The organism is Gordonia sp. C13 (assembly GCF_023218005.1).
Lineage (GTDB): Bacteria > Actinomycetota > Actinomycetes > Mycobacteriales > Mycobacteriaceae > Gordonia > Gordonia namibiensis.
The window spans coordinates 1-57,671 of record NZ_JALPSY010000002.1 but is presented as its reverse complement, the minus strand read 5'-3'; the positions used below and the strand labels follow the sequence as shown (position 1 = coordinate 57,671).

The following is a 57,671-nucleotide window of genomic DNA, read 5'->3' as shown; positions in this document are numbered from 1 at the left end:
GCCCGCAGTAGAGCACTCCGAACCGCCTCGACAACGTGCTCCGGCCGTTCGGTCAGGTCCGCCCATGTGAAGTTCAGGACTGTCCACCCGTCGGCCACGAGCGCATTGCGCTTGGTCCGGTCCCGCTGGAATGTGTCGGCGTCGCGGTGGAAGGCGAAGCCGTCGATCTCGACGGCAAGCCTGGACCGAAGGAATACGAAGTCGAGCAGGTATCCGCACACCGGGACGTTGGCCGTCCAGCCGTCGATGCCCGCGTCGCGGAACAGTTCCGCGGTTCGCCGTTCTGCCTCGGACCTGGTTCCGTCCTCCAACTGATCCAGATACCGAGACACCGGTCCCGCTCCCCGACGGTTCGGGTACCGTCCATGTGCGGACCTGAGGTCCGCAAGCGTCACGTCCTCGGAGAGCAGCGCTGAATCGAGGATGCCGATCCCGAGACCGGCTGCGGCGTCCAGGACGGATAGGGCGAGCGTGGTGATGCGGAGGTCATCCACCACGGTCACGTCTTCGTCGGCGAGATCGCGGTGTCGGACGACAGCGGTCGCCGAGGATCTCGCGTGCCGGCCGTGACGTCCGGTGAACACATGGTGCTTGGCGGGCTCCTTGAGATGCAGACGATGCCACCAGCACGCCGCGACCCCGCCGAGCACCGCATCCTCACCGACCGAGAGCACCGCGATCCGGGCCTGCGCCCGTGCCGAACGAAGGTGCCCTGACACCAAATAGACAGACGGAGCGACCGCGGTCCACTCCCCCGAGGCCCTGCGTCGACTGACAGCGGACCGGCTCAACCCGGCTGCCTGCGCCTGCGACGTCGTCAGCACGCCGTCCTGTCGGATGATGAGCTCGTTGAGATCGATCACGAAAGTTCGACGCAGCGCGCACCACCCCGGTTCCATCCGTGTGGACGCTAAAAGATCCCGTTGCGTTTTGTCCCGCTAACCGGGACAAAACGCAACGGGATCTCAGGAGCCGTACGGCAGGTGCTGCGACCTAGTGCAGCGAGGTGATGATCGCGCTGAAGTCGAGGTCTCCGTGCTGCTCGGCGAAGCCGCGGTACAGCTGTGCGGCGTGGGAACCGAGCGGGGCGCGGGAACCGGTGCTGGCGACGGCGTCCATCGCGAGACCGAGGTCCTTGTTCATCAGTGCGGTGGCGAACCCCGGCTTGAAGTCGTTGTTCGCCGGCGAGGTCGGGACCGGGCCCGGGACCGGGCAGTTGGTCTCGATGGCCCAGCAGTTGCCGGTGGCGCCGGTGACGACGTCGTAGAGCGCCTGCTCGTCGAGACCCAGCTTCTGGGCCAGGACGAAGGCCTCGCCGACGGCGATCTGCTGGACAGCGAGGAGCATGTTGTTGCACACCTTCGCCGCCTGGCCGGCACCCGCCGCACCGCAGTGGATGATCTTGCCGGCCATCGGGTCGAGGGTTCCCCGCGCCGCGGCGAAGGCCTCATCCTCGCCGCCGACCATGAAGGCCAGCGTGCCCGCGGTGGCGCCCTTGACGCCGCCCGAGACGGGGGCGTCGACCTGGGCGAAACCGGAATCGACGGCCCGGCGGTGGATCTCCCGCGCATCGTCGACCGAGATGGTCGACGAGTCGATGAAGAGCGCACCGGTCTGGGCGGCCGGCAGGACCTCGTCGTAGACCTTCTTCACGATGCCGCCGTTGGGCAGCATGGTGATCACGACCTCGGACCCGGACACCGCCTCGATGGCCGCGGGGAACGTCTCGATCCCGTTGGACTTGGCGGTCTCGATCGCCTCGGGGGACAGGTCGAATCCGCGGACGGTGTGGCCGGCCTTGACCAGGTTGGCGGCCATCGGGCCACCCATGTTGCCGAGGCCGAGGAAAGCGATCGTCGTCATTGTCATTGCTCCCTAAAGTGTTTGCCTGCGAAAACCAATGCGTTGGGCGCGAGTTCGCGTCAGCTCTCCCGGTAGCGGGACGCGATCGAACGGCCGAGGACGACCCGCATGATCTCGTTGGTCCCTTCCAGGATGCGGTGCACTCGGAGGTCGCGGACGATTTTCTCGATTCCGTACTCGGACAGATATCCGTAGCCGCCGTGCAACTGCAGTGCCTTGTCGGCGACGTCGTAGCAGCTGTCGGTGACGAATCGCTTGGCCATCGCGCACTGCTCCACCTTGTCCGGGGCACCGTCGTCGAGGGCGGTCGCCGCGTGCCACAGCATGAGCCGTGAGGTCTGCAGCGAGGTCGCCATGTCGGCGAGCGTGAACCGGATGGTCGGCTCGTCGAGCAGCGAGTTGCCGAACGCACGACGACTCGAGACGTAGGCGGCCGCCTTGTCGAAGGCCGCCTGGGCGCCACCGAGCGACGACGCCGCGATGTTGAGCCGGCCACCGTTGAGGCCGTTCATCGCGATGCCGAAGCCGATGCCCTCGGTCTCGGCGAGCAGGTTCGACGCCGGGACCCGCACCTCGTCGAGGATGACCTGCGCGGTGGGCTGGGCGTTCCAGCCCATTTTGTGTTCCTGCGCACCGAAACTCAGTCCCGGGGCGTCCTTCTCGACCAGGAAGGTGGAGATGCCCTTGGGGCCGGCGTCGCCCGTGCGGGCCATCACCACGTACAGGTCCGACGACCCGGCACCGGAGATGAACTGCTTGACCCCGGTGAGGACGTACTCGTCACCCTGACGTTCGGCGCGGGTGGACAGTGCCGCCGCATCCGAGCCGGCACCGGGCTCGGTCAGGCAGTAACTCGCGATGGTCTCCATCGTCGCCAGCCGCGGCACCCACTTGTTGCGCTGCTCGTCGGTGCCGTAGTGGTCGACCATCCAGGCACACATGTTGTGGATGGAGAGGAACGACGCCACCGCCGGATCGGCGTAGGCCAGCTGCTCGAAGATCCGCACACCGTCGAGGCGGCGGAGTCCGCTGCCCCCGGCTTCCTCGGAACAGTAGATGGCACCCATCCCCAGTTCGGCCGCCTCACGCAGTTCGGCAACCGGAAAATGTTTGGACGCATCCCATTCCAGCGCGTACGGCGCCAGTTTCTTGGCCGCGAAAGCCGCGGCGGTCTCGACGATGACGCGCTCGTCACCGTCGAGCCGCGCGACTGCGGCCTCGGCAAGTGTGGTCATATCTGTGGCCGCACTCAGTCCATCGTCGGGATGACGAACTCGGCGCCGTCCTTGATGCCCGACGGCCAGCGCGTCGTGATGGTCTTGGTCTTGGTGTAGAACTGGATCGACGCCGGACCATGCTGGTTGAGGTCGCCGAAGCCCGAGCGCTTCCATCCACCGAAGGTGTAGTACGCCACCGGAACCGGGATCGGCACGTTGACGCCGACCATGCCGACGTCGACGCGTGCGGCGAAGTCGCGGGCCGCGTCGCCGTCCTGGGTGAAGATGGCGGTGCCGTTGCCGTACTGGTGATCGGTGGCCAGCGCGAGGGCTTCCTCGTAGTCGGCCGCACGAACGATCTGCAGCACCGGACCGAAGATCTCCTCCTGGTACGAGGTCATGTCCTTGGTGACACGGTCGAACAGGGTCGGGCCGATGAAGAAGCCCTTCGAGATGTCCTCGTCGCCGAAGGTCTGCTCGTCGCTGGCGCGCTCGCGGCCGTCGATGACCAGCTCGGCACCCTCCTCGACGCCCTTGGTGATGTAGCCGCGGACACGCTCGAGTGCAGCCGCGGTGACCAGCGGGCCATAGTCGGCCTTCGGGTCGAGGCTGTGGCCGACGCGCAGCGCGTTGACGCGATCGATCAGCTTGGCGCGCAGACGATCTGCGGTCTCCTCACCGACCGGGACCGCGACCGAGATGGCCATGCAACGCTCACCGGCACTGCCGTAGCCGGCACCGATCAACGCATCGACGACCTGGTCGAGGTTGGCGTCGGGCATGATGATCATGTGGTTCTTGGCGCCACCGAAGCACTGCGAACGCTTACCGTGTGCGGCTGCGGTCGAGTAGATGTACTGCGCGATGTCCGAGCTGCCGACGAAGCCGAGAGCCTTCACGTCCGGGTGGGTCAGCAGCGCGTCGACGGACTCCTTGTCGCCGTGGACGACCTGGAACACACCGTCGGGAAGCCCTGCCTCGGTGAACAATTCGGCCAGGCGGACCGGAACCGAGGGGTCCCGCTCGCTGGGCTTGAGGATGAAGGCGTTGCCGCATGCGAGCGCAGGACCGGCCTTCCACAGCGGGATCATCGCCGGGAAATTGAACGGGGTGATGCCGGCGACCACGCCGAGCGGCTGACGGACCGAGTGCACGTCGATGCCGCTGCCGGCGCCTTCGGTGAACTCACCCTTGATGAGATGCGGGATGCCGATGGCGAATTCGATGACCTCGATGCCGCGCTGGATGTCACCGAGGGCGTCGGCGTGGGTCTTGCCGTGCTCGAGCGACAGGGTGGTCGCGAGCTCGTCGGCGTTCTTGTTGACCAGGTCGACGAAGCGCATCAGGACACGCGCACGTCGCTGCGGGTTCCAGGCGGCCCATCCCTTCTGGGCTTCCTTGGCGGTGGCGACGGCCGCGGCGACCTCGTCGGTCGAGGCGAGCGGCACCTGGGCCTGCACGGCACCGGTGCTGGGGTTGAAGACGTCGGCGAAGCGGCCACCCTCGGCGGTGACGCGCTTGCCGTTGAGGAAGTGCGGGATGGACGGGACTGCGGGAGCGGACACTTCAGATCACCTTGATTCTTCTCGGGGGGTTCTGGGGCTTCGGGGTCGTGGCGCGTATTCGGGATGTGCGGACTGGTCGCCGGCGACTGGGCCGAGATCGAGCACCCCGACACGATCGGCCCGGGGTATGTCCTCTGTCACCACATAGTAGGACATCCAAGTATTTCTTCCAACCCCCCGCCCACCTGCGATTTAGTTCCAGCGAGCGGGTTAGGCTAGCCTCTCTGGCGTAAATGCCGACGTCGAGAGGAGTTCTGCATATGTCGGTCGTCATCCTCTACGGAACCGAGACCGGAACGGGTGAGCTCGTCGCGGACGCGATCGCGGACGCGCTCAACCAGCACGATCCCTCGATCTACGACATGAGTGAGTACGCGGTCGAGGACCTCGACCCCGCTGACTTCCTGGTGATCGTCTGCTCGACCTACGGCGAGGGCGAGCTGCCCACCGGTGCCGAGCCCTTCGCCGAGGAGCTCGAGAGCGTCAACCCCGACCTGAGCGGACTGCGCTTCGCCGTGTTCGGGCTCGGCGACTCGATCTACGACACCTTCAACCGCGGCGGCGAGATCGTCGCCGAGATGCTGACGAAGCGTGGCGCGGTCCAGGTCGGCGAGCACGCCCGCCACGACAACTCGTCGTCGATCAAGCCCGCCAAGCAGGCCGAGGAATGGGCCGAGGGCATCGCGGAGCTGGTCGAGGGCTGACCCGACCAAGCGGGCTCAGAACCGCCTGATCACGGCTCGATCATGCCGCCGACCGCCCCGCGGTCGGCGGCATCTCTGCTTCTGCGGCGACCGCCTGTTCGTATCCCCGGACCGCGGACAGCTTCGCCAGCTCGCACACCGCGCGGATCATGATCGCGAGCACGATGCCGAGGAACATCGCGGTGGGCACCGACACATTGAGGTTCTCGCCGAGCAGCAGCACGCCGAGCACCATCGCGACCGCCGGCTCGGCGACCGTCATCGACGGGAACGACGTCTGCAGGTCGCCGGCACCGAAACCCAGCTGCTGGGCGATCACCGCGCACACGACGACCAGCACGAACAGGTAGATCTCCGGTTGGAGGAAGGTGCGCCAGAACTCGTGCGTGACCTGGAAGATCACCGCTTTGATCAGCAGTGCCGAAACCCCGAAGAGCGTGCCCGCGACGAGTCCGTAGAACAACGCCTTGTAGTGCGGACTCGAGCGGCGTGCCAACAGCACCAGGCCGACGACGACCCCGACGACGGCCCCGACCGTGCCCCACAGCAGCAGCGCATCCGGTCGTCGGAGTGACGGCTCCGGCCGGGAGACGAGCAGGAATGTCGCGACGCAGGCGACCAGCACGCCACCCCAGGCCCATTCGATACGCGCGGGATGCCGGTGATCGGCCCAGGCCTCCAGCGGCAGCGCGAACAGCACCGCCAGCACGACGAGTGGCTGCACCAGCAGGATCGACCCGAGACCCAGCGCCGACGCCTGCAGGCCGAAGCCGCAGAGCGCGATGACGGCGCCCACCCACCATCCGGCGGTGATCGCGCCGTTGACCCGCGACGCACGCTGCCGCAGCACGGTGCCGGCCGCGATCAACAACGCCGCCAGCACCGCCAGGAGCGCGGGTACCCAGGTGTGCACGTCCACAAGGGTAAAGGCGTCGCGTACCCCGCGCCCGAATCGGGCACCGGTCGGAGCCGTCGCACCCGGTGTCGCAACGTCGGCGACCAGCGCCGGGGGCGTACATTCGACAACCATGCGGTATCGGTCGGATCTGGAACGCCTGGCGACCCTCGATGCAGCCGCGATCGAGCGGGCCTGCGCCGACTGCACGACCCTGGACGAACTCATCGGGTGTGCCGTCGACGAACACCTCGAGTTCGATGCGCTGGCCGACGAGGCCGAGGCGCGCGACGAGTACGAGCACACCGCCTACCTCCGCCAGGAGGCCGCGGCCTGGCGCGCGACCGTCCGCCTCCTGCGCACCATCGCCGCCGACCCCGACGCCTATCCGGTCGAGTCCCGGCGTACCGGGACCACATGAGCGGCACACACACGCTGATCCTGATGCGTCACGGGAAGTCGGGCTATCCCCCGGCGACCCGCGACCACGACCGTCCCCTCGCCGAACGCGGTGAACGGCAGGCCGCCCTCGCGGGACGGTGGATGTCCGACGAGGGCCTCTTCGTCGACGCGGTGCTGTGCTCGACGTCGACCCGGACCCGCCAGACCCTCGAGCGGACCGGCGTCCGGGCCCCGGTCACCTATGTCGAGGACATCTACGGCGGTGATCCCGACGACGTGCTGGAGGCCATCCGCATCCATGCACCGGCCAAGGCGGCCACGCTGCTCGTCGTCGGTCACGAACCCGGGATGCCGCAGACCGCACTGACGCTCGACCCCTGCGGTTTCATCGATCGGTTTCCGACATCCGCATATGCGGTACTCACCGTGTCGCAGCCCTGGGATCGCCTCGGCATGACCCCGGACCCCGACGCGCACCTCGTCGGCGTCCGGGTACCGCGCGAGGAGTGACCTCGGCTGCTCGACGGCAGACCTCGAGCGAGCATTGGAGCGCGAATGCGTGAGACCCAGCGGACCATCATCGACGCCCTGGGGGTCAAACCCTCGATCGATCCCGCCGAGGAGGTCGAGCGCCGGGTGCAGTTCCTCGCCGACTACCTGAGCACGATCGGGGCCGCGGGCTACGTGCTCGGACTCTCCGGCGGCGTCGACTCGACCCTCGCCGGGCGACTGGCCCAGATCGCGGTGGAGCGGGTCCGGGCCGACGGCGGGGAGGCGGTGTTCGTCGGCATGCGTCTGCCCTACCGGGTGCAGCACGACGAGGACGACGCCGCGGCCGCCGCCGAATTCGTCGCGGCCGACGAGGTCTTCACGGTCAACGTGGCGCCCGGCGTCGACGCACTCAACGACGAGATCTCCGCGGCGACCGGCGCCGCTCTCACCGACTTCACCAAGGGCAACGCGAAGGCCCGCCACCGCATGGTCGCGCAGTACGCCGTGGCCGGCGACCGCGGGCTGCTGGTCATCGGCGCCGACCATGCCGCCGAGAACGTCACCGGTTTCTTCACCAAGTACGGCGACGGTGCCGCGGACATCCTGCCGCTGTCGGGGCTGAACAAGCGCCAGGGCCGGTCGCTGCTGCGCCACCTCGGTGCGCCGCAACAACTGTGGGAGAAGGTCCCGACCGCCGACCTGCTCGACGAGAAGGCGGGGCAGACCGACGAGGACGAGCTGGGCCTGACCTACGAGCACATCGACGACTACCTCGAGGGCCGCGAGGTACCGACCGAGGCGGCGGAGAAGATCGAGGCCGCCTGGCACCGTAATCGCCACAAGCGCACGACGCCGGTCGAACTCGACGACACCTGGTGGCGGGCCTGACGACAGACAACGCGCTCGCCGGACACCGGGCCGTTTAATGTTGTCGACGTGTCTGTCTACGCAAACGGCTTCGTTCGGGTCGCGGGTGCGGTGCCCGTCCTCACGATCGCCGAACCCGCCGCGAATGCCGCACGCACCATCGAGCTGATGCGGCAGGCCGCCGACGACGGCGCCGCGCTCGTGGTCTTCCCCGAACTCGGGCTGTGCGGCTACAGCATCGACGACCTGTTCCACCAGGATGCGCTGATCGACGGCTGCCGCGTCGCCCTCAGCGAGATCATCTCGGCCAGCCGGGGTCTACGACCGCTGGTGGTCGTCGGCCTGCCGATGATCGTCGGCGACGGACTGTTCAACTGCGCCGCCGTGATCCGCGACGGTGCGGTGATGGGCGTCGTCCCGAAGTCGTATCTGCCGAATTACCGCGAGTTCTACGAGCAGCGGTTCTTCTCGGCCGCCCGCGACGCGGTGCCCGACACCGTGACCATCGACGGCGAGGAGGTCCCGTTCGGGGCCGATCTGATCTTCGAGGCCGCCGATCTGCCGGGTTTCGCATTGCACGTGGAGATCTGCGAGGACGGTTGGGTGGCGATCCCTCCGAGCACCTGGGCCGCACTCGGCGGCGCGACCGTGCTGGCCAATCTCTCCGGCAGCCCGGTCACCGTCGGCAAGGAGTCCTACCGGAAGAACCTGTGCACCGGCCATTCCGCACGCACCATCTCCGCGCACGTCTACGTCGCGGCGGGTTACGGCGAGTCGACCACCGATCTCGCCTGGGACGGTGACGCCCTCATCACCGAGAACGGATCCCTGCTCGCCCGGAGCGAACAGTTCGCGACCACCGATCAGGTGATCTCCGCCGACATCGACCTCGACCGCATCCGGCAGGAACGCATGCGGATGATCAGCTTGCGCGACCAGGCCGGCGACTACTCCGATCGACTGAAGTCGTTGCGCCGCATCGGTTTCTCTTTCGGCGAACTGAGCGGTGACGACGATGTGTTGCGCCGCGTGGTGCCCCGGTTTCCCTATGTCCCCGCCGATTCCGTCGATCTCGACGAACGGTGTGCCGAGGTCCGCCACATCCAGGTGCAGGGACTCGCCCAGCGCCTCCGTTCGACCGGCATCGACAAGATCGTCATCGGGGTCTCCGGCGGCCTCGACTCGACCCTGGCCCTGCTCGTCGCAGTCGACACCTTCGACCGACTCGGACTGCCCCGCACCAACATCCTGGGTTACACGATGCCCGGCTTCGCCACCGGCGGCGCGACGCTGCGCCGATCGCACGTGCTGATGAACTCACTCGGCGTGAGCGGCCAGGAGATCGACATCCGGCCCTCGTGCGAGCAGATGCTCGCCGACCTCGACCACCCCTACTCCCGTGGCGAGAAGGTCTACGACGTCACGTTCGAGAACGTGCAGGCGGGCGAGCGTACGTCGCACCTCTTCCGGCTGGCGAATCACCACGGCGCCATCGTCCTCGGTACCGGCGACCTGTCCGAACTCGCGCTCGGCTGGTGCACCTACGGCGTCGGCGACCAGATGTCGCACTACAACGTCAACGGCTCGGTGCCGAAAACCCTGATCCAGCACCTGATCCGGTGGATGATCAGCAACAGCCACCACTCGGCGGAGACCACCGAGGTGCTCGCCGAGATCCTCGACGACGTCATCTCCCCCGAGCTCGTCCCGGCCGGCGACGACGGCAAGATCCAGTCCACCGAGGACACCGTCGGACCCTACGAGCTGCACGACTTCTTTCTCTACTACGTCACCCGATTCGGGTACCGGCCGACCAAGGTCGCCTACCTCGCCCGTCAGGCGTGGGGTGACCGCTCCCGCGGGCCGTGGTCGGAGCTGCTCGCCGACGACAAGCGCAACGAATACGACACCGCGACCATCGAGCACTGGCTCGGCATCTTCCTGAAGCGCTTCATGGGCAACCAGTTCAAGCGCACCGCGATGCCCAACGGCCCCAAGATCGGTTCGGGCGGTTCACTGTCGCCCCGCGGCGACTGGCGCTCGCCGTCCGACGCGTCGGCACGGGTCTGGCTCGACCAGCTCGCGGGCGGCGGCGCGTAGACAGGACCTCAGTCGCAGGCGGCGAGCAGCTGCTTGAGCTGATCGTCGAAGGCGTTGGCGATCTCCCACGGGTCGGGCGTCTGATCGGTGCACGCCAAGATGCCGATGTTGAGGTTCCCGTCCGCGGAGAACACCGTGATGTTCAAGCCGAGTCCGTGGAAGATCGGGCCGAGGGGGTAGACCGCGGTGACCCGGCAACCCAGGAAGTACAGCGGGAAGTCGGGGCCCGCGACGTTCGACACGAGGACGTTGAAGATCGGCGGATGCGCCGACGCCAGTTTCCGGTTGCCGTACACCTTCATCACCGTGGACAGGGTGGTCCCCGGTGCGAACTGTGCCCAGGAGCGCAGGATGTTGGCGTCGATCTCGGCATGGTGTTCCTTCGACTTCCGGCTGAACTCCGCCTGCTTCTCGAGGCGGATCACCGGGTCGTCGACGTCGGTGGACAGCAGGGTGAACATGCCCGTCACCTTGTTGGTCCCCTCCACGACCAGGTCGGACTCGTCGGCATCGTGCACCGACACCGGCACCATCCCGACGAGCGGCTTCTCCGGCAGTTCGTCGTGCTCGAGGAGGTAGGTGCGCATCGCACCGCCGACCAGCGCGAGCACGACGTCGTTGATCTTCACCCCGAAGTGGTTCTTCACCCGCTTGACGTCGTCGAGGGACAACTGGCTCAGGGCGATGCTGCGGTGGGGCGTGATCGCCGAGTTGAACCGGGTCCGCGGCGCCATGAAGGGCGCGGGCATGGCCGATTGCTGCTGCGCGCGCCGCAGCCAGCCGACGGGGACGCTGACCGTTCTCGGCAGCAGTTTGGCCATCGCAAGCGGGCGCTGGACGAAGTAGTTGATCGCACCGGTCGCGGCGATGGTGACACGCGACGGCGGGCCCGCCGTCTCGCGGACCTTTTCTGCGTCGAGTTCGGGCGGTTCCGGTGTGAGCGAACACATCCTGGCGAGCATCTCGGCGCTGGTGACACCGTCCGTGCTGGCGTGGTGCATCCGCAGCATCGCGCAGATGCGACCGTTGGACAGGCCCTCGATGATCCACAGTTCCCACAGTGGCTTACCCCGGTCGAGGGTCTGACCGGCGAGATGCCCGCACAGTTCGGCGACCTCACCGGCGCCGCCCGGCGCGGGCACGGCCACCCGATGGACGTGACGCTCGATGTCGAAGTCCTCGTCCTCGATCCACACCGGGTGGTCGATGTTGAAAACGGAGTTGTCGAGCTTGCGACGGAAAGCCGGGATCGCGGCGACGCGACGCTGCATCTCCGCACGCAGCTTGGCGAAGTCGTACCCGCCCGGCATCGTGCTCGGATCGATCTCCACGAGACCGATGACGTGCATCAGCTGGCTGCGGGTCTCCAGGTAGAGAAACGACGCATCCAAACCACTCAACCGCTGCATGGCACCAGCCTTTCGTTCTCGGCCTCACGAGCCCCCACGCCATCATGCCGCACGCGGGAGACTCGGGATGGGTGTTCGTCTCGGTCGCTTGACCAGGTTGTCACCGGCCCCCTGGCCAGGACTCAGATCGGCATCGAATCGACCATCTCGAGGACGTCCTGGGCGGGGGTCTGCAACACCACGATCATCGCGAGTTCCCGCGCCGGGTCGTCGGTGATCTTGAAGACGCCACGACCGTTCTCGTCGATGAGGCCGGTGCCGTGCTTCCACCGCACCGGCCGCGAGGTCGCCGACGAGCGCGAGTACTCGGCGTTGAGCGCGTCCTTGGAGGCGAACCAGAACACGCCGAACGGCCGGTCGACGGCTCCCGCGGCACAGCGCACCACGAACACGGTGCGCACCTTGCCGTTTCCGGTCTCCGACGGTCCGACCTCGTCGCGACCGCCGGCGTATCGGCGGACGCACTCGGCGTTGTTCCACTTCGCGGCGGTGTCCGGTGTCTGCGGGAGGAGTTCGGGGAACTGCGCGACGAGCGGCGCGTAGACACCCCAGCTCGCGCCGGTGCGCACGGACTGCGGCGGGCTCGGCGGCGAGACGGCATCACCGTCCAGGGCGGCCACCCGGTAGGTGTGCTCGCCCACGGGCACCGCGGCGTCGACGACCTCGGTGTCCGTACCGCGGTACACGACGAACCCGTCGTCGCGGACGAGCTGATAACCCGTCGCGCCCGGAACCGGTTCCCAGGTCGCGACCAGGCGTCCCGTCCCGGCGTCGAGTGTCAGGCCGGTAGGAGCGTCCGGCACGGCGACGCTGGTGAACGCGCGTACGGCGTAGAACGAGCCGACCGCCACCAGCAGCACGGCGACCACGATCACCGCGATGGTCCACGACCGGGCGGTCGACGTGCGGGGCGGGGTCGTGGGTGGGCCCGCGGGTTGGGTGGTGACCGGTTGTGCCATCAGATCGGCAGCCTCTTCAGCAGATCGGCCGCAGCGGCGGCCGGTTTGCCGGGAACCACGACCCACACAACGGATTTCGCACGGTCACCGGTGTCGTGGGCGAGGATGGCCTGCCCCTGATCGCGCTGCTTGTCCGAGAGATACAGCGTCCCGGTGTGGCCCTGGGCCGTCGTGTAACCGGTCCCGCGCAGGTTGTACGCGGTCACGTCTGCCGCGGCCCGTGCCTCCTCGGGGGTGTCGTACACGTCGACGATCACCTGGTAGTCGGCGTCGTTGCCCTCGTCGTCGAGGTAGCGGGTGCACCAGACGGTGCGCTTGGAGGACTTGAACGCGAGGTCGCCGTCCTCGCCCCAGCACCGCATACCGTCGAAACCGTTGGTGCTCAACGGCGATGCCGGGACCAGGTCGTGGTACAGATCGGCGATGGGTTGCAGTTCGCCCCACGTCATGAACACGTCGACGGCCTCGGAGTTGCGGGAGAACTCAGAGGTCCGGCCGTCCTCGTCCTGCGCAGCGACCTGATAGGTGTAGGTCCCCGGTATGGGACGCGGTGCGGTGAAGGTCGTGTCGGGACCGGAGTAGATCACCTCGTCGTTCTGGGTGACGACGTAACTCGTCGCATCGTCGACATGATCCCAGGACAGTTCGACGGCGGTCGTCGTCACCTCGGCATCGGGCGGATTGGGGGTCTCCAGATTGCCCGCCGACGTACTCACGAATGCGGCTCCGGCGCCGAGGATTCCGGCGATCAGCGCCAGCGCCGCCCCGATCGCGACCACCGTCGCAGCACTCCGTCGCACGGGCCGGGCCGGTTCCGCGGCCGGCGCGGGCGACCACCCGTGCAGGGTCTCCGCCGAGACCATCGGCGGGAGTCCCAGTCGCGCACGGGTCGTCGGATCGGTCGGTTGATCATGCGCCGCAGACGATGTCGGGTATCCCGTGGCCGGCACCGCGGAAGCAGTCCGCGAAGGAGACTGATGGCCACCGGGATTCGGTTGCGGGCCCGGCCCGACGAGGGTCTGACGGGTGTCGAAGGCATCGCGTAGGGCGTCGGCGAACTCACCGGCGGTCGGGAACCGACCGTCGGGGTTCTTGGCCATCGCCCGTGCGAGCACCGCGTCGACAGCGGCCGGCAACGCCCCGTTGCGACTGGTCGCTGCCGGCGGGTCGTGGTACATGTGCGCGGTCATCAGGCCGTGCAGCGACGGGGAGTCGAAAGGCGGTGCGCCGGTCAGCAGTTCGTAGGCGGTCGCCCCGAGGGAGTAGATGTCGCTGCGGGCGTCGACGCGACGGCCCTCGATCTGTTCGGGCGACGCGTAGTGCATCGTCCCGATCGTGATGCCGGTGCCGGTCAGGTTCGTGACCTCGTCGAGCACCTGCGCGATGCCGAAGTCGGTGACCTTCACCGCCTCCGGCGGCAGGGACCCGGTGTTGCCGGGACCGCCCCCGACCCCGGGGGTGACGAGGATGTTGGCCGGTTTGATGTCGCGGTGCATGATCCCGCGACGGTGGGCGGCGTCGAGCCCGGCCGCCACGCCGGTGACGATCGTGCACGCCAACCGGGGGTCGAGGGGCGAGTCCGCCGCCGCGAGCATTCGCGCCACGTCGATACCGGGCACGTACTCCATCGCGATCCAGAGCTGCCCGTCGAAGACCCCGCGGTCGTAGACGGTGACGACGTTGGGATGGTGTAGCGGCGCGACGATGTCGGCCTCGCGCTCGAACCGGGCACGGAAGACCGGATCGGTGGCATGCCCCGACCGCAGGACCTTGAGCGCGTCCGACCGCGGGAGCCGGGGATGGGTCGCTTTGTAGACGTCACCCATGCCGCCCCGTCCGAGCACGTCAAGGACGCGGTACCCCGCGATCAGGTCCCCTACCTGGTACATGACGTCCTCACCGATACCCCTTGCACCCGAGCCTTCGGGCGGATGCGTAGGCACCGAATGCTACCGAGTGTCGCGAAACAAGGCCGGAGGACATCGTCGCAACCCTAGGATCGGCGTCGATGAAATCCACCGAGAAAGTCACCGACACCACCGGGACGTTCAGCGTCGACGAACTGAACGAGGCGTTCGCCGGCTTCCAGCGCACGGTCGCCGAGGTCGCGGTCAGCGGGGACTGGGACCGCTACGCCGACATGTTCACCGAGGACGCCGACTTCGTCGAGCACGCACTGGGGACGATGCGCGGCCGCGAGGAGATCCGGGCCTGGGCCTGGCGCACCATGACGGCCTTCCCCGGCAGCCACATGACGTTGTTCCCCTCGCTGTGGCACGTCGTCGACGCCCCGACGAGCCGGGTCATCTGCGAGGTCGACAACCCGATGCGCGACCCCGGCGATCAGAGCCTGATCACCGCCACGAACATCACCATCCTCACCTATGCCGGCGACGGCCTGTGGAGCAAGGAGGAGGACGTCTACAACCCGATGGAGTTCGGCCGGGCGGCGATGACGTGGTGTGAGAAGGCCCGCGAATTCGGCAACCTCGACGAGGCCGCGGAGAAGTGGATGACGACCACGGGCGCCTTCTTCGCCCGGCCCCACAGCACGGACTGACCCCGGCAGGGACCCCGCCCACCTGCGTCGCGACCGCCGGGTGGCAGGCCACGACGACCGTGACCGACACCACCGGGCAGGGTCGTAACGTCGGCACCGTCAGGACACGACAGCATTCCAGACGGACTTGGGACGTGGTCCCGAGTGCCGTAGGCTAGAGCTTTGACCAGTGGGGGTAGGGCTGCGCGGCCGCGTGTCCGAGACCACCCAAGGTCCGCCCGGGTGGGCGCGACCCGCCCACGACGACGTCGCGATCACACTCGTGGCACCGCCGCGAGGCTGACAAGACGACACACGTACGACGACATACGCGGACACCGTTTCGGAGGACATCTATATGGCACGCGAGCTGACGCAACTCGAGCTCCTCAAGGAGCTCGCCCCGGTTGCCGAGGACAACGTCAACCGTCACCTGAAGATCGCCAAGGACTGGAACCCGCACGACTACGTCCCGTGGGACGAGGGCCGCAACTTCGCCGCCCTCGGTGGTGTCGACTACGACCCCGAGCAGTCGCAGCTCGACGAAGTCGCCAAGGCCGCGATGATCACCAACCTGCTGACCGAGGACAACCTGCCCTCGTATCATCGGGTCATCGCCGACAACTTCTCGATGGACTCCGCCTGGGGCCACTGGGTCGGTCGCTGGACCGCCGAGGAGAACCGCCACGGCATCGTCATGCGCGACTACCTCGTCGTGACCCGCGGTGTCGATCCGGTCGCCCTCGAAGAGGCCCGGATGATCCACATGACCAACGGCTACGACCCGATGCTGGCGGCCGCCGGCCGCGTCGACGAGCTCGAGGAGCACGCCGACGAGCTGGGCCTCCTCCACTCGGTCGCGTACGTGACCTTCCAGGAGCTCGCGACCCGCGTCAGCCACCGCAACACCGGCAAGGCCTGCAACGACCCGATCGCCGACAAGATGCTGCAGCGCATCGCGGCCGACGAGAACCTGCACATGATCTTCTACCGCAACATCTGCGGTGCGGGCTTCGACATCGCCCCCGACCAGACGCTGCGCGCGGTCACCGACATCGTCACCAACTTCCAGATGCCCGGCGCCGGTATGCCCAACTTCCGCCGCCACGGTGTGCTGATGGCCAAGCACGGCATCTACGACCTCCGCCAGCACCTCGAAGAGGTCGTCATGCCGGTTCTGCGCAAGTGGAACGTCTTCGAGCGCGACGACTTCACCGCCGAGGGCGAGAAGGTCCGCGAGGAGCTGGCCGCCTTCCTCGAGCAGCTCGAGAAGGACACCATCCGCTTCGAGGAGATGCGCGATCGTTCGCTCGCCCGCGAGGCCAAGAAGCGGGAGCAGCAGGCATCCTGAGTACGACCCTCTCCACCAGCCCGGCGCCTTCGACCTCCGAAGGCGCCGGTTCTGCGTCGTCTGCGGAACGTCGTTCCGGGGCGTCCGCCAAGTTGCGCATCGGCTCCATCGAACTGGCGAGCCCCGTCGTGCTCGCCCCGATGGCCGGCGTCACCAATGTCGCGTTCCGCACGCTGTGCCGCGAACTCGAGCTCGCCCGCACCGGCACCGTCTCCGGCCTGTACGTCTGCGAGATGGTGACCGCCCGCGCGCTCGTCGAACGCCACCCGGTCACGATGCACATGACCACCTTCGGCCCCGATGAGAACCCGCGATCGATGCAGCTCTACACCGTCGATCCGGAGTACACGTACCAGGCCGCGAAGATGATCGTCGACGAGAACCTCGCCGACCACATCGACATGAACTTCGGCTGCCCCGTACCCAAGGTGACGCGTAAGGGCGGTGGCTCGGCCATCCCCTACAAGCGGACTCTGTTCCGCAAGATCGTCGCGGCCGCCGTCCGGGCGACCGAGGGCACCGACATCCCGGTCACCGTCAAGTTCCGCATCGGCATCGACGACGACCACCGCACACACCTCGACGCCGGCCGCATCGCCGCCGAGGAGGGTGCCGCGGCGGTCGCCCTGCACGCCCGGACCGCGTCGCAGCGGTACTCCGGCGAGGCCGACTGGGACGAGATCGCGCGCCTGAAGGAACACGTCACCTCGGTTCCGGTCCTGGGTAACGGCGACATCTTCGAACCCGCCGACGCCGTGGCGATGATGGACCGGACCGGCTGCGACGGCGTCGTCGTCGGCCGCGGCTGCCTCGGACGTCCGTGGCTGTTCGCCGAGCTCGCCGCGGAGCTCAACGGTTTCGACGCCCCCACTCCCCCGAACCTGGGCGAGGTCGCCGAGATCATGGTCCGGCACTGCCAGCTCCTCGTCGACCACCACGGTGAGATGAAGGGCTGCCGCGAGATCCGCAAGCATGTGGCGTGGTACCTACGGGGATTCCCGGCCGGCTCGGAGATCCGGCGGCGGATGGCACTCGTCGGCAGCGTCGACGAGCTACGCGAACTGCTGTCCGAGCTGCCTGCCGACGCGCCGTTCCCCAGCGACGGCCACGGTCCGCGCGGCCGCCAGGGTTCGCCGGCGAAGGTCGCACTGCCCGACGGCTGGCTCGACGATCCCGACGAGGACGTCGTGCCCGCCGGCGCGGAGATCATGCACTCCGGCGGCTGACACATTCTGCGAAAACCGTCACAACGCACCGCTGGCTGAGGCTGCTTCTCAGGTGCGATCAGTAGTATGGCGCGAAGGTCCCGGCCTGCCGGGTCCCTACGTGCTTGCGCACCGCGTCGACCAGCCCCGACGCGCGGTTGGCGTCTTGTAGACCTCGGAGGAACGTGCATTGAGTCGTTGGACATCGGGACCGGACGAACCGGAGGCGGGCGACGAGGCCAACAGGTCTCGTCGTGGCCGTCGTGCCGGACGCCCGGACGATGGCAACGACCGCCGTCCTCCGGTGGATCCCCGCGCCCAGAACCCAGACTGGGGTGCACACCCGAGTCTGCGGGAACCGCGTGCGAGTGACCGCTTCGTACGTGGGCGGACGCGCCTGACCGTCCGCGAGCTCATGGAGCAGATGAACGCGGAGGAACCGCGGACACCTCCGACAGACGCCCCACGCCGCGGACGCTTCCGCGCCGACACCACCGACCAGGCACCCCCGGCCGGTCGGCCCACGAACATCCCGCCGACGACCCGCGACCGGTCGCGCCGCTTCGATCCGGCGCAATCCGACCAGGTGCGGCCCCCGCGGCCTCCGCTCGGGCGCAGCGATCAGGGGCAACCCGCGGCAGACGATCGTCCCACCGAGATCCACCACTTCGGCAACGACGTCACCCAGAAGATCCGCACCATCGGTGACAAACCCGACGCTCCCGCGCCCGACCTGTCGGACCAGGCCACCGCGAAGCGGGCCATCGAGGAGTCGCGCGCCCAGGACGCCATGGTGCCGCCGGTGGCCCCGAGTCCGCCGCGCGCACCGCTCGAGCGCACCCCCGACCTGACCGGTCCGCTGCAACTCCGTCAGGGTCCCCGGCGTCATCCCGGCCGCGGCGATGATCCGCGCGGCTCCCTCCTCCGCAAGACCACTGCCACCGGGCGCATCCTGGTGGCCATCGCCTGTGTGACCGCCCTCGTCGGCACCGGCTTCGTCTGGAACTACCTGCAGTCGTGGAACGGCAACTGGCGCAACGTCACCGCCGTCGACGCCGAAGACAAGAACATCCGCAACAAAGACGCCCAGCACGGTGACGAGACCTACCTGATCGTCGGCACCGACACCCGCGGCGGCAACAACTCCAAGGTCGGCGCAGGTACCGTCGCCGACGCCGAGGGTGCGCGCTCGGACACCGTCATCCTGGTCAACGTGCCGGCCAACCGCGAGCGCGTCGTCGCGGTGTCCTTCCCCCGCGACCTCCAGGTCGATCGCCCCGCGTGCAACTCCTGGGACAACGAGACCGGTGAATACGGCGCCGAGCTACCCGCCGAAGACGGGGTCAAGCTCAACAGCGTCTACTTCTACGGCGGCCCGCAGTGCCTCGTCCGTGTGATCACCCAGATGAGCGGTCTCAACATCAACCACTTCATCGGCATGGACTTCTACGGTTTCGAGAAGGTCGTCCGCGCGATCGGCGGCGTCGAGGTCTGCTCCACAGCGCCGCTCTACGACTACGAGATCGGCCACATCCTCCGTAAGCCCGGCAAGCAGAAGCTGACCGGACGCCGAGCCCTCAACTACGTCCGGGCCCGCAACATCGCCTCGGAGGGCAATGGCGACTACGGCCGCATCAAGCGCCAGCAGCTGTTCATGTCGTCGCTGCTGCGTTCGACACTGTCGGGCAATGTGTTGTCCAACCCGAACAAGCTCAACGGCATCGTCAACACCTTCATCGAGTACAGCTACGTCGACGGTGTGGACACCCAGTCGCTGATCCAGCTCGCCGAGTCGATGCAGGGCATCGAGGCCGGTCGCGTCTCCTTCCTGACCATTCCCACCTCCGGCACCTCGGAGGACGGTATGAACAACGAGATCCCGCGCACCGACGACGTCGACGCGATCTTCAACGCGATCATCGACGACCTGCCGCTGCCCGGTGAGAAGGTCGAGAAGAAAAAGCCGACGTCCAAGGCGCCGTCGCGGGCCCCGAGCTCGCGGAACTCGACCGAGACCCCGGGGCGCATCAACGCCACCGCGCAGAATCCCGGCAACGTCGGTGTGCGCGTACTCAACGGCACGCCCACCACCGGCCTGGCCGCCGAGGTCTCCGAGCAGTTGACCCCGTACGGCTTCGATGTGCGCGGCGTCGCCGACGCGTCGGAGAACCGGGACGACACCGTCGTGCGGTACGGCCCGGGACAGCAGAACGCGGCCGCCACACTGGCCGCGATGTTCCCCGGCGCCGAGATCCAGCTCGACCGGACGGTCAAGTCGGGTGTCGAACTCATCCTCGGGTCCGACTTCACCGGTGACCTGGGATCGGTGCCCGATGCCGGGGCCACGGTGAACGTCGAGCAGCTCGCGCCGGCCGAGAACACCGGTGACCTGCCCAACGACCTCGCCGTCACCAACGCGGGCGACACCACCTGTACCTAGTCCGGCCGGTCCGGACGAGCGGCGTCGGAGTCTCTGCACCGGACGTTCATGCTGCGTTCATCGGTCGTGGGCGGAGTGGACCGATCCCCGACGTATCCTGGGGACATGCGTACCGCCTACCAAGAGCAACTCGAGGCGCTGACCCACGTCCTGGGTGAGATGTGTGAACTCGCGGGGACCGCGATGTCGCGAGCCACCCAGGCACTGCTGCAGGCCGACCTCGCCGTTGCCGAAGAGGTCATCGGCGACGCCGAGCGGATGACGCAGTTGTCGGCACGTGCCGAGGAACAGTCCTTCGCCCTTCTCGCACTGCAGGCCCCGGTCGCCGGTGACCTCCGCGGCGTCGTCAGCGGTTTCCAGATCGTCGCCGACGCCGACCGGATGGGCGCGCTCGCCCTCCATGTCGCGAAGGTCGCCCGTAGACGCCATCCCGCCAAGGCCCTCCCCGAGGAGGTCAACGGTTACTTCGCGGAAATGGGCCGGCTCGCGGTGACCCTCGCGAAGAGCGCCCACGAGGTCCTCGTAACCCGCGATCCCAAAGCCGCGCTGCGCCTGCAAGAAGACGACGACGCGATGGACGACCTCCACCGCCACCTGTTCACCGTCCTGATGGACCGCGAATGGCAGCACGGGGTCGCTGCCGCGGTCGATGTGACACTGCTGGGACGCTACTACGAACGGTTCGCCGATCACGCCGTGTTGATCGGCCGTCGGGTGGTGTTCACCGCCACCGGCAAGACCCCCGAGCAGTTCCAGAACGTCGGGTGATCTTCCTCGCTCGCCTCCCCGAGGCGAGCGAGGGAACACATCCGAAGAAGCCGAGAATTCAGTTCGACGAACCGAACGCCCCCCGTCTTCACGTCAGTGAACATGGAGAGCCGTCAGCGACCGGAACCGATTTCGCAGCTCCACCTGTCCCCGTTATGGTGGCGGGCATGGGCCAGAATCAGCCGGTCGAACCCGACTTCAATGCGATGACCGACGAGGACGCGGCAGCCGCCGCTCACCGCCGGCAGATCATCACCTATCTCGGTGTCATCGCCTCGCTCATCGCTCTACTCGTCATCCTTCTCATCAACATGTGAGAAGCAGACAGGGTCCCTCCCATCGTGGGAAGGACCCTGTCGGAGTGATTGCCGAGGCTCTAGCCGAACCGACCCGAGATGTAGTCCTCGGTCTCCTTGTTCGTCGGATTCGAGAACATCGTCTCGGTGTCGTTGATCTCCACGAGCTGCCCGGGCTGACCGACGCCCTCCAGGTTGAAGAAGGCGGTCTGGTCGCTCACGCGGGCGGCCTGCTGCATGTTGTGGGTCACGATGACGATCGTGTACTCCTTCTTGAGCTCGCCCATCAGATCCTCGATCGCCAGCGTCGAGATGGGGTCGAGCGCCGAGCACGGCTCGTCCATCAGCAGCACGTCCGGCGAGACCGCGATCGCCCGCGCGATGCACAGCCGCTGCTGCTGGCCGCCGGAAAGGCCGCCGCCCGGCTTGTCGAGGCGGTCCTTGACTTCGTCCCACAGGTTCGCGCCGCGCAGGCTGCGCTCGGCGACCTCGTCGAGTTCGGCCCGGTTGCGCACGCCCTGCAGGCGCAGTCCGGCGACGACGTTGTCCTTGATCGACATCGTCGGGAACGGGTTGGGCCGCTGGAACACCATGCCGATCGTGGCGCGCACACTGACCGGGTCGACGTTGCGACCGTAGATGTCCTCACCGTCGAGCAGTACGCTGCCCTCCGCGTACGCACCCGGGGTGACCTCGTGCATGCGGTTCAGGGTCCGCAGCACCGTCGACTTACCGCAGCCCGACGGTCCGATGAAGGCGGTGATGCAGCGCGGCGGCACCTCGAGGGTCACGTCCTTCACCGCGTGGAAGTCGCCGTAGTAGATGTTCAGGTCTTTGATGTCGAGGCGCTTTGCCATGACTGTTCCGTTTCTACAGAGATGTTTCAGGAGGTCTTGGGCGCGAAGATCTTCGACACGACCTTGGCCCCGAAGTAGACGATGGCCACGAGGACGACCAGGCAGAGGGCCGCACCCCAGACCTCGTCGAAGGCGCCTGGCCCGTTGTTGTACTGCTGCACCATCATCAGCGGCAGCGACTGCTGATTGCCGTCGAAGGGATTCCAGTTCATCGCGCGGGTAGAACCGACCAGGATGAGCACGGGCGCCGACTCCCCCATCACACGCGCGATGGCCAGCATCACGCCGGTCACGATGCCGGATAGTGCCGTCGGCAGCACGATCTTCACGATGGTCTTCCACTTCGGGATGCCCAGCGCGTAGGACGCCTCACGCAGGTCCTGCGGGACGATCTTGAGCATCTCCTCGGTCGCCCGGACCACCAGCGGGACCATCAGCAGCACCAGCGCGATCGCCACGACGAAACCCGACCGGGGGAACCCGAGCGTGGTGCGCCAGACCGCATAGACGAACAGAGCCGCGACGATCGACGGGACACCGGAGAGGATGTCGACCATGAAGGTGGTCACGCGGGCGAGCACCGACGTCTTGGTGGCGTATTCGACGAGGTAGATCGCCACGAAGATACCGAGGGGGATCGAGATGACGGCGGCCAGCGCGGTCTGGATCAACGTGCCGACGATGGCGTTGGCAGCGCCGCCCTTGCGTTCCGGCAACGTCCACCAGTCGATGTCGAGCAGCGGTTCGATGCCGCGGATGACCAGGGTGGCGACCAGCCACACGAGCGGCACCAGCGCGACGAGGAGCGCGGCGACGACCGCGATCCGGACCACGTGATCGGTGACGCGTCGACGCTTCGCCAGCGGGGTGAAGCCGGAGGGCTTCTTGACCGGGTCGGCCGTGGGCGACGGGGTGATGGCGGTCATGCTCACTTCTTTCCGGCGACGACCGCACGAGCGGCGGCGTTGACGATGAAGGTCAGGACGAAGAGGGTCAGGCCTGCGGAGATGTACGCGCCGGTCTTGGCCGGCGAGTCGAACTCGGCGGCGTTGTTCGCGATCTTGGTCGCGAAGGTCTCACCACTCTCCATGAGGTTGAAGTTCATCGGCCCGGCAGTGGAGATGATCAGCAGCAGCGCCATCGTCTCGCCGAGCGCGCGCCCGAGGCCGAGCATCGAACCGGAGATGTAGCCGGAGAAGCCGAAGGGCAGCACCGCGAGCTTGACGACCTCGAATTTCGTGGCGCCCAGGGCGAGCGCCGCCTCCCGGTGTCCCTTCGGGGTTTGCATGAAGACCTCGCGGGTGACCGCGGTGATGATCGGCAGGATCATGACGGCGAGCACGATGCCCGCGGTGAGCAGCGTGCCGCCGGTGGACATGTTCGCGACCTGGGTGGGCTGCTGGAAGAACGGCATGAAACCGAGGTGCCCGACGACCCACTCGTTGACCGGTACCAGCGCCGGCCCCAACACCAGGATGCCCCAGAGGCCGTAGACGATCGAGGGCACCGCGGCGAGCAGGTCGACGGTGTAGGTGATGGGTCCGACGAGACGCTTGGGTGCGTACTCGGTGAGGAAGATCGAGATCCCGAGCGCCACCGGCATCGCGATGAGGAGTGCGATGACCGAGACGACGACGGTCGCATAGAAAAGCTGCGGGATGCCGAAGGCGAGCTGGTTGCCGCTGGTGATCCAGTCACCGGTGTAGGTGAAGAAGTTCTCCTCGTTCTTCAGCAGCGACGGGACGGCCTGCGCGACGAGGAACAGCGCGATCAGCCCGATGACGAGCGAGACGACGAACCCCGAACCGACGGCCAGCGTGCGGAAGATCTGGTCGGCCACGCGGTGACGGGCCGCAGAGTGCAGGCTGCCCGAGGACGAGCCGTCGGGCGATGCCTCGGGGAGGCTCGTCCGGTCGGAATCCGGCGGGACCGCACCATCCTGTTTGCTCAGCGACGTCATGCGTCCTTCTCGTGCTTCCGCTCTGGTCATTGGGGCCACTTCCCGGTCCACCGCTCACAGTCCGTGCGACACGCGAAGAGTCGTGTCAGTGTGTCAACCGCGAGCGCGGGGCCGCAAACCCTGGCGGCCCCGCACGCGCTGCTCTGTTGTCTCACGTCAGGCGTTGCCGCTACCGGCGAGCGCATCGACGGTGCCCTGCAACTTGGCCTTGAAGCTCTGCGGCACCGGCACGTAGCCGATCTCCTCGAGGCCGGTCTGACCGTCGTCGAGGATCTTGGTGAACGCATCCTTCAGGGTGGTGCTGGTCGCCTCATCGGAGTAACCCGCCGAGCAGACGATGGAGTACGGGGTCAGCAACAGTGGGTAGGCGCCCGGAGCCTTCGACGCGAAGAGCGCGTCGGTGTCGACGACGAGGTCCTTGCTGTCCGGGTTCTTGAACGCCAGCGCGTCGAGGGCCTTGCCCGCGCTCGCCGCGTTCAGCTCAACCGGGCCGGCACCGAAGTCGATGTCGGCGACGCCGAGGTCGTTCTCGGTGGCGAATCCCCATTCGACGTAGCTGATCGAGCCCGGCGTCTTCTTGACGGTGTCGCCGACGCCGGTCGACTTCGACGCGCCGGAGCCGACGTTCTTGGGGGCGAACTCCTTGCTGTGCTCGTACGGCCAGTCGTTCGGCGCCGAGTTCTGCAGGAACCGCTGGAAGTTGTCGGTCGTGCCCGAACTGTCGGAGCGGTAGACCGGGACGATGTCGTCACCGGGCAGCTGCGCGCCCGGGTTGAGCGCGGCGACCGCCGGATCGTTCCACTTGGTGATCTTGCCGTTGAAGATCTTCGCGATGACGGTGGGATCGAGCTTGAGGTTGTCGACGCCCTGAAGGTTGTAGGCGATCGCAACCGGTCCGACGACCAGCGGCAGATGCCAGGGATCGTTACCGTTGCAGCGTTCCTTGGCCGCGGTGACCTCGTCGGCCTTGAGTGCCGAGTCGGAACCCGCGAAGTCTACGTCGCCGGCGATGAACTTCTTGATGCCGTCACCGGAGCCGCTGCCGGTGTAGTCGAGGACGATGTCGCTGTCGTCCGAGAGGATTTGGCTGAAGTGCTCCATGGCCTTCTGCTGGGCGGTGGAGCCCTCGCCACTCACCGTCTGGCTGTCTCCCCCACCACACGCCGTCACCAGGGTCAGTGCCGCGATTGCCGACACCGCCGCCAGAGCGCCGTTCCGCTTGATTCTCACCGCAGGTGTTGCCTTTCCTTTTCGTGCTCCGTCCCGAGGACCGGGTGTCCGGAGTGTCCGAAAGGAAAGCTAAGCGCGCCGGGTGGCCTGATCCCCGACAGAAGATGAACGGAAGGTGAACCCGGCACGTCGGGCTCGCGACGACCGGCTGAGGGGACTCAGCCGTAGGCGACGTCGACGGCGAACCTGGTGAAGCCGAGACGTTCGTACGTCCGCAGCGCCGCCGTGTTGTCACCCTCGACGTAGAGGTTGATCTCGGCGACGCCGCGCCGTGCGAGGTGGTGGAGTCCGGCGAGCGTCAGCAGCTTGCCGAGCCCGCGTCCCTGGGCCTGCGGATCGACCCCGACGATGTACACCTCACCGAGTTCGGCGTCGTGCAGTTTGGTCCAGTGGAACCCGAGAAGCCTCGTGGGGTTCTCGGTGTCGAAGGCCAGGAAGAGGCCTTCGGGGTCGAACCAGTCGGCGGCGACCCGCTCGGTGATCTGATCGAGCTCCCAGCCGCCCTGTTCGGGATGCCAGTCGAAGGCGGCGTTGTTGACGCGCAGGATCTCCGCGTCGTCCGCCGATCCGTCGTAGGTCCGGAGCGTGAGCCCCGGATCGATTGCGAGCTCGGGGAGTTCGTGCCCTTCCCCGACCGGTCGCCGCAGTTGCAGCAGTTCACGACGCTTCTGCAGTCCCATCGCCGACGCGAGCGCCACCGCTCCGGGAAGGTCGCCATGCGCCCACACACGGGCGTCGAGACCGCCCTGTCGCGCCTCGGCGAACGCGGCCTCGAGCAGCCGACGGCCCTTGCCCTGGCGCCGCTGATCCGGGTCGACGACCGCCTCGATCATCGACGGTTCGCCGTCCCGACCGGGGACGATGTTGGCGTACGCCCCCGTCGACCACACCTGGACGATCGGCGAATCCGCATCGGCGTCAATCGCTTTCACCGCCTCGTCGGAGAGTGGAGCGACGCCGTCGGCGACTGTCGCGGCACGCACCAGGCGATGCGCCTCGGCGATCACCTCCGCCGGAGCGGCCCCTCGTCGTACCTGGACATCGTCAGCTTCCGGCGCTGGCACTGAACTCCTCGTCGAAGGGACCGGGACCGTCGATCGTGTCGTCGAAATCGGCCGGATCGACATCCGGCACACCGTCTTCCGAGGCATCCCCGGTGTCGGGCTGAGCCGTCCGGCCGCGTGTGGGCCGCACTGCCTTGTATCCGACGTTGCGGACCGTACCGATCAGTGATTCGTGTTCGCTCCCGAGCTTGGCGCGGAGTCGACGGACGTGCACGTCGACCGTGCGCGTGCCGCCGAAGAAGTCGTAGCCCCACACCTCCTGGAGCAGCTGGGCGCGCGTGAACACGCGACCTGCGTTCTGCGCCAAGTACTTCAGCAGTTCGAATTCCTTGTAAGTCAGATCGAGGGGACGCCCACGCAGTCGCGCGGTGTACGTCCCCTCGTCGATGACCAGTTCCCCCAGGGTGACCTTGCCCGAGGTCTCCTCGGCGGCCACCCCCCGGGTGCGCACGACCAGCAATCGCAACCGCGCGTCGAGCTCTGCCGGACCCGTCCCCGGGAGCAGGAATTCGTCGATGCCCCAGTCGGCATTGACCGCGACCAAGCCACCCTCGGTCAGCACAGCCGCCACCGGCACCGACGAACCGGTGCTACCCAGCAGACGGCACAGTCCTCGTGCTGCCGCCAGGTCGGCGCGGGCGTCGACGAGGGCCACATCTGCGTTGCCCGCCTCCATGAGTGAGGAGACCTCCGTCGGGGCGACTCGCACGTTGTGGGCGAGGAGCGACAGCGACGGCAAGACCGATTCCGGATTGGGATCGGCCGTCAACAACAAGAGATCCACCTAGCACTCCGATCTCGTTCGGTTCCGGACCAACCAATCCGCTCACCACGCTGTGAACGCCTCCGCGCACATCGTCGAAGATTGTTTACGCTGCCTTACCAACGTGTGCGAGATAGGTGACAGAATAGCGCCACCGACGCACACCGCTGTTAACTAGGCGAGTCGAAGCCGTCGGTGCACACGATGGAGAGGGTGGTCTTCCGAGCATGCCGGGCATCCGGAAAGTCCTCGTCATCGCGGCGGTGATCGTCATGGTCGCGGCGGCGGCAATCCTGCTCGTCGACGTCGGCGCGGCCATCCGCGGCGAACACCGGTTGTCGGTGGCCCTCGCCGAATCACCGCGCGTCCCATCCGATCCCGAGGTGACCCTCGCCGGGTTCCCGTTCCTCACCCAGGCCAGGACGGGAGACTACCCGGGTGTGACGATCGCCGCCCGCGGCGTCGAACTCCCGGGTTGTGAACCCGTACGCGGCGTCTGTCGCGGCGAACTGGGCGCCGTACTCGGCCGATTCCGGGGTCCCGAACGAGGCGATTTCTCCGCGAGTGATGTTCTGCACACCGACTCGATCTCGGCCTACACCCGCCTCGATGCGGTCACCCTGGCGCGGTATCTGCGCATCACCGACCTGACCGTCAGCACGCCCGGCCCCGACGGGAAGGCCGGCAGCGGTGGCCCCCAGGACGGGGTCGTCTCACGGTCGGAGGGGGTCGTCTTCACCGGGACGGTGGCACTGCCGCCCGACGACGGCCGCGACGCCGACGATCCGCCGTCCGCGTCGGCATACACCGGTCCGAAGGTTCGAGTCAGCGTCGCGGTCGACCTCTCGGTGACCAACGGTGCGCTGCAGATCCGGGCCACCGACTTCTACACCGGACCCGAACGTCACGTGGACGCCGATGTCGGCGAGGACATGCGCGCGGCCGTGCTCGACCGGTTCAGCATGGTCCTCCCCCGACTCCCGATGGCCTGGGGGCTCGTCGCCCAGCGCGCGGAGAGCTTCGGCGGTGACGTCCAGCTGGTGTCCGAATCGGGCGTCACCGACGTGCGTCCGGACCGGTTCTGACCCGACGCCGCGACCAGACTCGCGCACATTCCGTTCGCAGCCTTTTCTCGCAGGTCAGAGTGCAATCCACCCGGGGTTTCGGACTCTGTTCGGCACTGTTGTACCCTCGTTGGCATGCAACAGCGCCGTGAGTACATGCTCACACGTCGCCGGGCGATCGACTTCTGTCGTGTCGCCGATTGTTGCTGTCGCACGCACCGCTGACGGTGTGCCATGACAAGCGCTGCCCCGCAGCCGCGCCATGCGCACCGCCGATGACGACGGGGTGCGTTTCTCCCGAGGCCTGAGTGTCTTCTCCATGCGCCTCCTCGTTCATCACAGACAGAGCCGCGGGCGTTTGTCCGCGCCTCGCCGCTGTTACGCATCACCAGATCCACCCACCACCAGTTATCCATCCGAAAGGAACCAGACATGGCACGTTCCGACGTCCTGGTCAGCACCGAGTGGGCTGAGCAGAACCTCAACGCCGACAACACTGTCTTCATCGAGGTCGACGAAGACACCTCGGCTTACGATGGCGGCCACATCCCGGGCGCGATCAAGCTCGACTGGAAGCAGGATCTGCAGGACGGCATCCGTCGCGACTTCGTCGACGCCGACCGCTTCTCCAAGCTGCTGTCCGAGCGTGGCGTCTCCAACGACGACACCGTGATCCTCTACGGCGGCAACAACAACTGGTTCGCTGCCTACGCCTACTGGTACTTCAAGCTCTACGGCCACAACGACGTCAAGCTGATCGACGGCGGCCGCAAGAAGTGGGAGCTCGACGGCCGTCCGCTGTCCTCGGATGCGGTCACCCGTCCGGCCACCGAGTACAAGGCCTCCTCGCCCGACCTCAGCATCCGCGCCTTCCGCGACGAGGTCATCGACGCCATCGGCACCAAGAACTTGGTCGACGTGCGCAGCCCTGACGAGTTCTCCGGCAAGATCCTCGCGCCGGCTCACCTCCCCCAGGAGCAGGCGCAGCAGCGCGGCCACGTCCCCGGTGCGATCAACATCCCGTGGTCGACCACCGCCAACGAGGACGGCACCTTCAAGTCCGACGAGGAGCTCACCGCTCTGTACGCGGACAAGGGATTCGACGACAGCCGCGAGACCATCGCGTACTGCCGCATCGGCGAGCGCTCGAGCCACACCTGGTTCGTGCTGACCGAGCTGCTGGGCAAGAAGAACGTCAAGAACTACGACGGAAGCTGGGTCGAGTACGGCTCGCTGGTCGGTGCGCCGATCGAACTCGGAGAAGGAAAGTAATAACTATGTGTGCTGCACCCAAGCAGGGACAGAAGCTGCCTGCGGGCGTCGACGTGGAGAAGGAGACCGTCCTCACCGGACAGGTCACCGACGGCTCGGGTAACCCCGTTGCCGGCGCCTTCGTGCGTCTCCTCGACTCGACCGGTGAATTCACCGCCGAGGTCGTCGCCTCGCCCACCGGCGACTTCCGATTCTTCGCCGCTCCCGGAACCTGGACGGTTCGCGCCCTGTCTTCTGTGGGCAACGGCGATGCGTCGATCAGCCCGGAGGGTCCCGGCATCCACGAGCAGGACATCGTCGTCTCCAAGTGATGCAGTCCTAGTCGTGGGCGTCTGAGACCTCACGACGCGACCCGGTCACCGCGCTGCGGTGACCGGGTTTCGTCATTTCCGGGGCCGAAAATCGGGTGAATGCCCAGACATCCGTTCCCTGAGGAGCGCCTGCTGGAGCACCGTCCCGTTCCCTGAGGAGCGAAGCGTCTCGAAGGGAGACCCCCTGAACCTGTCGGACATCCCCGGGTTAGAATTTGCCTCGTGGTCCTTTTCTTCGAAATCCTGCTGATCCTGGCCGCCGTGCTGATCACCTGGTTTGGTGTCTACACCCTCTACCGCCTGGTCACCGACGAGTCGTGACGTCCCACCCGGGAGCCGGTGACGCCGGCGACGAACCAGTCGGCGCCGCCCCCTCGGGCGACGGTGTGCCCTCTGGCGACGGCGTCGTAGCCGGCGGTGGCACCCATCGTTCGGGCGACGAGGCGATCAACCAGGCCGAGGCACGTGCCATCGAGTCCGGCAGTCGTGAGCGCAACATCCCCACGTGGGACGATCTCCCGCTGCCCGCGGACACCGCCAACCTCCGCCTCGGCGCCGATCTCCATCCCGGCCTGCTGGCTCTGCTGCCACTCGTTGGCGTCTGGCGCGGCGAGGGCGAAGGCCACGACGCCGAAACCGACACCGACTACCACTTCGCGCAGCAGATCGTCGTTTCGCACGACGGACAGAACTTTCTCACCTGGGAGTCGCGCTCGTGGGTCATCGACGACGACGCCGCCTTCGAGCGTCCCGACCTCCGCGAATCCGGTTTCTGGCGCATCGGCGAGGACGACACCATCGAGTTGCTTCTCGCCCACGCCGAGGGATCGGTGGAGCTCTTCTACGGCACACCCCTCAACCAGACCTCGTGGGAACTGGCGACCGACGTCGTCATCAAGTCCCAGTCCGGCCGTCGCGCGGGCGGCGCCAAGCGTCTCTACGGGCTGGTTCCCGACGGCGACCTCGCCTACGTCGAAGAACGGGTCGGCACCGACGGTGACCTCTTCCCCCGACTGTCGGCCAAACTACGACGCCACGTCGGCTGAGCCCGGCCGCACTCTTCTCGACGCGCGCTCCGGGCGTCGCTCAGCGATGCACCCGGCTGCAGCCGCGTCGGCGATCCGAGAACGCCACGTACAGGTTGCGCTTCGGTAGCGCGCTGTACACCAGCGATCCGAGCATGACCACAACCGATCCGTATGCCGTGGCGGCTCCGGGGCGACCCGCCCATCCGGGGTGCACGGTTCCCGACGCCGAGACGTAGGGGCCACGTCCGGGCGAACCGGTCTGCCGTTGTCCCACCACCGAGAACACGTCGCTCTGCGCTGAGTGCGGGGAGACTGGGAAGTCGACCCGCTCACGCGGACCACATTCGACGACGCTGTACTCCGTCCCGGCCCGATGAACGACCGCAACCCAGCTGTCGCCGGCATTGCGAACAGTGAAAGTCGTTCCACCGGAACGGTATTGGTATGAGATCCGATCCTCCGCCGGGTCCCGTAGGCGGCAGCCGGCGAGTCCGCCGACCCAATCCGTGCTCCACGGGGTCAGGTAACGCTGGGCGAGGAACTCCCGCTCGGTCGGGATCGGGATGGTCACCGGCCTCGCCCTCCCCTGCTGGACCCACACCCCGCCATAGACCACCGGACGACCGTCGGCGCGTCGAGGCGCCTGCACGTAGGTGAACGAATCCTCGTCGGGCAGGATGATCATCTCGCCGGGTTCGAGACGCCGGAGCTCGACGCGGCCGTCGACGAAGAAGATCAGCGCGGCCGCGGGGCCGGCACCCCGGTTGTGGATGGACACGTGTTCGTCGTCGGCATGGAAGAGTCCGGCCTCGTGGGGGTCGGCAAAGGTGAAGCGGGGCGGCGTCGTGGTTCCGAAGTCGGGATCGCCGGGACCCCAGTACAGATCGTCCCACCGGCCGTCGCGAGCAGCGGCGTCGTCGGCGACAGCGCCTCCGAGACCAGGACCGACCGACTGTTCGCGGACTGCGTTCGTGGCGACCATCGTTCTCTCCTCGGGCGGGTGTCCCCTGTGGCAGGTATTCGTGACAGGTACATCGCCGGACTGCTCCGGTTCATAACGCCCGCACCCCGAACTCTCGAGTAGTCCACCACCCGAACGACAATGTCCGGACACGATGCCCGGACATGGAACGGCCCCCGCATCGCTCATACGAGCCTCGTGCCGACCGGACCGGGTCGGGATGCGGGGGCCGGGTGACCACCTGGTATTCGTCGGCGCTGACGAGGCGGGGATCCACCTCCGGCGACACGAATGCCACACGGTCAGCTGCTAACGGATGGTCACCTCACATGTCCGATGAGAAATCACTATCAGACCACCTCCTTCCCTGTGTACCCGCGAAAGTACGCCCGATTCCGGCGTCCCGCAACGGGATTTCGGAGGAGTGTCAGGGCACGGGAACCGCGGGTGCGCCCGATTCGGGGGCCGGAGCCGCGGGCGGTGCGGACGGCGCCTTAGACGGGGCCGGCGACTGCCCGGGCAACGGCTTGGCGTCCGGCGGTAGGGACTCGACGACCTCGAGCTTGGAGCGGAAGGTGTCGTCGGTGATGACCTCGATGTTGTTGATCATCCAGCGGTCACCCTGGAGTTCCATGTTGAAGGTCAGCCGCGACGGGTTGATGCTGACGAGTTCCTTCTGACCGCGGGTGACCGACTGGTTCATGAAGATCAGCACCTTCGAGGTGTCGGCGGTGTTGGTGACCACGCCGGCGTCCTGGATGGTCACCTCGGACACCACCTGCTGCTTGCGGACCTCCGCGGCGAGGTTGTTCTCGGTGATCAGCTTGGTGTACTCGGGTTTGGCCGGGCCGGTCAGCACGCTCATCGACTGATCGATGTGGTCGCTGACGTTCTCGGCGTTGTAGCCGAACATGGTGTTCGCGTAGTCGCGTGCGGCGGCGAGCGAGGACTCGCGCGCATCCTCCACCGATCGACCCTCGATGTACCGGTAGCCGAGGAACGCGGTGGCCGCGAGAGCCGCGACGACGAGAACCGTGAGCACGATCAGTCCGAGGCGTCCCTTGCCGGGCCCGGGCTTCTTGTCGGCCATCACGCCACCCACTCGAAGTCGGTCATCTTCAGCTCACCGTTGATGCGGGTCATGTCGACGCGCCAGCGGAACACCTTGTCCTGGGCGGGAGTCTGGCCGTCGAGCGACTGCTGATGCCAGCCGAACACCATGATCACCGATCCCTCGTCGGGTTCGGACTTGGTGACCGCCGAGCTGAGGATGATCGACTTGGTCTCGAGCTTCCCGTCGCGGACGAGCGAGGCGACCTGCTGGATGTTGTTCTGGACCTCCTGCTTGACCTTGCCGGAGGTGTCGTCCTGCACCGATTTCAGTGTCTGGTCTACGGTGTCGGGGTTCATGCTCGTCAGGTTGATCAGCACCTGCGAGGCGAATGCCGAGTACTCGGCCCGCAGGTCGTTCTGCTGGTCCTGCCGGGCGATGCCGAGGGCGAACACCACCGAGGCCACCGCACAGACGGCGATGAGCACGATCCCGACGACGACGCCGACCACGGTCCGCGACGAACGCCGGCCGGAGCCGCGGTAGCGGACCTTGCCCTTGCCCGTCTTCTCCGGGGTCTTCGACGCCAGTCGGTTGCGACGCCGCTCCCGGTAGCTGACGGTTTTCTCGACCTCTGACGGATCGGGGGCGATCTCCTCCCCGGCGTCCGGCTTCGTGAGCGACACCGCACCGGTCGCGGTCTCCGCGTTCCGGTCGGCCGGGGTCTCCACGGCATCCGGGGCGGCTGCATTCGGGGTGGCTGTGTCCTCGACGGCCGTCTCGGTCACCGGGGTTGCCGCTGAGCGCTGTGACGGCTTCTTTCCCCCCGAGCGGCCGCGGCGAATGGGTGCCGATCGGACCGGACGCTTGGCCGCCCGACGGTCGGTGGAGCCGGTGCGGTTCGGTGTGGTGTCGGTCGGGTTCCTGGTGACCGGGGTGGTGGTGCCGGTGCCCTCAGGGGTCACGGACTGACCGTCCCGCTGATCATCGTCTGCCATGTACTGCTCTGTCCCTGCCCTTCACGCCCCGTGCCGGCGTTGTACGTCTTGCCGTCGGGTCCGATGAAGTTGCCCGACTCCGGATCGTATGTCGTGGCGTACACCGCAGGCTCTGCCTCGAAGTCCTTCGGTGTGCCCGGTGTCACGGTACCGGAGGACGCGGGCTCCCATTTCAGGCCGAACGGCAGGCCGTTCTGGAAGGGATCCACCGAGCCGGGGTTCGGCTTGTACCCGGTCCGGCATTCCGCCGGCGTGGGCGCACGGCGGCCGGGGAACTCGGCACAGGGGTAGTTGCGGGCGCCGCGCACGGCGATGTTGGAGTTCTGCGGGACGCGGCACAGCATGCCCGGGGGCAGCTCGCGAGCGGTCTGTTCGGACGGCCACCGCCACTCCTCCTTGGGCAGGAAGCCGATGTTGCACCCCGGCCGGTCCTGGAAGCTCAGGGAGAAGTTCACGTTCGGCCCGAAGTTGTTGGTGCCGGTGTTCAGGGCGGTGATCAACGAGTTGATCAGGCGCGGGTAGAGCACCAGGATCTGCTTCCAGTTCGGCAGGTACACCGCCTGGGTCTCGGCGATCGTGCCCAGGTTCGACACCAGCAGCGGATAGGAACCGCCCAGCGATTCGAACAGGTCCTGCGCCTTCGACGTCGTCGACGGTCCCTTGCGGAGGATGTCGCCGATCTCGGGGCGGTCGGCCCGGAGCTGATCGGTGAACGCGGTGACGTTGCGGGTCCACGCCCGGATGTCGTCGGCCGTGCGGGACTGTGTGCCCAGCAGAGGTGCACCCTGTTCGATCAACGAAATCGTGGTGTCGGTGTTCTTGTTGGCCTCGCCGATGAACAGGGTCATCGAATCGAGGAGGCGCTGCAGCGACTCACCGGTGCCGTTGAAGGCGACGAAGGCCTCGTCGACGAGCGAGCGGAGTTTGGTGTCGCCGATCTCCTTCAGGAGCGCATCGGCCTGGTCCAGCATCGTCGAGATCTCCACGGGCACTTCGGAGACGGTGACCTCGGAGTCGTTGTGCAGGTAACCGGTCGGGGCATCGGCGGGCGGATCCGGGTTCGGGGTGAACTCGACGAACTGCTCGCCGATCGCGGAGACGCTGCGTACCGATGCCTTGGCCGATGCCGGGATGTCGGTGCCGGAGTCGATGACGAGCGTGGCCTGCACGCCGTCGTCGGTGAGCTTCACCGAGTCGACCTTGCCCACGTAGACGCCGCGGTAGCTGACGTTGGCGTTCTGGTACAGCCCGCCGCTGGTCTCCATGTTCAGCTGCACGCGATAACTGCCGACGCCGAACATCGACGGGATGCGGATGTAGAACAGCGCCATCACGACCATCGCGACCACGGTGACGATCGAGAAGATGATCAGCTGCATCCGGACGAATCTGGTGATCTTCATCAGCGGCCGCCCTTCTGATCGGCGGGCACCGTCGGCGGGGCGGTGGGCGAAGGCACCTGCACCGGCGGGATGAGGTTCGCCGGAACCGGTTCCGCGGTGTCCGGGAGCTTTTCCCCGCCGGGGATCAGCGGCGCGGTGAACGGATTGAGTCCGCGGGCGGCCGCACCGGCCGGCTTACCGAAGACGCCTTCGGGTCCGGTGACGCCGAGGCTGGCGAACATGGTCTCGCTCAGGCGGTCCACCGTGAGATCGAGTACGAGGTCGGAGTTCACGAAGTCGCCCTTGACGATCGTCCGGATGGTCGGCTCGTAGAACGGGAAGGTCAGCAGGATGTTCAGCGACTGCGTCATCGCCGGTCCCGAGGCCTGCAGCTGGTCGAGGGCGGGTTCGATACCCTCGACGATCGTGACGATGTCCTCGGTGTTGGCGTCGAGGATGTCGTTGGCGGTCTTCGACAGCTTCGACACCGAGGCGAGGGTGTCGAGGAACTGCTGACGCTGGTCGACGAGCAGTTGCAGGATCTGCGGGCTGGCGTCGAGTGCGCGTTCGATGGTGTCCTTCTGCTCGTTCATCGTGCGGGACAACCGATCGAGTCCTTCGGTGGCGCGGATGATGTTGTCCTTCTGCGCATCCAGATCCGCGACGAGGGTGTTCAGTCGCGGGATGAGCTTCTTGATCTGGTCCTCGCGTCCGCCGAACACCTCGCTCATCTCGTGCACGATGTCGCCGACCTGCGACAGTCCGCCGCCATTGAGGACCACCGACAGCGAGCTGAGTACCTGTTCGGTGCTGGGGTAGGTGCAGGCCGCAACCTGTTGTGCGGCGTTGATGTCGGGCACCGCCGGCACCTTCGGATCGGTGACGATGTTGGACTGCTCGGGGCACTTGGTCAGCGGGATCTCGTCGCCCTCTTCTAGGCGTCCGCCCTCCGGTTCGGCGGGCTGGACGATCTCGAGGTGCGTCGACCCCAGCACGCTGGTCATCCCGACCATCACATGCGATCCGCGCGGGATGATGACGCCCTCGTTGAGGCGGATCGTCACGAGTGCGTTCCAGTCCTGGACCTCGATGTCGCCGACGCTGCCGACGGTCGAGTCGTCGATGAGGACCGGTGCGTTGTTGACAAGGCCTGCGGCCGACGGGATGAGCGCGGTGATCTGGTACGACCCGCTGCCGGTTCCGGCCGCACCGGGGACGGGCAGCGAATTCGGTCCGTCGAAGGAACATCCGGCGAGCAGCGTCGTGAGCGCCACCGCACCCGCCGCGAGTCCGCCCCGCAGGCGGGACGACATCATCGGTCACCCCCGAACGGCACCAGCAGGTTTCCGAGCGGAGAGCCGGCGTTGTCCCCCCGGGTCTCGTTGTCGATGCGACGCACACCGGCCTGGGCGCGGGCCTTCACGTCCGCGTTCTGGTACTGCAGCTGGCTCGGCAACGCATTCGCTCCCTGCACCGGGTTGGCGAGGAACGGCGGGTAATTCATCGAGATCGACGACAGCACCGGCGCGAGGATCTCCACACACTTGTCGATGTCCACTTTGGACGTCCCCGGCCGGTTGGTGGCATCCATCGAGCCGCAGAGCAGCGTGATCAGGTTGGTGCCGTTCGCGAGGCCGAAGACACCCGACAGGGAACCGGAGAGCGGGTTGTAGATGTTGTAGAAGTTCGCGAGCTGGTTGGGTGCGGAGTGCAGCACACCCTCGACCTGCTCGTTCTTCTCGGCGACGATCTTGGTCGTCGACGCCAGACGCTCCACCGACGACGACAGCGAATCCTTGTTGGTGTCGATGAAGACCTGTACGTCGGTCATGGCCGAGTCCAGACCCTTGAGCGCCTCGTCGAGTTCGGTCGTGTTGTCGGCGAGAACCGAACTGACCGAGGCGATCCGGCCGTTGAACTGCACGAGCTGCTCGTGACTGCCCGCGAGGGCATCGGTCAGTTTCTGCAGGTTCTGGATGGTCGAGAACAGATCTCCGCGTCCGGCCGCGAGGGTGCCGATCACATCGGACACCTCACGGATCGACTTGTTGATCGCGGCACCGTTGCCCGCGAGGTTCTCGTCGAAGACGTTGACCGCCTTGGCCGCCGAGCCCTGATCCGGTCCCTCCGGACCGATTGCCTCGGTCAGCTTGGTGAGCTGGGCCTTGATGTCGTCCCATTCCATCGGGACGGCGGTGCGATCCATCGGGATGTCGTGGCCGTCGGGCATGGTCGGTCCGCCCGAGTAGACCGGGGTCAGCTGGACGAACCGCCCCGACACCAGGCTCTGCGCGACGATGACCGCTTTCGCGTCCTGGGGGATGTCGATGCTCTTGTCCACGCGCAGTTCGACTTTGACGTCGTTCTCGCGCGGCGTGATCTTCGAGACGCTGCCGACGTTGACGCCCAGCACCCGCACCGGGTCGCCCTCGTAGAGGCTGGCGACCGAGCCGAAGTAGGCGGTGAAGGTGTTGGTCGTGGACTTCAGGAAGACCGTCCGCCCGACGACGACCAGGGCGATGGCGAGCACGACGCCGAGCACGCCGAGCAGGACTTTGCGTCCGATGGTCATGGTCACCGTCCTCCTCTCGTGGTCGGTGCCGGTTTGGGATAGGTCGGGGACGGCAGCGGACCGCGCGGGGTGTCGGTGTTGTCCGGCGGGCCCAGCTTGTAGTTGTCCGGGATCAGCGGGAAAGCCGAGTACATCAGCGACTGCCAGACCTGCGGGTACCGGCCGCGCAGCGCGTTCAGGAAGATGGCGGTGTAGTCGCCGAAGGTGTTCAGGCCGACCAGGGAATCGAAGTTGGGACCGGATGCGACGGCTTCACCGAGGGTGTTGGCGAACGGACCCAACCGGTCGATCGTCTCCTTCAGGTTCTTCTCGTTGTCGGTGAGGATGTTCGCCACGCGGTCGAACTTCTCGAGCACCGGTGTCAGCTGGGCGTTGTTCTCGGCGATGAAGCCGCGCAGCTGCGTGGTGACGTCGCCGATCCCCTTGATCAGCTGATCGAGCGCATACCGGCGCATCTCGATCTCGCCGACGAGTGCGTTGGCGTCGATGAGCAGTCGGTTGATCTGGTCGTTGCGGTCCCCGACGATCTTGCTGACCTGGTTGGCCTTGGCGAGCAGGGCCCGGAGTTCGTCGTCGCGGTCGGCGACGGCCTTCGACAGTCGGGCGACGCCGTCGACCGCGCCCTGCACCTGATCCGGGGTCTCGGAGAAGGTGACCGTGAGGGTGTTCAGCGCGGTGTTGAGCTGGTCGGTGTCGGTTCCGGAGATCGTGTCGGTGGCACCTTCGAGCGCGTCCTGCAGCGAGTACGGCGCGATGGTGTTGCCCAGCGTGATCGATCCGCCCGGTTTGATGCGTTCGCCGCCGTGCGGGATGACCGTCAGGTTGCGGCGGCCCAGCACGGTCTCGGTGCGGATGGCGGCCTGTGTCTCGTCGCCCATCTCGATGGTGTCGTCCATCCGGAAGGACACCTTCACCTTGGTGCCCTGGTCGGTGCCGGCGAGTTCGATGCCCTCGACCGTCCCCACCTGCACACCGGAGACCGACACGATGTCGCCCTTGGCCAACCCGCCGGCGTCGTCGAAGTACGCGCTGTAGGTGCTGATGGGCGCCAGGTAGGGCAGCTTGTCCATCTGCATCGCGGTGATGACCACCAAGGCGATGACGACGATGCCGATGACACCGACCTGGGCGCGGGTGCGTCCGCCGTGCTTCTCCTCGCGCGCGATGTCGGCCTGGTCCGATTCTGTTCTGCGGCTGGAGAACATGCCGCCGAAGGGAAGGCTCATGAGCCGTCACACCTTCCGCCCGCACGGGTGGTGTCACCCATCACGTTGTTCGAGGTGTAGATGATCGTCTGCCCACCGGGTGCGGGGAGCAGGAGACGCAGGCGGCAGAAGTAGATCTGCAGCCACGCCCCGTAGGAACCGAGGTTGGACAGGGTCTTGTAGTCCTCCGGCAGGCGCGTGAGCAGGTTCCGGACGAACGGCTCGGCAGCCAGCAGCTCCTCCGACACCCGGCCGGTGTTGGTGACCATCGACTGCAGCGTGGGCCGGGTCGTCGAGAGGAGGTCGGAGAGACCGTTGGTGACCCGAGACGTCTGCGTGAGGGCGTTGCCGATCGTGCCCTTCTGCTCGGCGAGCCCGGTCACCAGCTGCTGCAGCAGGTCGACGCTGGTGTCGAGTCCCGCGCGGTCGCCGTCGAGCGTCGCGAGCGTGGTGTTCAGGTTGTCGATGACGTCACCGATGAGCTGATCCCGGTCGGCGAGGGCATCGGTGAACGACGCGGTGTTGGACAGCAGGGTGTTCAGCGCCCCGCCCTGTCCCTGGAACACCGCGATCAGCGAGCTGGTGAGCGCGTTGACCTCGTCGGCGTTGAGGGTGCGGAACAGCGGCTTGAAGCCACCGACGAGCTTGTCGAGATCGAGCGCCGGTTCGGTCTGGGTGACCGGGATCTGCGCGCCGTCGCCGAGGAAGGTCGAGGTGTCGCCGGCCCCCTGCTGGAGCTCGAGATAGCGGTCACCGGTGAGGTTCTCGTAACGGATCAGTGCCCGAACGGATTTCGGGAGCGGGTACTGCTCGTCGACGGAGAAGGTGATCACTGCCTCGTTGGCACGGTTCAGCCCCACGTCGCCGATGGCCCCGACCTCGACGCCGGCGATCTTGACCTTGCTGCCCGACTTCATGGCCGAGGCACTGGTGAAGACCGCGGAAAACTCGTTCGACGCCCCGGAGCGGTAGCGGCTGAAGACCACGACCAGCGCGACGAACACCAGGATCATCACCACGGTGAACGCGCCGAGCTTGATGAGGGTCGCGCGGAATGCGCGTGCGCGGTTATCCACGGGGCGGCTCCCCGAACAAGATCTGGAACAGCTTCTTCGAGTTCGCCTTCGGCTCGGTCCTGGGCTGGTAGGGCTGAGGTGCATTGTCGCCCACGAAGAACGGGGCGTGATCGGTGGTGCCCGGGTCGGACAGGCCACCCGCACAGGTGGGCGGTGCCTCGACCCCGACCTCGGGCAGGTCGTACGGGTAGGCGTAGGGGTCCTTACCGGGCAGCAGACCGGCGTCGAGCATCAGCATACCGTTGCGGCCGCCCATGAACGGCGCGGCGACCTCGGAGGCGATGGCGCCCGCGGTGAGGAAGCACTTGATGCCCGGCGAGTTGTAACCGAGCAGCGCCGCAATGGGATTCAGATCCGACAGCGCACCGATGAGGGTCTTCTTCGTCGGTGCGATGACGCCGTCGATGGTGTTGGCCATCCCGGTGGCGTTGATCAGCAGCGCGTCGAGGTTGGAGGTGTTGTCCACCAACGTGTTCCCGACGGTGGTGAAGTTGTCGACGGTGCGCATCAGGTCGGGCATCGAGTCGGCGTAGACGTTGGTGACCGTCGCGCCCTCGCGGAACAGCCGGTTCAGCGCCGGCAGATGCGGATTGGTCTTGCCCAATAGGGTGGTCAGCTGCTCGAGCGCCACACCGATGTCCTCTCCCTGACCCGACAGCGCGGTGTCGACCGCGCCGAGCGTCGCGTTGAGCTTCTCCGGCTGCAGGTCGGCGAGTACCGAGACAAGCTGCTGGAAGACGGTGTTGAGTTCGACGACCACGCGGTCGGCCGAGATCTCGTCGCCCGCGCTGAGCTGTCCCTCGGCCTCGCCCGGCACGACGAAGTTCACGGCCTTGGCACCGAAGATGGTGTTCGACTTGATGTCGGCGACCACGTTGCCCGGGATCTTCGACATCGAGTCGTTCGCGATGTCGAGGGTGAGGACCGCGTTGCCGCCCTGCTCGTCGATCTTGCCGACGCGACCGACCTCGACCCCGCGCAGCTTGACCTTGGCGTCGGGGTTCATCACCAGACCGGCGCGGGGTGCGACCAGCGTGACCTGCTGGGTGCCCTTGAACGCGCCGAGGAACGATGCGCTGGCGCCGATGATCAGGAACAGCAGAACCGCGACCATGGCGACTGCCGCCAGGCGACGGGTGGTCCGTGTCCGTTCTTGTTTTCTGCTCATGGTTCAGCCCGCCAGGTTGAACTTGCCGTCCGCGCCGTAGATGGCGAGGGAGGTGAGGAGGGTGATGACGACGACCACGACCAGCGAGGCACGCACCGCGTTGCCCACCGCGACGCCGACGCCGACGGGACCGCCGGAGGCGTTGTAGCCGTAGTAGGTGTGGATGAGCATGACCGCCACCGCCATACAGATCGCCTGCACGAAGGACCAGAGGATGTCCGACGGGATCAGGAAGGTGTCGAAGTAATGGTCGTACACACCCGGTGACTGTCCGTAGAGGAACACCGTCGCCGAGCGGCTCGCGAGGAACGAGGCGAGCGAGGCCAGCGCGTACAGCGGGATGATCGCGATCAGGCCGGCGATGATGCGGGTGCTGACCAGGTACGGGATCGAGGAGATGGCCATCGTCTCGAGGGCGTCGATCTCCTCTGACACCCGCATGGCGCCGAGCTGCGCGGTGGCACCGGCGCCGATGGTCGCCGCGAGGGCGATTCCGGAGATCACCGGAACCGCGATGCGCACGTTGATGAAGGCCGAGAAGAAGCCGGTGAGCGCCTCGACACCGATGTTGGCCAGCGAACTGTAGCCCTGGACGGCGATGGTGCCGCCGGTGAACAGCGTCAGGAAGCCGACGACCACGACGGTGCCGCCGATCATGGCGAGCGCGCCGGTGCCCATGGAGATCTCGGCGATGAGCCGCACCGTCTCCTTCTTGTAGTGCTTGATCGCACGGGGGATCGACACGACGCTGTCCCAGTAGAACAGTGCCTGGTCGCCGATCTGGTCCCAGTCCTCGCCGGCTCGTTTCACCGCGACGCGCGCGCTCCGGAAGCGTGTTGTGAAAGGAAGTACCATCGCTCAGCCCGCCGTCGCTTTGAGTCCGACCGCGGTGACGACGACGTTGACGACGAACAGCGCCATGAACGAGTACACGACGGTCTCGTTGACGGCATCGCCGACACCCTTCGCGCCTCCTTTGACATTGAGCCCCTGGTAACAGCCAACCATCCCGGCGAAGAGGCCGAACAAGGCGGCCTTGACCATGGAGATTATCAGCTCACCGAAGCCGGTGAGCAGTGTCAGGTTGGCCACGAAGGCGCCCGGGTTCACGTCCTGCAGGTACACGGAGAAGATGAAGCCGCCGCCGATGCCGATGGTGCACACGAGGCTGTTCAGCAGCAGCGCGACGCCTGTCGACGCCACGATGCGCGGCACGACGAGGCGGTGGATCGGGTTGATGCCGAGCACCTTCATCGCGTCGATCTCTTCGCGGATGGTGCGGGCACCGAGGTCGGCACAGATGGCCGTGGCGCCCGCGCCCGCCACGATGAGCACCGTGACGATGGGGCCGATCTGGGTGATGGTGCCCAGGGCCGCGCCGGCACCGGACAGGTCCTGCGCGCCGATCTCGCGCAGCAGGATGTTCAGCGTGAAGCTGACCAGCACCGTGAACGGGATGGCGACGAGCAGCGTCGGCACCATCGACACACGGGCGATCGCCCACGACTGTTCTACTGTTTCCCGCCACTGAAACGGACGGTGGAACAACTCGCGCGCCGACTCGACGCCGAGTGCCACGAAATCGCCGATCCCCCCGAGGGGCGTGGCCAGTTTGCTCAGCACCAGCGGACCCCCTTCACCCTCGAACCATCGCGAAACCTATCACGCAGAAACCCGGCGATTAGGTCAGTTGACCAGAGCGCTTGCCGAGAACGTGCGTCCCGGATCGCGGTCGGCGAAGAAGCCCGTGAGGGTCTTGGCGAGATCTTCCGAGTCCCACGCATCGCCGTCGGCGGTGAACACCTCGTCGACCGTGGGTGCCGCCATGAGGGTGACCTTGGGGCCGTACACGACGAACACCTGACCGGTGACGCCGTCGGCCTCGGGTCCGGCAAGGTAGCTCACGAGCCGGACCACATGTGCTGGATCGAGCGGATCGACGCCGTCGGTGGGCGCGTCTCCGAAGACGTCCGCGGTCATCGCGGTCCGCGCACGCGGGCAGATCGCGTTGGCGCGGACGCCGTAACGCTTGAGTGCTCGCGATGCGGACAGCGTGAGCGCGGTGATGCCGGCCTTGGCGGCACCGTAGTTGGCCTGCCCCTCGGGGCCGAGCAGCCCGGCCTCCGAGGAGGTGTTGATGATCCGGCCGTAGACCGGTCCACCAGCGGCCTTCGACGCGGCACGCCAGTGCGACGCCGCATTGCGGTTGAGCAGGAAGTGGCCACGCAGGTGAACGCGGATGACCAGATCCCACTCGTCGTCGGTCATGTTGAACAGCATCTTGTCGCGGACCACGCCCGCGTTGTTCACGACGATGTCGAGCGAACCGAGCTGTTCGGTGGCCGCGGCCATGATGGCACTCGCGGTGGACGAATCGCTGATGTCACCCCCGACGGCGATCGCGAGGCCGCCGGCCGACGTGATCGTGTCGATGACATCGCTCGAATCAAGCGCTGCCGGAAGGTCATTCACCACGACCGTGGCACCTTCCGCGGCGAGGCCGATGGCCTCCGCCCGACCGAGACCTGCACCTGCACCGGTGACGACCGCGACGCGCCCGTCCAACGAGTTACCCACCCGACATTCCTCCTGAGCCGAAACTAGAACCTGTTCTAGCATGATTCCCGGTCGGATGGAACCGAACGGGAGTTCAGCTCAGTCAGTCCTCCTCGACCGAGAGTGCGGACTTGGGGCAGTTGGCCGCCACCTGTCGCAGTTCCTCGACACGGTCCGCAGGGATCTCTTCTTGGAGAATGACCAGGTAATCGTCATCGTCCAGGTCGAAGAAGTCCGGTGCCATCCCCACACAGATGGCATTGGACTCGCACAGGTCGAAATCTGCCTTGATACGCATCAGAACCTTCTCCTCACCGGCTCGTCGCCTGTTGACGGGGCTGCCAGAACAGGTTAGAACGTGTTTCAGAAACTAGACGAGCCTTACCCCCATAACTTGACCACAAGCGGGGTCCGGACGCTAGCCACAGACCCATGGAGTTTCGATGCGAATCGCCTATACCGATCAACAGTCCGAGCTCCGGCGGGAGCTCCGCGCGTACTTCTCGAACCTGATGACCGAGGACCGCCGGGCCGCCCTGTCCGGCGGTGACGGTGGCGAACTCGGTGAGGGCGACGCCTACCGCGACGTCGTCGAACAGATGGGCGCCGACGGTTGGCTCGCCCTGGGCTGGCCCACCGAGTTCGGCGGTCAGAACCGTTCGATGATGGATCAGCTGATCTTCACCGACGAGGCCGCCATCGCTGGTGCGCCGGTCCCGTTCCTCACCATCAACTCCGTGGCGCCGACGATCATGCACTACGGCACCGACGAGCAGAAGTCCTTCTTCCTGCCGCGCATCGCCGCAGGTAAGTTGCACTTCTCCATCGGCTACTCCGAGCCGGGCGCCGGTACCGATCTCGCCGCACTGCGCACCACCGCGGTCCTCGACGGCGACGACTACGTGATCAACGGCCAGAAGATGTGGACCAGCCTGGTCCCCTACGCCGACTACATCTGGCTCGCCTGCCGCACCGACCCGTCGACGCTGCAGGAAGGCGGCAAGAAGCACAAGGGCATCTCGGTGCTCATCGTGCCGACCTCCGCCGAGGGCTTCAGCTACACACCGGTGCACACGATGTCCGGCGTCGACACCAGCGCCACCTACTACCAGGACGTGCGGGTACCGACGTCCTCGGTGGTCGGCGAGGTCGGCGGCGGCTGGCCACTGGTCACCAACCAGCTCAACAACGAGCGGGTCGCCCTGTGCAGCGCCGCGCCGATCCAGACCGCCCTGCGCGAGACGATCGCCTGGGCGCAGCAGACCAAGACCGGCGACGGTCAGCGCGTCATCGACGCCCCGTGGGTCCAGCAGAACCTGGCCCGGGTGCACGCGAAGGTCGAATTCCTCAAGCTCATCAACTGGAAGATCGCCTCGGCGGCCAGCTCCGGCGGCGCACCGTCGCCGGCCGACGCCTCGGCCACCAAGGTGTACGGCACCGAGTTCGCCACCGAGGCCTACCGCCTGCTCATGGAGGTCGTCGGCCCCGCCGCGACGCTGCGTGCCGGCAGCCCCGGCGCGCACATCAACGGTCGCCTCGAACGCTTCCAGCGCACCTCGCTGATCCTCACCTTCGGTGGCGGCACCAATGAGATCCAGCGCGACATCATCGCCATGCTCGCCCTCGGCCTGCCCCACCAGCGTCGCTGATCCCTTCCGCTCGCTGGTTGAGTAGCCCGGAGCGAGCGAGCGAGCGAGCACACGGCGTATCGACACCCCTCAAACCCTGAACATGGAGACGCAACCATGGACTTCTCCCTTCCCGAATCCGGTGACGACGTCCGCGGCCTGGCCCGCGACATCGCCACCTCCGTCAGCACGCCCGAACGCGTCGCCGACCTCGAAGCCGGCCGCGCGCCGATCGACTCGGACCTCTGGCAGCAACTCGGCACCGCCGGCTTGCTGGGGCTCGAACTGTCGTCGGAGGCCGTCGGCGATGCCGGTGGCAACCTGAGCGTCATCGAGAACACCCTCGTCGCAACCGAACTCGGTCGCGTGCTGGCGCGGGTGCCGTTCGGTCAGCACGCGGTGGCCGCGCTGCCCGTGATCGCCGCGCACGGCTCGTCCGGTCTCCGCGACCGGGTGCTGGCCTCCGCCGCCGCGGGCGATCTCGTCGTGTCGGTGGCCATCGAGGAGGACCTGGGTTCGCCGGCCGACTCCCCGATCACCAAGCTCTCTTCCGACGGTTCGCGCCTGTCCGGTGTCAAGGTGAATGTGCCCTACGCCGAGGCCGCTGGTCTGTTGCTGGTCAACGCAACCGGACCCGACGGCATCGTCGTGGTGGCGGTTCCCACCAGCGCGGACGGCATCCGGATCACCGCCACCCCGGCGACCGGATTGATCCCTACTGCGGAGGTCGAATTCGACGACGTGCCGGTCGATTCCGACGACGTGCTGGCGGGTTCGGACGTGGCCGACGCGCTGCACGTCCGGGCCACGCTGGCGTGCAGCGCCGAGCAGACGGGCGTCGTCGAACGCGCACTGGAGCTGACCGCCGAATACGCCCGCGAGCGTGAGCAGTTCGGGCGTGCCATCGGCTCGTTCCAGGCCGTCGCCCAGCGTCTGGCCGACGGGTACATCGATGCCCAGGGTCTCGCCCTGACCACCACGCAGGCGGCCTGGCTACTGGCCAACTCGGACAATGCCGGCGAGATCCACAACGCGATCGCCACCGCCAAGTTCTGGGCCGCCGAGGCCGGCCATCGGGTCGCGCACACGACGGTGCACGTCCACGGCGGTGTCGGCCTCGACACCAGCCATCCGGTTCATCGGTATTTCCTGCGCGCCAAGCACAACGAGTTCGCCTACGGTTCGGCGACCGCGTCGGTGCGCGCCATCGGCACCGAGTTGGCCGCCACCCCGGCGTGAGCGTTCCGGGAGCCGTGACCCACCGGTCCACGGTCGCCGGCCTGCTGGCCGACCTGTCCGAGGTGACCGATCGTGGTGTGCACTTCGAGGAGTCGTTCACACCCTGGGCGCGGCACCTACACGACGCCGCGGTCCGCGGCGGTGTCCTGCTCGACTGGCTGTCATCCGACCGGCCTCCGCACGTCGGTGTACTGCTCTCCAACACAGCGGAATTCGCTGCACTGTTCGCGGCCGCCGCGCGGCACGGCTTCGTCCTCGTCGGGTTGAACACAACCCGACGAGGTACCGCGCTCACCGCCGACGTCGCACGCGCCGACTGCCAGATCGTGCTGTACGGCGACGACACCCGCGAACTGCTGACCGACGTCGACCTCGGCGATGTCCGCGCCGTCGACATCGACGGTCCGGAGTGGTCGGCCGCGGTTGCGTCCGGTTCAGCAGCACCGGTCGTGGACGCCGCGCCAGACGATCTGCTGATGCTGATCTTCACGTCGGGAACCACCGGCGACCCGAAGGCCGTGCGCTGCACACATCGCACCTTCGCGGTCAGCGGACCGATGCTCGCGGACCGGTTCGAGATCGGCGCCGACGACGTCGTCTATCTGTCGATGCCGATGTTCCACTCGAACGCGATGATCGCCGGCTGGAGTGTCGCGGTCGCGGGTGGAGCGTCGATCGCGTTGCGCCGCAGCTTCTCTGCACGCGGCTTCGTCGCCGATCTCCACCGCTACGGCGTGACCTACGCCAACTACGTCGGCAAACCGCTCAACTACATCCTCGCCACCGACCCGCATCCCGACGACGCGTCGAGTTCGTTGCGGATCATGTACGGCAACGAGGCATCGGCAGTGGACCGGCAACGCTTCGCCGAGCGGTTCGGTTGCCGGGTCGTCGACGGTTTCGGTTCCACCGAGGGCGGTGTCGCCATCACCCGTACACCGGACACCCCGCACGATGCGCTCGGTCCGCTACGCGAACCGACGGCCGTCGTCGACGTCGAGTCCGGAGAACCCGTGCCGCCCGGTGTGATCGGCGAGATCGTGAACACCTCCGGCCCCGGCTTGTTCGCCGGCTACTACAACGATCCCGACGCCACCGGCGAACGTATGCGCGGCGGCGTCTACCACACCGGCGACCTCGCCTGGGTCGATGATGACGGCTATCTGCACTTCGCCGGGCGCCTCGGCGACTGGCTCCGCGTCGACGGTGAGAACCTCGGCACCGGCCCTATCGAGCGGATCCTGCTCCGCCATCCCGAGATTCGCCAAGTTGCGGTCCACGGTATCCCGGTGGAGATCGGCGACGAGATCGAGGCGGTGCTCGTCGCGGATTCCGTCCTGCACCCAGACGACTTCGCCGAGTTCCTTTCCGCGCAGGATGATCTCGGCCCGAAGCAGTGGCCGCACCGCGTGCGGATCGTCGACTCTCTTCCGGAGACGGCCACGTTCAAGACGGTGAAGCGACTGCTTGCCTCCGACCCCACCCCGCCGACCTGGCGACGCGAAGGTCGCACCTACCGCCCCTGACACAAACCCACCCCTTTTCCGTAAACCCACCCGACGTCGATGGGGCGTGTCTACGGAAAAGGGGTGGGTTTGTGCAGCGGGTCAGCCGTGGAGCGTCTTGTTCATCCGGCCGACGGCCTCCTCGTACTCGCTCACGAGGTCCGCGATGAGATCGGCGACCGGGGTGATCGCGTTGCAGCGTCCGACGATCTGGCCGGCGGGCATGGCGACGACGTCGGGGTTGTCGGCCGCGGAGATGCGGGCGTGCGCCTCTGCGACGAGCAGGTTCTGCAGCGGCATCGGCAACGGCTCGGGAGCGTTCTCGGCGTCCCAGGCGTCGGTCCAGGCGGTCTTCAGCAGACGGGCAGGTTTGCCCGAGTAGATACGACGACGCACCGTGTCCCGCGATGTCGCCTTGAGCAGTGCCTGCTGCACGGTCGACGGCTTGTCGGAGCCCTCGGGCACACCAAGCTTGTACTCCGCGGCGGTCAGCCAGTACGTCCCCATCCAGACACCCTGTGCGCCGAGCGCGATGGCGGCGGCGATCTGTCGGCCGCTGCCCACGCCGCCGGCGGCGAGCACCGGGGCGGAGTCGCCGACCGCGTCGACGAGTTCGGGCCACAGGATCATCGAGGTGACCTCGCCGGTGTGGCCGCCTCCCTCGTAACCCTGCGCGATGACGATGTCGACACCGGCCTCGACATGGTGCAGCGCATGGTCTTTCGCGCCCGCAAGAGCCGCGACGAGCACGCCGTTGCCGTGCGCGGTCTGGATGACGTCCGACGGCGGCGAGCCGAGGGCGTTCGCGATCAGCTTGATCTGCCCGTACTTGCGACGATGCTCCATCGCGACGTCGACGTGCGAGCGGGCCACCGAGTGCAGCCAGCCCAGCACACCCGAGTTCACGCGTTCCTCACCGGGCAGCGGCGGGACACCGAGGTCGTCGAGGGTGCGCTCGACGAACGCGCGGTGCTCCGGCGGGATCATCGAATCCAGGTCGACCTTCGAACCCTCGGTGGGGATCTTGGCGGGCATCACGATGTCGACGCCGAAGGGCTTGCCGTCGGTGTTCTCGTGCATCCACTCGAGGACCTCGTCGAGTTCCTCGGCCTCGTTGAACCGCACGCAGCCGAGCACGCCGAGTCCGCCGGCCCGGCTGATCGCCGCAGCGACGTCCTGACTCGGGGTGAACCCGAAGATCGGGTACTCGATGCCGAACTTGTCGGCGAGTTCTGTACGCATTCTGTTTCTTCTCGTTTCCGGCGTTCTACAGCGCCTCTGTCACTTTTGGCTCTACAGCGCTTCGTCGGCGGGTCGTTCGGCGGTGACCGACGCCCCCCAGCGGTAATCGGGTTTTCCGGCGGGCGAACGCTTGATCTCGTCGACGAACCAGACACTGCGCGGGCACTTGTAGCCGGCCAGTTCCTTGCGGACGACGTCGTTGAGACTCTCCAGGGTGGGGCGGGCTCCGTCGCGGGCGGCGATCACCGCGGCGACGCGCTGACCCCAGCGGTCGTCGGCCACACCGACCACGACGGTGTCGAAGACGTCGGGATGCGCCTTGAGCGCGCCCTCGACCTCCTCCGGGAAGACCTTCTCGCCACCGGTGTTGATCGACACCGAACCGCGGCCGAGCATCGTGATGCTGCCGTCGGCCTCGAGCACGGCGTTGTCGCCCGGGAGCGAGTAGCGCACGCCGTTGAAGACCTTGAACGTCTTCGCCGACTTCTCCGGGTCGTTGTGATAGCGCAGGGGCACATGGCCGGACCGTGCCAACACCCCGACCTCGCCGCTGCCCGGTTCCACCGGCGTGCCGTCCTCGCGGAGGACGTGGGTCTCGCTGTCGGCGTTCACGCGCGGGCCGCCGGTGTGCGGCGTGCCCTTCGCGACGATGCCCAGACCACCGAAGCCGGTTTCCGACGAGCCGATCGCGTCGACGATTACCGCGTTCGGGAACCGTTCCAGGAACTGCTCTTTCACGCTCGGCGAGAACAGGCACGCGGACGAGGCGATGGACACGACACTCGACAGGTCGTACTCCTTGCCCTGCCCGAGAGCCTCGACCATGGGGCGACCCATGGCATCTCCGGTGATGAACACGACGTTGACCTTGTGGCGTTCGACGATCTCCCAGGCCGACGATCCGCTGAACTCGGGGTACACCACGGCTTTTCCGCCCGCGAACAGCGACTGGAAGATCGCCCACTGCGAGCCGCCGTGGATGAACGGCGGGATCGGGTACCGGACCAGCTGGCCACCTTCGGCGCCGGTCTTCGCGAGGTGCCACTCGTCGGGGATGGGTTCGCTGGTGTACCAGTCGATTCCACCACCGAGGACGCGCCACACGTCCTCCTGGCGCCAGACGACGCCCTTCGGCTTCCCGGTGGTGCCGCCGGTGTAGAGCATGTACAGGTCGTCGTTCGACCGCTCCTCGAAGTCGCGTTCCGACGACGACTCGGCAATGGCGTCCTCATAGCGGATCGCCTCGCCGTGCCCGTCGCAGCACAGGTCCTCCGACGTCCCGTCCTCGATGGCGATCCGGGACTCGATGGAGGGCGATTTCGGTAACGTGTTGCAGACGCGCGACGAGTAGCGGCGCTCGTGGATCAGGACCTTCATCCCGGAGTCGGTGAAGATGTGCTCCAGTTCGGCCTCGACGTAGCGGTAGTTCACGTTCACCATGACCGCCCGGGCCTTGAAGATCGCGACCATCGCCTCGACCGACTCGATCGTGTTTCTGCTGTACAGACCCACCCGGTCGCCGGGCTCCACACCCAGCTCGCGGAGCTTGTGGGCGATCGCGTTGGATCGCGCCTCGAGCTCCGCATATGTCCGGCTGCGGTCGCCGGATTCCAGCGCGACGCGCTCGGGAACCAGGTCGACGGCATGCTCGATGAGATCGGCGATCGTATAGGCCATGGCTCCAAAATTAGAACGTGTTATCGTTCTGGGCAAGTGCGGAATATGACCGGGAGACAGCGATGACCACAGCCACCCCCACCGAGTCCGTCACCGACAAGGCTCCCGAGTGCCTCGTCGAGAAGCGCGGACACATCCTCATCGTCACGATGAACCGTCCGGAGGCGCGTAACGCGCTCTCCACCGAGATGATGCGGATCATGACCGAGGCCTGGGATCAGGTCGATTCCGACCCCGACATCCGGGTCGCGATCCTCACCGGCGCGGGCGGATACTTCTGCGCCGGCGCCGACCTCAAGAGCATGAACAAGCAGGCCCCCGGCGACACCGTCGACTCCGGCGCCTGGAACCCGGCGTCGCTACCGGCGCTGCTGAAGGGCCGTCGTCTGACCAAGCCGCTGATCGCCGCGGTCGAGGGCCCGGCCATCGCCGGCGGTACCGAGATCCTGCAGGGCACCGACATCCGCATCGCCGGCGAGAGCGCGAAGTTCGGTGTCTCCGAGGCACGTTGGGGTCTCTACCCGATGGGTGGCAGTGCGGTCCGCCTCGTCCGTCAGATTCCTTACACCGTCGCCTGCGACATCCTGTTGACCGGCCGCCACGTCACCGCACGTGAGGCCCTCGAGTACGGCCTCATCGGCCACGTCGTCGAGGACGGCAAGGCCCTCGACAAGGCGCTCGAGCTGGCCGAGAAGATCGCCGCCAACGGCCCGCTCGCCGTTCAGGGCATCCTCAAGACCATCCGTGACACCGAGGGTCTGCATGAACTCGACGCCTTCGAGCTCGACGCGAAGATCGGCGTCTCGGTCTTCAAGTCGAAGGACGCCAAGGTCGGGCCCCGTGCGTTCGCCGAGAAGCGCACACCGGAGTTCACCGGCGAGTGAGGGCCACCGACCCCCGGTGAGAATCCACACCGCACTCTTCGGCCCGCAGCAGGCGGTCGAACGCACCCGGGCCCTCCGGGACATCGGGATCGACGGCGTATTCACCTTCGACGGCCCGCACGATGTCTTCAGTCCGCTGTTCGGTGCGGCCGGCGTCGACGACGTCGCGCTGATGACCAACGTCGCGATCGCGTTCCCGCGCAATCCGATCACCGTCGCCCACCAGGCCAACGACCTCCAGTTGCTCAGCGGCGGCCGGTTCACACTCGGCCTCGGTACCCAGATCCGCCCGCAGATCGAAAAGCGGTTCGGGGTGCCGTTCGAGCGTCCGGTCGACCGGATGGTCGAGTTCGTCTCCGCACTGCGCGCGATCTTCGACTGCTGGCAGAACGGCACCCGCCTCGAATTCGACGGCGAGTTCTACCGACATCGGCTCATGACGCCGATGTTCAACCCGGGACCGAACCCGCACGGGTTCCCGCCGATCTTCGTCGGCGCCCTCGGGCCGCGGCTGACGCGTGCAGTCGCCGAACACGCCGACGGCCTGCTGGTCATGCCGTTCACCACCGACCGGTTCGTTCGCGAATCGATCCTGCCGCGCGTCGACGCCGGACTGTCGGCGTCGGGGCGCCGTCGCGAGGACTTCTCGGTGGTTCCGGAGATCATCGTCGCCACCGGTCGCACCGAGGAGGAGTTCGAGACCTCGGTCGGCGCAGCGCGGCGACTGCTGTCGTTCTACGGCTCGACGCCCGCCTACCGTCCGGTCCTCGAGATGCACGGCTACGGCGACCTGCAGACCGAACTCAACCTGCTGTCGAAGCAGGGTCGCTGGGCCGAGATGGTCGGACTCGTCGACGACGAACTCCTCGAACTCATCGCCGCCCACGGCAGCCCCCGCGATGTGGCCGCGACGATCCGCGCACGCTCGCACGACATCGCCACGGATGTCGCCATCTACCAACCGTTCCCGCTTGCCGACGAGACGCTCGCCGAAATCATGGACAGCCTCGACGAGTAACGCGCACACCCCTGCTGCCTGAGGTGCGAGGAGCGCGACGCACCCAGGTCCGCTGCCTGAGGTGCTAGGAGCGCGACGCACCCAGGTCCGCTGCCTGAGGTGCGAGGAGCGCGACGCACCCAGGTCCGCTGCCTGAGGTGCGAGGAGCGCGACGCGCCCAGGTCCGCTGCCTGAGGTGCGAGGAGCGCAAGCGACGAGCCACGAAGGCCTGGTGCGATGACGTCACCAGCCCTTCGTGGCTCGCTGCGCTCGCACCTCAGGGAGCGAAGGGGGCCACCGCCCGCACCTCAGGGAGCGGAGGGGCCCACCGCTCGCACCTCAGGGAGCGGAGGGGACCCGTCGCCCGCACCTCAGGGAGCGGAGGGACCCGTCGCCCGCACCTCAGGGAGCGGAGGGGACCCGTCGCCCGCACCTCAGGGAGCGGAAAGGTCCCACGCCCAAGGGAGCAGCGAGTGCTACACCAGCGTCGCCAGCTGCCGGATCGTGTCGGTGTCGCGGGCGGTGACCATCAACATCGTGACGCCCGCGGCCTCCCACTCCTTGATCTGTGCACGGACTTCGTCGGCGGTGCCGACGAGCATCGTCTCGCGGACCATCTCGTCGGGAACGGCGGCCATCGCCTCGGCTTTCTTGCCGCTGAGGAACAGGCTGACGATCTCGTCGACTGCGTCGCCGTAGCCCATCCGCTTGTAGAGCTCGGCGTGAAAGTTCTTCTCCTTGGCGCCCATTCCGCCGACGTACAGCGCCGTCGACGGCCGGTACCGTTCGATCGCCGACGCCACGTCGTCGGTGATGACGACCTGCACGGTGGCGGCGACCTCGAAGTCCTCGCGACTGCGTCGGGCGCCCGGACGGGCGAAACCCTCGTCGAGCCAGGAGTTGTACTGGTCGGCGAGCCCGAGGCTGAAGAAGATGGCGAGCCAGCCGTCGGCGATCTCGGCGGTCTGCGCGACATTCTTCGGACCTTCGGCGCCGAGCCAGATCGGGAGGTCGGCCCGGAGCGGATGGGTGATCGGCTTGAGTGGCTTGCCGAGTCCGGTGGCGCCGGGCGCGTCGGCGGGATACGGCAGCGGATAGTGCGGCCCGTCGTTGGTCACCTTGTCGGCGCGGGCGAGCACGTCGCGGACCACCTGGACGTATTCGCGGGTGCGCGCCAACGGTTTTCCGAACGGTTCGCCGTACCACCCCTCCACCACCTGAGGCCCGGATACACCGAGGCCGACGATGTGCCGGCCGTTCGAGAGGTGATCCAAGGTCAGCGCATGCATGGCCAGCGATGTCGGCGGTCGCGCCGACAACTGGGCCACCGCCGTACCGAGCCGGATGCGCGATGTCGCCGCGCCCCACCACGCCAACGGCGTGTACGCGTCCGATCCCCAGGACTCCGCGGTGAACACCGCGTCGAACCCGCATTCCTCCGCGACCGCGATCAACTCCGGCGCGTTCGGGATCGGATCGGCACCCCAATAACCGAGTTGCAGACCGAGCTTCACTCGCACTCCCCTCTCGCCGGACCGTGCAGATTCTCACGGCCTGACATGCATCTTGTGTCCAATACTAGAACGTGTTCTACTCAAGTTGTGAGCATGAGCGTAACGTCTCCCGCCGCCGGCAACCCCATCGCCAGTCCCGTTGCCACGGTGCCCGAGCCGAAGTCCCCGATCCTGACCGCTCCCCTGATCAACTCCTTCGACTACACCCGGTCGCTGGGCCCGGTGCTGAGCCAGTTCGCGCTCGCACTGCGCGACGGCCGGATCGTGGGGTCGAAGGGCAGTGACGGCAAAGTGTCCGTGCCGCCGGTCGAATTCGATCCCGTCACCGGACAGCAGTCGACGGAGATCGTGGAGGTCTCGACCGTCGGCACCGTCACCAGCTGGACCTGGCACGACGACCCGGTGCCGGGTCAGCCGCTCGACAAGCCGTTTGCCTGGGCGCTGATCAAACTCGACGGCGCGGACACCGCACTGCTGCATGCGGTTTCAGTCGACTCCCCGTCGGACATCTCGACCGGTCAGCGCGTGCACGCGGTCTTCTCCGCGGCACGCATCGGCCGTATCGACGACATCGCCTACTTCGCACCGGGCGAAAGTGCCGACGCCGCACCGGAGAACACCGCCGAGGCACCGAAGGGCGCCGACACCGGCCTCGTCGTCATCCCGACTCCCATCACCACCGAGATCACGCACTCGGCCAACGAGGAGGAGTCGGTCTACCTCGAAGGACTGAAGGCAGGCAAGCTCATCGGCACCCGGATCGGTTCGGGCGTCGACGAGGGCCGCGTCTACTTCCCGCCCCGCGGGGTGAGCCCCGCCGACGGGTCGCCGGCCGTCGAACGAGTCGAACTCGCGCACACCGGCATCGTGACGACGTTCTGCATCGTCAACGTGCCGTTCCAGGGTCAGCGGATCAAGCCGCCGTACGTCGCGGCCTACGTGCTTCTCGACGGCGCCGACATCCCCTTCCTGCACCTCATCCTGGATTGTGAGGCCGCCGACGTCCGAATGGGTATGCGCGTCAAGGCCGTCTGGCTGCCCGAGGACGAGTGGGAGCACTCGATCGGCAACATCAGCCACTTCGCCCCCACCGGTGAACCCGACGCCGAGTACGAGACCTACAAGGACCACCTCTGATGACACTGCCACCCATCGCGATCATCGGGTTCGCCCACAGCCCCAACGTGGAGGGAACCCACGGCACCACCAACGGTGTCGAGATGCTCATCCCCTGCTTCGACAAGCTCTACGCCGAGCTCGGCATCAACCGGACCGACATCGAGTTCTGGTGCAGCGGATCGTCGGATTACCTTGCCGGACGTGCATTCTCGTTCATCTCTGCGATCGACTCGATCGGTGCGATGCCGCCGATCAACGAGTCCCACGTCGAGATGGACGGCGCCTGGGCGCTGTACGAGGCCTGGGTCAAGATCGCCACCGGCGAGGTCGACCTGGCGCTCGCCTACGGCTTCGGCAAGGCGTCCGCGGGCAACACCGACCAGACCCTCGCGCTGCAGACCGACCCCTACACGGTCGCGCCGCTGCACCCCGACGCCCGGTCGCTGGCCGCGCTGCAGGCACGTGCCGGCATCGACGCCGGCACCTGGACCGAGGCCGACATGGCTGCCATCGGCGCCCGCACCTCCGGCGGATCGGCCGACGATCTGCTGGCGGGTGACTACATCGCGAATCCGCTGCGTCGCCACGACATCGCGCCCTACACCGACGCGGCCGCCGCGGTCGTCATCGCGAGTGAGCGCAAAGCCCGTGAGCTGGTCGCCAATCCGGCGTTCGTCACCGGTTGGGACCATCGCATCGACACACCGAACTTCGGTTCTCGGGACCTCACCGTCTCGCCGTCGACGAAGCTCGCCGGCGACACCGCGTTCGGCGACGCGAACCGCGCCGTCGACGTCGCCGAGATCCACGCGCCGTACTCCCACCAAGAGATCATCGTGCGCAACGCCCTCGGTCTCCCGGATTCGGTGCGGATCAACCCGTCCGGCGGCGCACTCGCCGGCAACTCGCTGTTCTCGGCCGGCCTGCAGCGCATCGGCTACGCAGCGCACGAAATCCTCAGCGGCAACGCGGGAACCGCCGTCGCCCATGCGACGAGCGGTCCGCTGCTGCAGCAGAACATGGTGGTCACCCTGAGCGCCCAGAACAACTCCGGAGGCGGGAACTGATGGGACACAAGAACCGTGCGGCGGTCCTCGGTACCGGCCAGACCCGTTATGTCGCCAAGCGTTCCGACGTCACGATGGCCGGGATGGTCCGTGAGGCCATCGACGCGGCACTGATCGACTCCAAGGTCTCTCTCGACGACATCGACGCGATCGTCATCGGCAAGGCACCCGACCTCTTCGAGGGGTCGATGATGCCCGAGCTCGCGATGGCCGAGGCCATCGGCGCGGTGGGCAAGCGTCTGATCCGCGTGCACACCGCCGGCTCGGTCGGCGGATCGACGGCGAATGTCGCCGCATCGCTCGTCTTCGCGGGCGTCCACAAGCGTGTGCTCGCCGTCGCCTGGGAGAAGCAGTCCGAGTCCAATGCGATGTGGGCGCTGTCGATCCCGGTGCCGTTCACCAAGCCGGTCGGCGCCGGCGCGGGCGGCTTCTTCGCCCCGCACGTGCGCTCCTACATCCGCCAGTCGGGCGCACCCGAGCACATCGGCGCGATGGTCGCGGCAAAGGACCGACGCAACGGTGCACTCAATCCGCTGGCGCACCTGCACCAGCCAGATCAGAGTGTCGAGAAGGTCATGAGCTCGCAGATGCTCTGGGACCCCATCCGTTACGACGAGACGTGCCCGTCGTCGGACGGCGCGTGTGCGGTCGTCATCGGTGACGAGCAGGTCGCCGACGATGCGGTCGCCGCCGGCAATCCGGTCGCCTGGATTCACGCCACCGCGATGCGCACCGAGCCGCTGTCCTTCGCACACCGCAACGTGGTGAGCCCGCAGGCCGGCCGCGACGCTGCTGCCGCCCTGTGGAAGGCGGGTGGCATCAGCAACCCGCTCGACGAGATCGACGTCGCCGAGATCTACGTGCCGTTCTCGTGGTTCGAACCGATGTGGCTGGAGAACCTCGGGTTCGCCGCCGAAGGCCAGGGCTGGAAGCTGACCGAGTCGGGCGACACCGAGATCGGTGGTCGCATCCCGCTCAACGCCTCGGGCGGCGTGCTGTCGTCGAATCCGATCGGCGCGTCGGGCATGATCCGCTTCGCCGAAGCCGCCATCCAGGTCATGGGCAAGGCCGGAGACCACCAGGTCGACGGAGCCCGCAAGGCCCTGGGTCACGCCTACGGCGGTGGCTCACAGTACTTCTCGATGTGGCTCGTCGGAGCCGACAAGCCGCTCCACTGACCGGCGTTTCGTAGCATTCATGCACGCCATA

The 57,671-nt window shown here is 67.1% G+C and carries 53 protein-coding genes (1 of these 53 running past the window's edge); 23 read left to right on the top strand and 30 right to left on the bottom strand.

The annotated features are described in order from the left end of the window. The 4 genes from M1L58_RS02765 to M1L58_RS02750 all read right to left on the bottom strand — a co-directional run. Positions 1–899 carry the 5' portion of a type IV toxin-antitoxin system AbiEi family antitoxin domain-containing protein gene (locus M1L58_RS02765; RefSeq protein WP_248657748.1) on the bottom strand. The gene continues 10 nt to the left of window position 1, outside the view, so only the first 899 of its 909 coding nucleotides appear in the window; it begins with the start codon at positions 897–899; its stop codon lies beyond the left edge, outside the window. A gap of 94 nt (positions 900–993) precedes the next feature. Continuing rightward, complete coding sequence (gene mmsB / locus M1L58_RS02760; protein WP_006866178.1) at positions 994–1,863, bottom strand: 3-hydroxyisobutyrate dehydrogenase; 870 nt, start codon at positions 1,861–1,863, stop codon at positions 994–996. 59 nt (positions 1,864–1,922) lie between these two features. Beyond that, positions 1,923–3,098 (bottom strand): acyl-CoA dehydrogenase family protein, encoded by a 1,176-nt coding sequence (locus tag M1L58_RS02755; RefSeq protein ID WP_248657747.1) that lies wholly within the window; start codon positions 3,096–3,098, stop codon positions 1,923–1,925. Between the two features lie 14 nt (positions 3,099–3,112). Next, on the bottom strand, positions 3,113–4,645 hold the full coding sequence (locus tag M1L58_RS02750) for a CoA-acylating methylmalonate-semialdehyde dehydrogenase (RefSeq protein ID WP_248657746.1): 1,533 nt from the start codon (positions 4,643–4,645) through the stop codon (positions 3,113–3,115). A 260-nt stretch (positions 4,646–4,905) separates the two neighbouring features. On the opposite strand from M1L58_RS02750, the gene M1L58_RS02745 reads away from it, so the two are divergent. Continuing rightward, positions 4,906–5,349, top strand: a complete 444-nt coding sequence (locus tag M1L58_RS02745) for a flavodoxin domain-containing protein (RefSeq protein WP_006866182.1) — start codon at positions 4,906–4,908, stop codon at positions 5,347–5,349. Between the two features lie 40 nt (positions 5,350–5,389). On the opposite strand, the gene M1L58_RS02740 is transcribed toward M1L58_RS02745, so the two are convergent. Then, positions 5,390–6,262: a DMT family transporter gene (locus M1L58_RS02740; RefSeq protein WP_040535752.1), complete on the bottom strand. Its 873-nt coding sequence runs from the start codon at positions 6,260–6,262 to the stop codon at positions 5,390–5,392. 115 nt (positions 6,263–6,377) lie between these two features. Between M1L58_RS02740 and M1L58_RS02735 the strand changes: the two genes are divergently transcribed. The 4 genes from M1L58_RS02735 to M1L58_RS02720 are packed head-to-tail and all read left to right on the top strand — an operon-like array spanning position 6,378 to position 10,105. After that, complete coding sequence (locus M1L58_RS02735) at positions 6,378–6,665, top strand: hypothetical protein (protein WP_248657745.1); 288 nt, start codon at positions 6,378–6,380, stop codon at positions 6,663–6,665. Beyond that, entirely contained in the window at positions 6,662–7,156 is a 495-nt protein-coding gene (locus M1L58_RS02730; protein ID WP_248657744.1) for a SixA phosphatase family protein, read from the top strand. Before M1L58_RS02735 ends, M1L58_RS02730 begins: the two co-directional genes overlap by 4 nt. Positions 7,157–7,201: 45 nt before the next feature. Continuing rightward, positions 7,202–8,026, top strand: a complete 825-nt coding sequence (nadE, locus tag M1L58_RS02725; protein WP_248657743.1) for an ammonia-dependent NAD(+) synthetase — start codon at positions 7,202–7,204, stop codon at positions 8,024–8,026. Between the two features lie 48 nt (positions 8,027–8,074). Beyond that, entirely contained in the window at positions 8,075–10,105 is a 2,031-nt protein-coding gene (locus M1L58_RS02720; protein ID WP_248657742.1) for an NAD(+) synthase, read from the top strand. Between the two features lie 8 nt (positions 10,106–10,113). On the opposite strand, the gene M1L58_RS02715 is transcribed toward M1L58_RS02720, so the two are convergent. From M1L58_RS02715 to M1L58_RS02705, 3 genes are all read right to left on the bottom strand, one after another. After that, positions 10,114–11,514 carry a WS/DGAT/MGAT family O-acyltransferase gene (locus M1L58_RS02715; protein WP_248657741.1) on the bottom strand — a complete coding sequence of 467 codons (1,401 nt, stop codon included), beginning with the start codon at positions 11,512–11,514 and terminating at the stop codon, positions 10,114–10,116. Between the two features lie 122 nt (positions 11,515–11,636). Then, positions 11,637–12,473, bottom strand: a complete 837-nt coding sequence (locus M1L58_RS02710; RefSeq protein WP_248657740.1) for a fibronectin type III domain-containing protein — start codon at positions 12,471–12,473, stop codon at positions 11,637–11,639. Continuing rightward, positions 12,473–14,362, bottom strand: a complete 1,890-nt coding sequence (locus M1L58_RS02705; RefSeq protein ID WP_248657739.1) for a protein kinase domain-containing protein — start codon at positions 14,360–14,362, stop codon at positions 12,473–12,475. Before M1L58_RS02705 ends, M1L58_RS02710 begins: the two co-directional genes overlap by 1 nt. A 119-nt stretch (positions 14,363–14,481) precedes the next feature. Between M1L58_RS02705 and M1L58_RS02700 the strand changes: the two genes are divergently transcribed. The 6 genes from M1L58_RS02700 to M1L58_RS02675 all read left to right on the top strand — a co-directional run bounded on the left by M1L58_RS02700 (position 14,482) and on the right by M1L58_RS02675 (position 21,093). Then, positions 14,482–15,033: a nuclear transport factor 2 family protein gene (locus tag M1L58_RS02700; RefSeq protein WP_248657738.1), complete on the top strand. Its 552-nt coding sequence runs from the start codon at positions 14,482–14,484 to the stop codon at positions 15,031–15,033. Between the two features lie 337 nt (positions 15,034–15,370). Continuing rightward, the gene (locus tag M1L58_RS02695) at positions 15,371–16,363 is read left to right on the top strand and encodes an acyl-ACP desaturase (protein WP_006866192.1); all 993 of its coding nucleotides are present in this window, start codon (positions 15,371–15,373) and stop codon (positions 16,361–16,363) included. A gap of 92 nt (positions 16,364–16,455) precedes the next feature. Further along, complete coding sequence (gene dusB / locus M1L58_RS02690) at positions 16,456–17,589, top strand: tRNA dihydrouridine synthase DusB (protein WP_006866193.1); 1,134 nt, start codon at positions 16,456–16,458, stop codon at positions 17,587–17,589. 169 nt (positions 17,590–17,758) lie between these two features. Further along, the gene (locus M1L58_RS02685; RefSeq protein ID WP_248657737.1) at positions 17,759–20,008 is read left to right on the top strand and encodes an LCP family protein; all 2,250 of its coding nucleotides are present in this window, start codon (positions 17,759–17,761) and stop codon (positions 20,006–20,008) included. Between the two features lie 105 nt (positions 20,009–20,113). Beyond that, positions 20,114–20,776, top strand: coding sequence for a phosphate signaling complex protein PhoU (phoU, locus tag M1L58_RS02680; protein WP_248657736.1), 663 nt, complete (start codon positions 20,114–20,116; stop codon positions 20,774–20,776). A 167-nt stretch (positions 20,777–20,943) separates the two neighbouring features. Continuing rightward, complete coding sequence (locus tag M1L58_RS02675) at positions 20,944–21,093, top strand: hypothetical protein (RefSeq protein ID WP_248657735.1); 150 nt, start codon at positions 20,944–20,946, stop codon at positions 21,091–21,093. A gap of 59 nt (positions 21,094–21,152) precedes the next feature. Here M1L58_RS02675 and pstB read toward each other — a convergent pair whose 3' ends face one another. From pstB to M1L58_RS02645, 6 genes are all read right to left on the bottom strand, one after another. Then, positions 21,153–21,929 carry a phosphate ABC transporter ATP-binding protein PstB gene (gene pstB / locus M1L58_RS02670; RefSeq protein WP_248657734.1) on the bottom strand — a complete coding sequence of 259 codons (777 nt, stop codon included), beginning with the start codon at positions 21,927–21,929 and terminating at the stop codon, positions 21,153–21,155. 26 nt (positions 21,930–21,955) lie between these two features. Next, complete coding sequence (gene pstA, locus M1L58_RS02665; protein ID WP_248657733.1) at positions 21,956–22,855, bottom strand: phosphate ABC transporter permease PstA; 900 nt, start codon at positions 22,853–22,855, stop codon at positions 21,956–21,958. A 2-nt stretch (positions 22,856–22,857) separates the two neighbouring features. Next, the gene (gene pstC / locus M1L58_RS02660; protein ID WP_248657732.1) at positions 22,858–23,889 is read right to left on the bottom strand and encodes a phosphate ABC transporter permease subunit PstC; all 1,032 of its coding nucleotides are present in this window, start codon (positions 23,887–23,889) and stop codon (positions 22,858–22,860) included. Positions 23,890–24,045: 156 nt separating this feature from the next. Further along, positions 24,046–25,119: a phosphate ABC transporter substrate-binding protein PstS gene (gene pstS, locus M1L58_RS02655; protein ID WP_248657731.1), complete on the bottom strand. Its 1,074-nt coding sequence runs from the start codon at positions 25,117–25,119 to the stop codon at positions 24,046–24,048. A gap of 158 nt (positions 25,120–25,277) precedes the next feature. Continuing rightward, a complete protein-coding gene (mshD, locus tag M1L58_RS02650) occupies positions 25,278–26,183 on the bottom strand; it encodes a mycothiol synthase (RefSeq protein WP_248657730.1) in 906 nt (301 codons plus the stop codon). Beyond that, positions 26,164–26,967: a winged helix-turn-helix domain-containing protein gene (locus M1L58_RS02645; protein ID WP_006866202.1), complete on the bottom strand. Its 804-nt coding sequence runs from the start codon at positions 26,965–26,967 to the stop codon at positions 26,164–26,166. The genes mshD and M1L58_RS02645 overlap by 20 nt, the downstream gene beginning before the upstream one ends. 206 nt (positions 26,968–27,173) lie before the next feature. On the opposite strand from M1L58_RS02645, the gene M1L58_RS02640 reads away from it, so the two are divergent. From M1L58_RS02640 to M1L58_RS02625, 4 genes are all read left to right on the top strand, one after another. Continuing rightward, positions 27,174–28,031, top strand: coding sequence for an LmeA family phospholipid-binding protein (locus M1L58_RS02640; RefSeq protein WP_248657729.1), 858 nt, complete (start codon positions 27,174–27,176; stop codon positions 28,029–28,031). A gap of 411 nt (positions 28,032–28,442) precedes the next feature. Then, positions 28,443–29,282 (top strand): sulfurtransferase, encoded by an 840-nt coding sequence (locus tag M1L58_RS02635; RefSeq protein ID WP_006866204.1) that lies wholly within the window; start codon positions 28,443–28,445, stop codon positions 29,280–29,282. 5 nt (positions 29,283–29,287) lie between these two features. Then, positions 29,288–29,593, top strand: a complete 306-nt coding sequence (locus M1L58_RS02630; RefSeq protein ID WP_006866205.1) for a DUF1416 domain-containing protein — start codon at positions 29,288–29,290, stop codon at positions 29,591–29,593. 317 nt (positions 29,594–29,910) lie between these two features. Then, a complete protein-coding gene (locus M1L58_RS02625; RefSeq protein WP_374112647.1) occupies positions 29,911–30,639 on the top strand; it encodes an FABP family protein in 729 nt (242 codons plus the stop codon). Between the two features lie 40 nt (positions 30,640–30,679). Here the strand turns inward: M1L58_RS02625 and M1L58_RS02620 are convergent, their stop codons facing one another. The 13 genes from M1L58_RS02620 to M1L58_RS02560 all read right to left on the bottom strand — a co-directional run bounded on the left by M1L58_RS02620 (position 30,680) and on the right by M1L58_RS02560 (position 43,888). Continuing rightward, a complete protein-coding gene (locus tag M1L58_RS02620; RefSeq protein ID WP_248657728.1) occupies positions 30,680–31,603 on the bottom strand; it encodes a hypothetical protein in 924 nt (307 codons plus the stop codon). A gap of 406 nt (positions 31,604–32,009) precedes the next feature. Continuing rightward, the gene (locus M1L58_RS02615) at positions 32,010–32,672 is read right to left on the bottom strand and encodes a hypothetical protein (protein ID WP_248657727.1); all 663 of its coding nucleotides are present in this window, start codon (positions 32,670–32,672) and stop codon (positions 32,010–32,012) included. Then, positions 32,672–33,598, bottom strand: a complete 927-nt coding sequence (locus M1L58_RS02610) for a hypothetical protein (protein ID WP_006358674.1) — start codon at positions 33,596–33,598, stop codon at positions 32,672–32,674. The genes M1L58_RS02615 and M1L58_RS02610 overlap by 1 nt, the downstream gene beginning before the upstream one ends. Beyond that, positions 33,595–35,034: an MCE family protein gene (locus M1L58_RS02605; RefSeq protein ID WP_248657726.1), complete on the bottom strand. Its 1,440-nt coding sequence runs from the start codon at positions 35,032–35,034 to the stop codon at positions 33,595–33,597. Before M1L58_RS02605 ends, M1L58_RS02610 begins: the two co-directional genes overlap by 4 nt. Then, positions 35,034–36,329 (bottom strand): MCE family protein, encoded by a 1,296-nt coding sequence (locus M1L58_RS02600; protein WP_006358676.1) that lies wholly within the window; start codon positions 36,327–36,329, stop codon positions 35,034–35,036. Before M1L58_RS02600 ends, M1L58_RS02605 begins: the two co-directional genes overlap by 1 nt. Continuing rightward, positions 36,326–37,585, bottom strand: coding sequence for an MCE family protein (locus M1L58_RS02595; RefSeq protein ID WP_248657725.1), 1,260 nt, complete (start codon positions 37,583–37,585; stop codon positions 36,326–36,328). Before M1L58_RS02595 ends, M1L58_RS02600 begins: the two co-directional genes overlap by 4 nt. Positions 37,586–37,587: 2 nt before the next feature. Then, a complete protein-coding gene (locus M1L58_RS02590) occupies positions 37,588–38,811 on the bottom strand; it encodes an MCE family protein (RefSeq protein WP_006358678.1) in 1,224 nt (407 codons plus the stop codon). Next, entirely contained in the window at positions 38,808–39,866 is a 1,059-nt protein-coding gene (locus M1L58_RS02585) for an MCE family protein (RefSeq protein WP_248657724.1), read from the bottom strand. The genes M1L58_RS02590 and M1L58_RS02585 overlap by 4 nt, the downstream gene beginning before the upstream one ends. Further along, a complete protein-coding gene (locus M1L58_RS02580; protein WP_248657857.1) occupies positions 39,859–40,980 on the bottom strand; it encodes an MCE family protein in 1,122 nt (373 codons plus the stop codon). Before M1L58_RS02580 ends, M1L58_RS02585 begins: the two co-directional genes overlap by 8 nt. Positions 40,981–41,037: 57 nt before the next feature. After that, on the bottom strand, positions 41,038–41,889 hold the full coding sequence (locus M1L58_RS02575) for an MlaE family ABC transporter permease (RefSeq protein ID WP_248657723.1): 852 nt from the start codon (positions 41,887–41,889) through the stop codon (positions 41,038–41,040). A 3-nt stretch (positions 41,890–41,892) separates the two neighbouring features. Beyond that, a complete protein-coding gene (locus tag M1L58_RS02570) occupies positions 41,893–42,657 on the bottom strand; it encodes an MlaE family ABC transporter permease (protein ID WP_248657722.1) in 765 nt (254 codons plus the stop codon). Positions 42,658–42,720: 63 nt separating this feature from the next. Next, positions 42,721–43,611 (bottom strand): 3-oxoacyl-ACP reductase, encoded by an 891-nt coding sequence (locus M1L58_RS02565; protein WP_248657721.1) that lies wholly within the window; start codon positions 43,609–43,611, stop codon positions 42,721–42,723. Between the two features lie 82 nt (positions 43,612–43,693). Further along, a complete protein-coding gene (locus tag M1L58_RS02560; RefSeq protein WP_006866217.1) occupies positions 43,694–43,888 on the bottom strand; it encodes a ferredoxin in 195 nt (64 codons plus the stop codon). A gap of 145 nt (positions 43,889–44,033) precedes the next feature. On the opposite strand from M1L58_RS02560, the gene M1L58_RS02555 reads away from it, so the two are divergent. The 3 genes from M1L58_RS02555 to M1L58_RS02545 all read left to right on the top strand — a co-directional run bounded on the left by M1L58_RS02555 (position 44,034) and on the right by M1L58_RS02545 (position 47,983). After that, positions 44,034–45,239: an acyl-CoA dehydrogenase family protein gene (locus M1L58_RS02555; protein ID WP_248657720.1), complete on the top strand. Its 1,206-nt coding sequence runs from the start codon at positions 44,034–44,036 to the stop codon at positions 45,237–45,239. A gap of 96 nt (positions 45,240–45,335) precedes the next feature. Further along, entirely contained in the window at positions 45,336–46,457 is a 1,122-nt protein-coding gene (locus tag M1L58_RS02550) for an acyl-CoA dehydrogenase family protein (protein WP_248657719.1), read from the top strand. After that, the gene (locus M1L58_RS02545; protein ID WP_248657718.1) at positions 46,454–47,983 is read left to right on the top strand and encodes an AMP-binding protein; all 1,530 of its coding nucleotides are present in this window, start codon (positions 46,454–46,456) and stop codon (positions 47,981–47,983) included. The genes M1L58_RS02550 and M1L58_RS02545 overlap by 4 nt, the downstream gene beginning before the upstream one ends. A gap of 81 nt (positions 47,984–48,064) precedes the next feature. Here M1L58_RS02545 and M1L58_RS02540 read toward each other — a convergent pair whose 3' ends face one another. Continuing rightward, complete coding sequence (locus M1L58_RS02540; RefSeq protein WP_248657717.1) at positions 48,065–49,204, bottom strand: NAD(P)H-dependent flavin oxidoreductase; 1,140 nt, start codon at positions 49,202–49,204, stop codon at positions 48,065–48,067. 51 nt (positions 49,205–49,255) lie between these two features. After that, positions 49,256–50,881 carry an acyl-CoA synthetase gene (locus tag M1L58_RS02535; protein ID WP_248657716.1) on the bottom strand — a complete coding sequence of 542 codons (1,626 nt, stop codon included), beginning with the start codon at positions 50,879–50,881 and terminating at the stop codon, positions 49,256–49,258. 62 nt (positions 50,882–50,943) lie between these two features. Here M1L58_RS02535 and M1L58_RS02530 point away from each other — a divergent pair, with 62 nt between their 5' ends. Further along, positions 50,944–51,765 carry a crotonase/enoyl-CoA hydratase family protein gene (locus M1L58_RS02530; protein ID WP_006866226.1) on the top strand — a complete coding sequence of 274 codons (822 nt, stop codon included), beginning with the start codon at positions 50,944–50,946 and terminating at the stop codon, positions 51,763–51,765. 16 nt (positions 51,766–51,781) lie between these two features. Beyond that, complete coding sequence (locus M1L58_RS02525; protein ID WP_248657715.1) at positions 51,782–52,783, top strand: TIGR03617 family F420-dependent LLM class oxidoreductase; 1,002 nt, start codon at positions 51,782–51,784, stop codon at positions 52,781–52,783. A gap of 455 nt (positions 52,784–53,238) precedes the next feature. Here the strand turns inward: M1L58_RS02525 and M1L58_RS02520 are convergent, their stop codons facing one another. Continuing rightward, a complete protein-coding gene (locus M1L58_RS02520) occupies positions 53,239–54,276 on the bottom strand; it encodes an LLM class F420-dependent oxidoreductase (RefSeq protein ID WP_006866228.1) in 1,038 nt (345 codons plus the stop codon). A 93-nt stretch (positions 54,277–54,369) separates the two neighbouring features. Here M1L58_RS02520 and M1L58_RS02515 point away from each other — a divergent pair, with 93 nt between their 5' ends. The 3 genes from M1L58_RS02515 to M1L58_RS02505 are packed head-to-tail and all read left to right on the top strand — an operon-like array spanning position 54,370 to position 57,640. After that, entirely contained in the window at positions 54,370–55,413 is a 1,044-nt protein-coding gene (locus tag M1L58_RS02515; RefSeq protein WP_248657714.1) for a Zn-ribbon domain-containing OB-fold protein, read from the top strand. Then, positions 55,413–56,462, top strand: a complete 1,050-nt coding sequence (locus tag M1L58_RS02510) for a thiolase domain-containing protein (RefSeq protein WP_248657713.1) — start codon at positions 55,413–55,415, stop codon at positions 56,460–56,462. Before M1L58_RS02515 ends, M1L58_RS02510 begins: the two co-directional genes overlap by 1 nt. Next, complete coding sequence (locus tag M1L58_RS02505; RefSeq protein WP_006866231.1) at positions 56,462–57,640, top strand: thiolase domain-containing protein; 1,179 nt, start codon at positions 56,462–56,464, stop codon at positions 57,638–57,640. The genes M1L58_RS02510 and M1L58_RS02505 overlap by 1 nt, the downstream gene beginning before the upstream one ends. The last annotated feature ends 31 nt before the right edge of the window (positions 57,641–57,671 follow it).

Coding starts and splice junctions, on each gene's coding strand:
- M1L58_RS02675 (WP_248657735.1), top strand. CDS start 20,944: ATGGGCCAGAATCAGCCGGTCGAACCCGACTTCAATGCGATGACCGAC.
- M1L58_RS02575 (WP_248657723.1), bottom strand. CDS start 41,889: ATGGTACTTCCTTTCACAACACGCTTCCGGAGCGCGCGCGTCGCGGTG.
- M1L58_RS02540 (WP_248657717.1), bottom strand. CDS start 49,204: ATGCGTACAGAACTCGCCGACAAGTTCGGCATCGAGTACCCGATCTTC.
- M1L58_RS02705 (WP_248657739.1), bottom strand. CDS start 14,362: ATGTACCAGGTAGGGGACCTGATCGCGGGGTACCGCGTCCTTGACGTG.
- M1L58_RS02755 (WP_248657747.1), bottom strand. CDS start 3,098: ATGACCACACTTGCCGAGGCCGCAGTCGCGCGGCTCGACGGTGACGAG.
- M1L58_RS02635 (WP_006866204.1), top strand. CDS start 28,443: ATGGCACGTTCCGACGTCCTGGTCAGCACCGAGTGGGCTGAGCAGAAC.
- M1L58_RS02695 (WP_006866192.1), top strand. CDS start 15,371: ATGGCACGCGAGCTGACGCAACTCGAGCTCCTCAAGGAGCTCGCCCCG.
- nadE (WP_248657743.1), top strand. CDS start 7,202: ATGCGTGAGACCCAGCGGACCATCATCGACGCCCTGGGGGTCAAACCC.
- M1L58_RS02530 (WP_006866226.1), top strand. CDS start 50,944: ATGACCACAGCCACCCCCACCGAGTCCGTCACCGACAAGGCTCCCGAG.
- M1L58_RS02600 (WP_006358676.1), bottom strand. CDS start 36,329: ATGATGTCGTCCCGCCTGCGGGGCGGACTCGCGGCGGGTGCGGTGGCG.
- phoU (WP_248657736.1), top strand. CDS start 20,114: ATGCGTACCGCCTACCAAGAGCAACTCGAGGCGCTGACCCACGTCCTG.
- pstA (WP_248657733.1), bottom strand. CDS start 22,855: ATGACCGCCATCACCCCGTCGCCCACGGCCGACCCGGTCAAGAAGCCC.
- M1L58_RS02715 (WP_248657741.1), bottom strand. CDS start 11,514: ATGCAGCGGTTGAGTGGTTTGGATGCGTCGTTTCTCTACCTGGAGACC.
- M1L58_RS02590 (WP_006358678.1), bottom strand. CDS start 38,811: ATGAGCCTTCCCTTCGGCGGCATGTTCTCCAGCCGCAGAACAGAATCG.
- M1L58_RS02510 (WP_248657713.1), top strand. CDS start 55,413: ATGACACTGCCACCCATCGCGATCATCGGGTTCGCCCACAGCCCCAAC.
- pstB (WP_248657734.1), bottom strand. CDS start 21,929: ATGGCAAAGCGCCTCGACATCAAAGACCTGAACATCTACTACGGCGAC.
- M1L58_RS02555 (WP_248657720.1), top strand. CDS start 44,034: ATGCGAATCGCCTATACCGATCAACAGTCCGAGCTCCGGCGGGAGCTC.
- M1L58_RS02615 (WP_248657727.1), bottom strand. CDS start 32,672: ATGGCCGACAAGAAGCCCGGGCCCGGCAAGGGACGCCTCGGACTGATC.
- M1L58_RS02515 (WP_248657714.1), top strand. CDS start 54,370: ATGAGCGTAACGTCTCCCGCCGCCGGCAACCCCATCGCCAGTCCCGTT.
- mmsB (WP_006866178.1), bottom strand. CDS start 1,863: ATGACGACGATCGCTTTCCTCGGCCTCGGCAACATGGGTGGCCCGATG.
- M1L58_RS02535 (WP_248657716.1), bottom strand. CDS start 50,881: ATGGCCTATACGATCGCCGATCTCATCGAGCATGCCGTCGACCTGGTT.
- M1L58_RS02730 (WP_248657744.1), top strand. CDS start 6,662: ATGAGCGGCACACACACGCTGATCCTGATGCGTCACGGGAAGTCGGGC.
- M1L58_RS02620 (WP_248657728.1), bottom strand. CDS start 31,603: ATGGTCGCCACGAACGCAGTCCGCGAACAGTCGGTCGGTCCTGGTCTC.
- M1L58_RS02745 (WP_006866182.1), top strand. CDS start 4,906: ATGTCGGTCGTCATCCTCTACGGAACCGAGACCGGAACGGGTGAGCTC.
- M1L58_RS02700 (WP_248657738.1), top strand. CDS start 14,482: ATGAAATCCACCGAGAAAGTCACCGACACCACCGGGACGTTCAGCGTC.
- M1L58_RS02735 (WP_248657745.1), top strand. CDS start 6,378: ATGCGGTATCGGTCGGATCTGGAACGCCTGGCGACCCTCGATGCAGCC.
- M1L58_RS02505 (WP_006866231.1), top strand. CDS start 56,462: ATGGGACACAAGAACCGTGCGGCGGTCCTCGGTACCGGCCAGACCCGT.
- M1L58_RS02595 (WP_248657725.1), bottom strand. CDS start 37,585: ATGACCATCGGACGCAAAGTCCTGCTCGGCGTGCTCGGCGTCGTGCTC.
- M1L58_RS02560 (WP_006866217.1), bottom strand. CDS start 43,888: ATGCGTATCAAGGCAGATTTCGACCTGTGCGAGTCCAATGCCATCTGT.
- pstC (WP_248657732.1), bottom strand. CDS start 23,889: ATGACGTCGCTGAGCAAACAGGATGGTGCGGTCCCGCCGGATTCCGAC.
- M1L58_RS02550 (WP_248657719.1), top strand. CDS start 45,336: ATGGACTTCTCCCTTCCCGAATCCGGTGACGACGTCCGCGGCCTGGCC.
- M1L58_RS02640 (WP_248657729.1), top strand. CDS start 27,174: ATGCCGGGCATCCGGAAAGTCCTCGTCATCGCGGCGGTGATCGTCATG.
- M1L58_RS02630 (WP_006866205.1), top strand. CDS start 29,288: ATGTGTGCTGCACCCAAGCAGGGACAGAAGCTGCCTGCGGGCGTCGAC.
- M1L58_RS02710 (WP_248657740.1), bottom strand. CDS start 12,473: ATGGCACAACCGGTCACCACCCAACCCGCGGGCCCACCCACGACCCCG.
- M1L58_RS02605 (WP_248657726.1), bottom strand. CDS start 35,034: ATGAAGATCACCAGATTCGTCCGGATGCAGCTGATCATCTTCTCGATC.
- M1L58_RS02580 (WP_248657857.1), bottom strand. CDS start 40,980: ATGGTCGCGGTTCTGCTGTTCCTGATCATCGGCGCCAGCGCATCGTTC.